The following is a 57,262-nucleotide window of genomic DNA, read 5'->3' as shown; positions in this document are numbered from 1 at the left end:
GCCCTCCGCGCCGCAGATCGCGATTGCGAAATTCATGCAGCGCGACAGCTTCGAACAGCACCTCAAGCAATTGCGGCATACCCTGCGCTCGCAGTATGTGCTGATCCGCAACGTGATAGAGGAAAGCTTCCCCGCCGGCACGCAGCTTTCGGAGCCCAAAGGGGGATATGTGATCTGGGTCAGGCTGCCCGCGCAACTGGATGCGCTCATGCTCTACCGCGCGGCAATCGACAACGGCATCACCGTCGCGCCGGGAACGATCTTCTCGCGCAAGAAAGACCTGACCCACTATATTCGGCTCAATTTCAGCCACTTATGGACATTGGCGATAGAACAGGCGGTCAGGGAGGTGGGCGCATTGGCCTGCGGGATGCTAGCCTAGCAACCGGCAGGCATGATTAAGAGCAACTGACCAAACGCAATGCCGTACCACTTCACTACACCTTATGGCAAGTTTTGCTGCCCCTAGCGCTAGGTTGCCAGCCGTCAGCAACAGCGTTTGACGCCATCCCATTTCTGTTGCTGCCAAGCTTTGAAGAATTCCTCCCTGGTAAGGGGCGGCCCCTGGTGGCCGTGCCGTTCCTGGTTGGCGGCATACAGCGACAAATAGCGTTCATAAGCATCATCTCCCGACACTTGGCGCAGGAAGCGCCAGGCCCGGTCAACCGCTTGCTGGCATGCCTGCCACATCAATCGCGCACCCAGGCAGTATCCAGCTTGGTCTGGATATAAGCCGACTCGACGGAAGGACGTACCGGCTTGCCGCTCAGGCTGCGGTAACTCACGCGCAGCATGTCGACGATCACGATCCATAGCACCGCCACGAAAAACAAGGTCAGCACCGCATCAAGCTGCTGGTTGAATATCAGCTGCGGCGCCACGGCAGCCTTCTCGGGAGGCAGTACTCCCGCTGCGAGCTTTGCCGACATATCGTTGGCCGCCGCGATGAAGCCGACGCGAACGTCCGCGCTGGTGATCTTTTCCCAGGCGGCCGTGGTGGTGACCACCACCAGCCAGCCCAGCGGCAAGCCGGTCACCCAGGCATACTTGAGCTTGCCGGACTTGATGAGGATGCCCGTGCCTACCGACAACGCAATCGCCGCCAGCATCTGGTTGGAAATGCCGAACAACGGCCAGAGGATATTCACACCGCCGTTCGGGTCGATCACGCCGATGTAGAGGAAATAGCCCCAGCCTGCCACGACAATGGCACTGGTGAGCAATACCGATGGGTACCAAGAAGTCTGGCCGATCCTGGGCCAGAAATTACCCAGCATGTCCTGCAGCATGAACCGGCCCACGCGGGTGCCGGCATCCAGCGTGGTGAGGATGAAGATCGCCTCGAACATGATGGCGAAGTGGTACCAGAGCGCGAGCAGGTGCTCGCCGAACGCGCTGCCGAAGATGCTGGCCATGCCTACCGCGAGCGAAGGCGCGCCGCCGGTGCGGGCGAACAAGGTCGATTCCCCCATCTGGCGCGCCAGGGTTTCCATCTGCTCCACCGTGACTGGAAAACCCCAGCTGGATATGACCGCCACGGCATCTGCCGCTTCCTTGCCCACCAGGCCGGCCGGACTGTTGATCGCGAAGAAAACGCCTGGGTCGAGCACCGTTGCCGCGATCATCGCCATGATCGCGACGAACGATTCCAGCAGCATGGCGCCATAGCCTATCATGCGGATATCCGACTCGTTGGCGATCAGCTTGGGCGTGGTGCCCGAGGCGATCAGGGCATGGAAGCCGGATACAGCGCCGCAGGCGATGGTGATGAAGACAAACGGGAACAAGGCCCCGCCGAAAATCGGCCCGCTGCCGTCGATGAACTGGGTCAATGCGGGCATCTTCACCTCGGGCTGCAGTAGGATGATGGCCACCGCCAGCAGGAAAATGGTGCCCAGCTTCATGAAAGTGGAAAGGTAATCGCGCGGCGCCAGCAACAGCCAGACCGGCAGAATGGCTGCGGCAAAGCCATAGGCGATCACCCACCAGGCCAGCGTGAGCCCGTCGTGGTTGAACAGGCTGCCCAGGTAGGGATGGTGGTCGATATAGCCTCCGCCGAACACCGAGAGCAGCAGCAACGCCACGCCGAGCACCGAGGCCTCCAGCACGCGGCCCGGACGCAAGTGGCGCATATAGAGGCCGACGATCATGGCGATGGGTATCGTGGCCGCCACGGTCGAGGTCGCCCAGGGACTATGCTTCATGGCATTGACCACAACAAGCCCGAGCACGGCAATCAGGATCACCATGATGGTGAACGTCCCCACCAGCGCGGCAAAGCCGCCGATCGGCCCCAGCTCCTCACGCGCCATCTGCCCCAGGCTGCGGCCGTTGCGCCGCGTCGACAGGAACAGGGTCACCATGTCCTGCACCGCGCCGCCCAGCACAGCGCCCACCAATATCCATAAAGTACCAGGCAGGTAACCGAACTGCGCCGCCAGCGTCGGCCCGACCAGCGGCCCCGGGCCTGCAATCGCGGCGAAATGATGGCCGAACACCACCCATTTGTTGGTCGGCACATAATCGCGGCCGTTATCCAGGCGTTCCGCCGGCGTCGCCCGGCTGGCATCCACCATCAGGACACGGGCGGCAATCCAGGCCGCATAGAAGCGGTAGGCGATCGCGAACACACAGACCGCCGCCGCCACGAACCACAAGGCGTTGATGCTTTCGCCGCGATGCAGGGCGATCCCTCCCACCGCAGAGGCCCCGACGACGGCGACCAGGAGCCAGATCAAGTATTGCAAGGTTTTATTCATTTAGGTTTATGATGTCTCCCAATAATGCCCGCCAGTATAAAACCAAATCCGCAGGCTGAGCGCATAAACAGATTCTGAAAAACCGGCCGGAACAGATATTGCTAGCATATATTCTGCAGTCTGCATCCAAACCAACAATATTGAGAGGTAAGCATGAAATTCACCTGTATCAGCTTTCTGACCTTGCTGGCCTTGAGCCTGCCTGTAATAGCGGCACCGGACGACGCGGCCCCGATCGAAACCACGACTGCGAACGGCGACAAGATATTGCTGCATCCCAACGGCAAGTGGGAATATGTGGACAAGGTGAAAAAGGCCGAAGCGGACAAGGTAGCCAAGCAATACCCAGAAAACCAGGGCTGTCCTCCCGGCACCCAGGGCGGCTTGTTGGGCCTCGGCCGCTGCATCCCCCCTGGAGACAAGGATTTCAACCGCGGCTCCATGAGTGGCAAAGGCCGCTGAATCCGAACCCGGGTAGCCCATCTGTTGGCTGCCCCGCTCGCCCTAACCTTGCGCAGTATTGTATGCTAGACATTCAATGCCCCAGCCCAAGCGAGGTTCATCCTGCAAGCCCCAAGCCGTCCTTTACGATTGTTCAGCGAGCTTTGGCCGTTATTGCGGCCATACCGCTGGCAAATCCTGCTCGCATTCTGTTTGCTCAGCCTGGCTTCCGCCATCCTGCTGCTGGTGCCTTGGGCGTTCCGCGACCTGATCGACCAAGGGTTCGGCACGGATTCCGCCACCACGCAGAGCGTGCAGGACATCAACCGGCATTTCGTCTTCATCTGCGGGCTGGTGATTCTCTGGGCCTTGATCGTGGCGTGCCGCTATTTCATCGTTTCCTGGATAGGCGAGCGCGTCACCGCCGACCTGCGATCCCTAGTGTATGAGCGAGTGCTCACCCAGTCGCCGCAATTCTTCGAAACCTTGCAAACGGGCGAGGTGCTGTCCCGCCTGACCGCGGACACCACCTTGATCCAGACCGTCGTCGGCAGCTCAATCTCCCTGGGATTGCGCAGCCTGTTCCAGTTCATCGGCGGCATGGTCATGCTCGCGGTGACGAGTTGGTACCTATTCAGCCTCAATCTCGGGCTCATGCTGTTGCTGACGCTGCCGATCATGCTAATTGGCAGATCGGTGAAGAAACTGTCGCGGGAATCCCAGGACCGCATTGCCGACAGCTCAGCCATGGCCGGTGAGATACTCAATGCCATGCCGACAGTGCAATCCTTCACCCAGGAGCCCCGCGAAAACCAGCGTTTCCGGCACAGCGTGGAAACCAGCTTCAAGGCTGCCGTCCGCCGCATCCGCGTGCGTGCCTTCCTGGCCGCGTTCGTCATTGCCGGCATCAGTGCCGCCATCATCTTCGTCTTATGGCTAGGGGCGCACCAGGTCACCCAAGGCGAGCTCTCAGGCGGCGAGCTTGCCTCCTTCATTCTTTATGCGGCGCTGGTTGCGGGCAGCGTCAGCACCATCGCCGAGGTATGGGGAGACATCATGCGCGCAGCTGGGGCGACAGAGCGCCTGCTCGAACTGCTGAACAGCGAGCCCGCGATCCGCAACCCGTCAACGCCAATGGCGCTAGGCACCACCAGCACGGCGAGCGTCAAGTTCGAGAAAGTAAGTTTTTACTATCCGGCGAAACCTGGTCAGGCAGCGCTTGACCAAATCTCGCTCGAGGTCAACGCAGGCGAAACCGTCGCCCTGGTCGGACCGTCGGGCGCGGGCAAGACCACCCTATTCCAGCTCCTGCTGCGCTTTTACGACATCCACGACGGCGCCATCAGCATCAATGGCCAGGACATCCGCAGCCTATCGCTCAGCACATTGAGAAGCATGATTGCCATCGTGCCGCAGGACCCGGTAATCTTTTCCGCCAATGCGCTGGAGAACATCCGCTACGGCAGGCCTGACGCCAGCGATGAAGAGATAAAGCGCGCAGCCCAGGCGGCGCAAGCCCATGAATTCATCGAACGCCTGCCGCAGGGATACGCCACTTTCCTGGGAGAGCGCGGCACCCGGCTTTCCGGCGGCCAGCGCCAACGCGTTGCCATCGCCCGCGCCGTTCTCAAGAACGCGCCTATCCTGTTGCTCGATGAAGCGACCAGCGCCCTGGACGCGGAATCGGAAACCCTGGTGCAGCAAGGCCTGGATTCGGCCATGCACGGCAGGACCACCCTGGTGATCGCGCACCGCCTCGCCACCATCCAGAATGCCGACCGCGTCGTGGTGCTGGAACATGGCCGCATCATCGAAACCGGGACGCCGAATGAATTGCGGCAGCAATCGGGACTTTACAGCCGTCTCGCCAAGCTTCAACTGGATATCCAGCCATAGACATGCACCGCGATAAAGCGGCTTCTTGCGCAAATGCACTACAAACGTGCAATTGGCTGCCGATAATGCAGGTTCCATGGCGGCACCATGCGACTCGCGGGTAAAAAACCATCGTGCTCACAGCCTTGAAGGACAGTGAACGGCCGTCTTCCAACACCTATCCAGCCCCCACCGTATCCGCACTATCACCAGGCGCTAACACCTTGGACTGCGCAACCATCGTCGCGCAATCATTTAACCCCGGCATATTTTTTGCTGCATCACCGTTGGATGCACTACGCCATCGGCGGCGTGGTTCATTCACCGTAGCGCAATATTCCGCAGAGATTGACGATTAGGACAACGGCGTCCACTCCAGGTATTCCTTTTTTAAGAGGGGTATCAGGAGTGGGCGCTTTTTTATTTTTCAAAGAGGTGCAATGCAATGGCTTATCTCCTACCTTCAGAGTTCGTGACCAAAATGGTCGATGCCGGCGAGTCGAAGATATTCATGGCGACCCGCGATACCGTGATCCGGGCCTATATGGCCGGCGCCATCCTGGCGCTGGCCGCCGTGTTTGCCGTCACGGCCTCGGTGCAGACCGGCTATCCGCTGATCGGCGCCATCCTGTTCCCGGTGGGGTTCGTCATGCTCTACCTGCTGGGCTTCGACCTGCTCACCGGCGTGTTCGTGCTCACGCCCCTGGCCCTGATCGACAAGCGCCCGGGCGTCACCATCAAAGGCATTTTGCGCAACTGGGGGCTGGTATTCGTCGGCAATTTCCTCGGCGCGTTCACGGTGGCGGTGTTCATGGCCATCGTCTTTACCTATGGTTTCGCAGCCGAGCCGGACAAGGTGGGCACCATCATCGCCGGCATAGGCGAGAAACGCACACTGGGCTATGCCGAGTTCGGCGCGGCCGGCATGCTGACGGTATTCATCCGCGCCGTCATGTGCAACTGGATGGTATCCACCGGGGTGGTCGGCGCCATGATTTCCACCAGTGTTTCCGGCAAGGTGATTGCGATGTGGATGCCCATCATGGTGTTCTTCGCCATGGGCTTCGAGCACTCCATCGTCAACATGTTCCTCTTCCCCTCGGCCCTCATCATGGGCGGCAACTTCTCCATCATGGATTACCTGATCTGGAACGAGTTTCCCGTCGTACTCGGCAACTTGGTCGGGGGGCTGGCATTCACGGGGCTGACCCTGTATTCCACCCACGTCAGGACAGCGCCGAAACGCAGCATTGGTTGATATAGCGATGGGCTATGGCGCTCTTCATCGAAGCCGTAGTCCCAACACATGCGCATGAACAATACGCTCGCTATTTCCCTCGGCCAGCATTCCGACCGGGGGCGCAAGGACATCAACCAGGATTTCCATGGCGCCTGCATCCCGCAAGGCCACCAGCTCGCCACCAAGGGCATCGTGGTCGCGCTGGCTGACGGCATCAGCAGCAGCGCCGTCAGCCAGGTCGCCAGCGAATCCGTGATCCGCAACCTGCTCAGCGACTATTACTGCACCTCCGATGCGTGGAGCGCCAAGCATGCCGTGCAGTGCGTATTGAGCGCGGTCAACTCCTGGCTGCATGCCCAGACCCGGCGCAGCCAATACCGCTATGACAGTGACAAGGGCTATGTCTGCACCATCAGCGCCCTGGTGGTCAAATCCGGCCAGGCCCACCTCTTTCATGTCGGCGACACGCGCATCTACAGGCTCAGCGGCCAAGCGCTCGAACAACTCACCGAGGATCACAGGGTCGCCGTCAATGCAGAGCAGAGCTACCTGAGCCGGGCATTGGGCATAGGCCCGCAGGTCGAGATCGACTACCTGTGCATGCCGGTGGAGGAAGGGGACATCTTCGTGCTGGCCTCGGACGGCGTGTACGAACATACGGACGCGCAACGCATCGCCGCCGCCATCACCGGAAACGCGCATGATCTCGACATTGCCGCGCGGCAGATCGTGGCAGCAGCCCTTGAACGCGGCAGCCGGGACAACCTGACGATACAGATTGTCAGGATAGACCGCCTTGACCATCGCCAGCCCGGCCCGCTCTTGCCGTACCCAAGCCTGCCTGCGCCGCCATTGCTGGAAGCGCGGGCGGACTTCGACGGCTACCACATCGTCAGGGAACTGCATCACAGCCACCGCAGCCACCTCTACCTGGCGATCGACAGTGACACCGGCCAGCAGGTTGCGCTCAAGATCCCGTCTACCGACCTGAGCGCAAACGCGGCGCAGTTGAACCGCTTCGCGCTCGAGGAATGGGTGGCGCGGCGCATCAACAGCGCGCACGTGCTGAAACCGTGCCAGCGCGGACGCAAACCCCGTTATCTGTATGTCGCCATGGAGTTCATCGAAGGCATTACCCTCGCGCAATGGATGAGGGACAACCCCAAGCCGGACCTGGAAACGGTGCGCGGTATCATTGAGCAGGTTGCCAAGGGTTTGCAGGCCTTCCATCGCGCCGAGATGCTGCACCAGGACCTGCGTCCGGAAAACATCATGATAGACCGCAACGGCGTGGTCAAAATCATCGACTTCGGCGCAGTCTGGGTCGCAGGCCTTGAGGAATGCAATATGCCGGAAACCCTTCCCGTTCCGGGCGCCGTTCAGTACATGGCGCCCGAATACTTCCTCGGCGATGCCGCTTCGGCGCTTTCAGACCAGTTCTCACTCGGCGTCATCGCCTACCAGATGCTCACAGGCAAGCTGCCCTACGGCGCCCAGGCCGCCAAAATCAAGACCCGCGCGCAACTGCAGCGCCTGTCCTATATTTCCGCCATCGACGGGCACAGCAGCACTCCCTCATGGATAGACGACGCGCTGGCGAGAGCAGTGCACCCGGAACCGGAAAAACGCTACCCTGCCTTGTCGGAATTCATCCATGACCTGAGACATCCCAACCGGCAATTCCTCGACAGGCACAGGGGCGGGCTAGTGGAGAAGAATCCTCTCCTGTTCTGGAAGACGACCAGCCTGCTATTATTGCTGCTCGTCGTCGTCCTGCTCTACATCATCAAACTCTCCTGACCCTGCATGCATCCAGAGAAATCAAGGTTCCAGGAAGAAACTTGCTGCTCTGCAGTTGCCTTAGCCGATTGATCAACCATCGTTGAACCAGCAACCGCCATGCTGTCGCGCATGATTTTTGCTACCGGATTTAGATATGAAAGACATTTCTCCCGACCAAACCATCATCCTGGCCAAGATACGGCATGTCGAAGAGCTCGAGCGGCTGTCGATATGCACCGTGTTTGTCGAGACCATCGGCCTGATCATCCACCAGATCCAGGCCGAGCGCGGCGCAAGCTGCCTGTACCTGGCTTCGGCTGGCCAGCGTTTCGGCAAGGAGCGCAGCGAGATCATCGAGCAGAACCAGGGCCTGGAGGTGAAATTCCGCGAGGCGCTGCAGCGCCACCTGGACCATAACAGCATGGCCGACGCCAAGCAGCTCACCCTGATTTCGTGGATATTGCTGGGCTTCGACCAACTGAAATCGCTACGCCACCAGGTGACGCTGCACAAGATTTCATTTCCCGATTGCATACAATCGTTCAACCGCTTTATCGGCAGCCTGATTTCGCTGATCTTCGACATTACCGACAATGCCGTCAACAGCAAGATCTCCACTTATCTGCTCGCGCTCTACAACCTGGTGCAGGGCAAGGAGTTTGCCGGGCAGGAACGCGCCGTAGGCTCCTATATGTTCGGCTCCGGCCATGTGCAGCAGGAACACCAGCACAAGCTGCTGGAGCTGGTTGCCTTGCAGGACAGGCATTTCGAGCTGTTCTGCCAATTCGGCGGCAGCCCGTTGCAAAAGTCATGGGCGGCTTCGATGGATACCAGCATCCACCAGCGGCACCAGCAATACCGCAACAAGCTCACCCATGCGCAGGATGGCCAAGCCGTGAAAACGCACGACGGGGACGAATGGTTCGAGCTCTGCAGCCAACGCCTCACCGATATCTGGCATATCCAATGCCAGCTCATCAAGGGCATGCATGGCATGCTGGAGACATTGATCCACGAGGCGAAGAGCGACTTGGACAAGACCCGCCAGTACCTGCAGAAAGTGCGCAGCCAGCCGGCCCATGCCACCACGCTGGATAGCGCCTTCTTCAACCTCTCCATTCCGGTGGAAAACGCCTATACCTTCCTAGTGCACGACAACCAGCACTCCTATCCCATGGAGTCCATCGTCTCGCTGCTGCAGCAGCAATCGCAGCAGATTGCCGAGATTGAGAACGAACTGTCGGAAACCAAGAAAGCGCTGGCGGAGAGAAAACAGATCGAGCGCGCCAAGGGCCTGCTCATGAGCAAGCGCGGCATCAGCGAGGTAGAGGCCTACAAAATCATGCGCAGCACCGCCATGGAACAGAATCGCAAAATCATCGATGTGGCGGACAACATTCTCGCCAAGCAAAACTCCCTATCGTGATGGCAGTGAACCTCTGGTGCAACCGCACTCAGGTGGTGCAAACCGGCATCGCTGGCCGGATTCAACAAAACTCCCTCCCCAGGTAAATATCCTTACAAAACAATCGCGTTTTGAAATAAAGCTTCCCTGGCACAGCATTTGCTAATCCCTGATTAACAACGGCAGCCAATGGCGGTTGTCATTGTTTAAGCGGCATCCGCAGCAATACCTGGCGCCGCGATGCGCTACCCAGCAGCCCGCAGGGCTTTGAAGGCCAAGGACAAAGGCGTCCTGGTTGCAGACAACATACCGTCTGCAACCAGGACGCCTTTTTTATTTTGGCGCTTACAGGCGATGGCAGCTTGATACCAGGAAAAAGAAGGCCCGTCGGGCAGGACGGGCCGGTACTACCGTTACCCCATCTGAGAAAAGGAGCAACCCATGCAAAGTAATTCGAGATTCATGATCCGTCAAGCCTGTTATGGCGGCTTGCTGGGGCTGGCGCTCACTGCCGCAGCCCAGGCGGAAGAGGCCGCGCCGGAATATACCTTCATGGATGCCGTCAAGGCCGGCAAGAACCTGACCAGCTTCCGCCTGCGTTACGAACATGTGGAACAGGACGGCAACGCCCCCAGCGGCCGGCCGCTCAAGGATGCCAATGGCATATCGCTGCGCAGCCTGGTCGGCTGGCAGACCGCGCCATATCACGATTTCAGTTTTGCCGGACAGATCATCGACGTCAGCAAATTCAAGGACGATTTCAACGACAGCACCAACGGCACATTGATCAACAGCGTCTCCAACCAGCCCGGCAAGCTTGACTACGCCAAGATCGTCGATCCTGACGATACCGACATCAACCAGTTGTATGTCGACTGGACCGGCATCAAGAACAACCGCGTGCGTATCGGCCGCCAGCAGATCAACCTGGACAACGTGCGCTTCATCGGCGATATCGCCTTCCGCCAGGTCATGCAGGTGTTCGACGGCGTCACCGTGCTGAACAAGTCGTTGCCCGATACTGAAATCTATGTCGGCCATATCGAGCGCGTGAAACAGATCACCACCAAGCTGCGCTCCGACGGCGCACTGGAAATCGTCAACCTGAAATACCGGATTTCGCCGACCGCATCCGTGACGGGTTACGGCTATTTCTCCAGCTTCGACGACCTCGGTTTTGGCCGCGCGTGGTTTGGCAACGCCGCAGGGACGGGCGGCATTGCCGCCGGCAAGAACGGCAACATCAACCAGGAAGCCGACCAGGGTAACAAGACCCTGGGCATACGGCTGGACGGCGCGCATGTATTCACGCCCCACTGGAAAGGCCTCTACACGGCGGAATACGCCAAGCAGACCGATTACAGCGGCGGCGACTCCCGTATCGATGCCCACTACTACAAGCTGGGCGGCGGCGCGGCCTATGGCAATTTCTCGCTGCGCGCCGACCAGGAGCTGCTGTCCAGCAACAACGGACGTTACGCCTTCCAGACCCCGTTCGGCACCAACCACCTGTTCCAGGGCTGGGTGGACAAGTTCCTCACCACGCCGTTGGAAGGCATCAAGGATACGTTCGTCACCGCGACCTACAAGATCGGCGACTTCCTGTTCTTTGCCGATTATCACGTCATTAAGTCGGATGACCGCTTCAATACCGTGGGCGGGGGTTTCGGCGACCAATACGGAACGGAATGGAATGCCGCCGTCACCTATAACGTCAACGCGCACCTGATGACCAAGCTCGAATACGGCAAGTATTCCGAAAGGGACCAATACACCGCCTTGCCAGGCAACAATGCCGCGGGCCGGGTGCGCGATACGGAAAAACTCTGGCTCACCATGATGTACACCTTCTGATAGAGGCGAAAAAATGTCAGGAAAAGTTTATTTGATAGGCGCAGGACCCGGCGACCCGGAGCTCGTAACGTTGAAGGCGGTCAAGGCCATGCAGCAGGCCGAAGTTATCCTCGTGGACGACCTGGTCAACCGTGAAATCCTCCAACATGCGCCGCAAGCACGCGTCATCGAGGTCGGCAAGCGCGGCGGCTGCAAATCCACGCCGCAACACTTCATCAACCGCATGATGATAGCGCTGGCGGAACAAGGCCAGACCGTCGCCAGGCTGAAAGGCGGCGACCCCTTCCTGTTCGGCCGCGGCGGCGAGGAAATGCTGGAGCTGCGGGCCGCAGGCATCGAGGTGGAAGTGATTCCCGGCGTCACCAGCGGCATCGCCGTGCCAGCTGCCCTGGGCATCCCGGTCACCCATCGCGCCTACACGCACGGCGTGAGCTTCGTCACCGGCCACCTGCAGGACGGCGGGAGCGGGCAGAACTGGAAAGCCCTGGCCGAAAGCGGCACCACCCTGGTGATCTATATGGGAATGAAACAGCTCGCCAGCATCACCAGCGAGCTGCTGGCAAGCGGCATGTCCCCCGATACGCCGGCGGCGGCGATCCAGAACGGTTCGCTCCCCCAGCAGCAGCATGTCACCAGCACATTGTCATTGCTGACAGCGGCAGTACAGCAGGCAGGCCTCGCGAGCCCGGCCATTATCGTGATTGGCGACGTGGTCAGGCTGGCCCACGGCAAGGAGTCGCTGCAATCCCTTTCAATCGCGGCATGAAGAGAGACGACATCATCGCGCGGCCAGGTGCTGTTCCGGTCAGCGCGCTCCCCAATCCACTACTCAAGGAAATATCATGAAAAAAAGTTTCTGGCAGGCAGGTCACAAACCGACATTGTTCTCTGCTTTTCTCTATTTCGACCTCAGTTTCATGGTCTGGGTGCTGCTTGGCCCCTTGGCCGTGCAGATTGCCGCCGACCTGGCCCTGACCCCGGCGCAAAAAGGCATGATGGTGGCCACGCCGGTATTGACGGGCGCCCTGCTGCGCCTGGTCATGGGCGTGCTGGTCGACCAGATCCAGCCGAAAATGGCAGGCCTGATCGGCCAGCTCATCGTGATCGCCGCATTGGCCTTCGCCTGGCTGAACGGCATTCACAGTTATCAGCAGACCCTGATCCTGGGCGTATTCCTCGGGGTTGCGGGCGCATCCTTTGCCGTGGCACTGCCGCTGGCTTCACGCTGGTACCCGCCCGAGCACCAGGGCACCGCGCTTGGAATCGCGGGCGCTGGCAACTCCGGCACCGCGCTGGCTGCGCTGTTCGCCCCCGGGCTGGCGCTGGTATTCGGCTGGAACAATGTGTTCGGCCTCGCTTTGATTCCACTCGTGATCACACTCGTGCTCTATACGATGCTCGCCAAGGACGCGCCCAACCCGCCTGAATCAAAGTCGCTCACCGAATACCTCAAGGTACTGCAGGACAAGGATGCCTGGTGGTTCATGTTTTTCTATAGCGTGACCTTCGGCGGCTTTGTCGGCATGGCCTCTTCGCTCACCATCTACTTCAACGACCAGTACGGCCTCGACCCGGTGCATGCGGGCTATTTCACCGCGGCCTGCGTCTTCGCCGGCTCCTTGGTGCGCCCGATTGGCGGCAACCTGGCCGACCGGATCGGCGGTATCCGCACCCTGAGCGCCATGTACATCCTCGCTGCCGCCTTCCTGTTCATCCTCAGCTTTGGCTTGAGCCAGCAACTGGCAGGCTTGGCCGTCGTGGTGCTGGCGATGATCGCCCTGGGGATGGGCAATGGCGCGGTATTCCAACTCGTGCCGCAGCGCTTCCGCAAGGAGATCGGCGTGATGACCGGCCTGATCGGCATGGCAGGCGGCATTGGCGGCTTCTACCTGGCTTCCAGCCTGGGATACTCCAAGCAGATCACCGGCAACTACCAGCTCGGCCTGGCCATGTTCGCCAGCCTGGCGGTCGTCGCCCTGTTCGGCCTGACCATGGTCAAGGAGCGCTGGCGCACCACCTGGGGCTCCGCCGCCGTCACCAGCGCCAGGGTATAGTAGAACCGCATGGCGCTGGAATTCACCACGGGCTCGAGCTCGGTCACCGGGCAGCGCGAACGCAACGAGGACTTTGCGGGCATGGTGACGCCTGCCGGCGCCATCCTCAATGTCAAGGGCGCCGTCTTTGCCGTTGCGGACGGCGTCAGCGGCAATGCCGGCGGACGCGAAGCCGCCGAAATGACCGTGCGCAGCCTGCTGACGGACTACTACGCCACCCCCGACACCTGGGAAATCCCGGCAGCATTGGACAAGGTGATCACAGCGGCCAACCGCTGGCTGCTTGCGCAGGCCTCGCAGCACCGTGAAATGGCAGGCATGGCGACGACCCTCTCGCTCCTGGTATTGCGCGGCCAGCGCTATTATTCAGGGCATGTGGGCGACAGCCGCCTGTACCGCCTGCGCGCGGGCAAACTGGAGCTGCTTACCGCCGATCATGTCTGGGACAGGCCGGATATGCGCCACGTGCTCAAGCGCGCCGTCGGCCTGGATCAGCAGCTCAACGTGGACTATGCGGAAGGCGGCATACAGGCCGGCGATGTCTACGCATTGATGACCGATGGCGTCTGGGCCGCCTTGGAGCAGCAAGTCATCCACCATATTCTGGGCCTGTACGACCATCCGCAACGCATCTGCGACGAACTCACGCGCCTGGCCCTGGCAGCTGGAGGCAACGATAACGCCACGGCAGTGGCGGTACGCGTTATCAAGCCAGGCAAGGAAACGCTCACCGACCACCTGGCCGAAGGCCGCCAGCTTGCATTGCCTCCCAAGCTCAAGGCTGGCGATCATCTCGACGACTTCGAGATCGTGGAGCTCTTGCACCAATCCCGCGCCAGCCTGGTATACAAAGTCAGGCACCGCCAGAGCGGCCAGCTATGGGTGCTGAAAACCCTGCAGCCCTTATTGGCTGAGGACCGCCAGAGCTGCCAGGCTCTGCTCAACGAAGAGTGGCTCGCCAAGCGCATCATGTCGCAATATCTGCCCCAGGTGCTGCCGCTCGATGCCGGCCAGCGCAGCAAGCTGTATTACGTGATGAGCTGGCACGAAGGCGCTACCCTGCAATACCGCCTGCAACACGGGCACCACTTCACCACGGCCGGCATCACGCGGATCGGGATAGAAATGCTGCGCGGGATCGGCGCCCTGCACCGGCTGCATATCCTGCACCGCGACATCAAGCCCGCCAACCTGCACATTGGCAAGGACGGCCGCTTGCGCATCCTTGATCTCGGCGTCGCCTCCAGCGGCAACCACCTGCAGGATGACTCCATGTCCAACCCCGGCACCCCCAGCTTCATGGCGCCGGAATTGTTCGAGACCCAGCAAGCAGCCTCCGTGCGCGGCGACCTCTTCGCAGCGGGGGTCACGCTCTACCACCTGCTGACGCGCAAATATCCTTACGGCGAGATCGAGCCGTTCCAGCACCCGCGCTTCGGCGATCCCGTGCCGCCCACCCGCTACCGTCCCGACATCCCCGGCTGGCTGGAAAACATCATCCTCAAGGCCGTGGCACGCAACCCGGCCTCCCGCTTTGAAACCGCGGAGGAAATGCTGCTGGCGTTGGAAGTCGGTGAAATCCGCCCTATCCTGCCGGTACAGCGCACCCCGCTGTTCGCGCGGGCGCGCCTGCAGCAATGGCAGTGGCTGGCGGTATGCTCGCTGCTCGCCAATGTGATCCTGGTCTACCTGTTGTTCATTTCCTAGCAACACACTACCTTTGAGCGAATCCGTCCCGCTATCCAGATGAAAATACTTCCTATTATTGAAAGATCAATTCTGGTGCAATCGTTTTTAATCGGCGTCATTAACGTGCGCCGTCCTGATTCATCCTGCATATGCTGACGCCTCTCCAAAATGAATGGCTGCCCATATCAGATGACAAGAAAATCCATATGGAAAAATGGGTTACACGATTTTCTCGGGTTTGTGGCTACGGCATAAACCATGTTGGCATGCCCATTGCTTATCTGGTAGCAAATCTCGTTCATTGACGATGAGTATTTTTAGCAGGAGGGTTTCCGTAGTCAGGAAATCCTTTTGTGGACAACGGCGTCCATAGCTTGCTTACGCACTGCCCCTGGCAGTCGCTGTGCAAGCCATGGACGCCGTTTTTGTTTTTGGGCTTACGCAACAGCAACGCATGACCATGGAAAGACGAGTGCCATAGGCCGGCGTGCTTGCACCTGATGGGAAACACTACGATGAATGAATACACCCGCATAGTGGTCGTCGGCAACGGCATGGTCGGCCACTACTTTGTACAGGAGCTGGTCAAGCGCCATCCTGACCTCGCCGCAGCAAACCTGCAAGTGACAGTGCTGGGCGAAGAACCGCGCCCTGCTTATGACCGCGTGCATCTTTCCAGCTTCTTCTCGGGCAGCACGGCTGAAGACCTTTCATTGGTCGAGCCCGGTTTCTATGACCGCCCCGGCCTGCAATTGCGCCTGAACGCCCGCGTCAGCCACATCCACCGCCGCCAGCATAGCGTCAGCCTGACCGACGGCACGGTGCTGCCATACGACAAGCTGGTATTGGCTACCGGCTCCGTGCCTTTCGTGCCTCCCGTGCCCGGGCGCGACCGCGAGAACTGCTTCGTCTACCGCACCATCGAAGACCTGGAAGCCATGACCGCGGCAGGCGCCACCGCCAGGAGCGGCGTTGTGGTCGGCGGTGGCCTGCTGGGCCTGGAATGTGCCAAGGCCCTGCGCGACATGGGCCTGGAGACCCACGTGGTGGAATTCGCCCCGCGCCTGATGGCGGTGCAGGTGGACGAGAGCGGCGGCCGAGTGCTGCTCACCAAGATCGAGGAACTCGGCGTGCATGTGCACACCAGCCGCAACACGGTCAACATCACCGACGGCGCCACTGCCCGCCACCGCATGGTGTTCTTCGACGAAACCTGGCTCGAGACCGACATGATTGTCTTTTCTGCCGGCATCCGTCCCCGCGACGAGCTGGCCCGCGAATCCGGCCTCGCGATCGGCGCGCGCGGCGGTATCGCGATTGACGAGTTCTGCCGCTCCAGCGACCACGACATCTATGCGATTGGTGAATGCGCAAGCTGGAACGGGCAGATGTACGGCCTGGTCGCCCCTGGCTACGACATGGCGCGCATCGCCTGCGCCCATCTTGCCGGCGATGCCGCCATGACTTTCCAGGGTGCCGACATGAGCACCAAGCTCAAGCTCATGGGCGTAGATGTCGCCAGCGTCGGCGATGCGCATGGCGAAACCCACGGCGCGCGCAGCTACCAATACCTGGATGAAGTCCGCAAGATCTACAAGAAGATCGTCGTCAGCGAGGACGGCAAGAAACTGCTCGGCGCGGTGCTGATCGGCAATGCCGATGAGTACGGCACCCTGCAGCAAATGGCGGTCAATGCAATGCCCTTGCCGGAAAATCCCGAATTCCTGATCCTGCCTGCCAGCGACGGCAAGGAAAAACCCGGCCTGGGCGTGGATGCCCTGCCCGACAGTGCCGTCATGTGCTCATGCAACAACGTCACCAAGGGCCAGATCGGCGAGGCGGTGGCCAATGGCGCCTGCTCCATCGGCGAGATCAAAGCCTGCACCCAGGCAGGGACTTCCTGCGGCGGCTGCGTGCCGCTGGTCACGCAAGTGATGAAGGCGCAAATGGTCAAGCTCGGCATGACAGTGAACAACCACTTATGCGAACACTTCCCCTACTCGCGCCAGGAGCTTTACCACTTGGTGCGCGTGGGCCAGATCAGGTCTTTCGACGAACTACTGGAAAAACACGGCAAGGGCCTGGGCTGCGATATCTGCAAGCCCACCGCCGCCAGCATCCTTGCTTCCTGCTGGAACGACTTCATCCTCAAGAAAGACCTGGCATCGCTGCAGGACTCCAACGACTATTTCCTCGGCAATATCCAGAAGGACGGCAGCTACTCGGTCGTGCCGCGCATGCCCGGCGGCGAGGTCACGCCCGACGGGCTGATCGCCATCGGCAATATCGCCAAGAAATACGGCCTCTACACCAAGGTGACCGGCGGCGCGCGCGTGGACATGTTCGGCGCGCGCGTCGAGCAATTGCCCAATATCTGGGAAGAACTCATCGCCGCAGGCTTTGAATCCGGCCACGCCTACGGCAAGTCGCTGCGCACTGTGAAAAGCTGCGTCGGCTCCACTTGGTGCCGCTACGGCGTGGACGACAGCGTGGGCCTCGCCGTGCAGCTGGAAAACCGCTACAAGGGCCTGCGCGCGCCGCACAAGATCAAGTTCGGCGTCTCGGGCTGCACGCGCGAATGCGCCGAGGCGCAAGGCAAGGACGTTGGCGTGATCGCCACCGAGAACGGCTGGAATCTCTATGTCTGCGGCAACGGCGGCATGAAGCCGCGCCATGCCGAGCTGCTCGCGAGCGACCTGAGCAAGCAAGAGCTGGTGCGCATGATAGACCGCTTCCTGATGTTCTACATCCGCACCGCCGACCGCCTGCAACGCACCAGCACCTGGCGCGACAACCTCGAGGGCGGCCTGGACTACCTCAAGGACGTCATCATCAACAATTCGCTGGGCCTGGGCGCGGAACTGGAAGCGCAGATGCAGCATGTGGTGGACAATTACCAGGACGAATGGAAGACCGCCGTCACCGACCCCGAAGTGCGCAAGCGCTTCCGCAGCTTCGTCAACAGCATGGCTGGCGACGCCAATATCGTCTTCGTCAAGGAACGCGAGCAAATGCGCCCCGCCACACCACAGGAAAAACAGCAGGCGAAGGTCATTCCTATCCTCGCACTTGCCGAATAACCAACGGAGCAAACCCATGAGCCAATTACAACAAACCGCTTCATCCAGGAACACAATCGAGCAAATGTCCATGTCCGCCGGTATGGAAGGGGCATGGCAGCCGGTCTGCGCGCTGGAGGACATCTGGCCCGACACGGGCGTATGCGCCTTGGTGGAAGGGCATCAAGTCGCGATTTTCCGCATGAAGGGCGACGTGCTGTACGCCATCGACAACCATGATCCGCACAGCGGCGCCAACGTGCTCTCGCGCGGCATCGTCGGCGACCTGGATGGCGAGCCGGTCGTCGCGTCGCCCATCTACAAGCACCATTACCAGTTGCGCACCGGCATCTGCGCGGAAGACGCCGGAACTCGCTTGAACACTTACCCTGTAGAGCTGCGCGACGGCGCAGTCTGGGTGCAGGTCTAGGCTGCACAGGTCGGGACCAGGAAGCAATGGCGACGCAAGTCAAATCGGTCTGCCCTTATTGCGGCGTCGGCTGCGGCATTGTCATGGAAGTCGAGGACGAGCGCATCGTCAAGGTCGCGGGAGACAAGCAGCACCCGGCCAATTACGGCCGCCTATGCACCAAGGGCAGCACCTGCGCGCAGGCGATCACGGCTTCGGGACGGCTGGAGCATGCCTACCTGCGCCGGCAGCGCAATGCCGAGCCCGCACGCATCGGCATGGACCAGGCCATCAAGGAATCCGCGCGCCGCCTGCGCGCCATCATAGACGAACACGGCCCCGATGCCGTGGCGCTCTATGTCTCGGGGCAAATGTCGATCGAGTCGCAATACCTCGCCAACAAACTGGTCAAGGGCTATATCGGCAGCAACAACATCGAGTCCAACTCCAGGCTATGCATGGCTAGTGCTGGAAGTGGGTACAAACTTTCACTGGGAGCCGACGGCCCACCCGGCTCCTATCAGGATTTCGACCAGGCCGACCTGTTCTTCGTCACCGGCGCCAATATGGCGGACTGCCATCCCATCCTGTTCCTGCGCATGATGGACAGGGTCAAGGCCGGCGCCAGGCTGATCGTGGTCGATCCCCGTCGCAACGCCACGGCGGAAAAGGCCCACCTCTTCATGCAAATCAGGCCCGGCACCGATATGGCCTTGCTCAACGGCCTGCTGCACTTGCTGCACAAGCACGGCCATACCGACCCGGACTTCATCGCCAGCTTCACCGAAGGCTGGGAAGCCATGCCGGCACTCCTCGACGACTATCCGCCTGAAAAAGTGTCCGAGATTACCGGCATACCGGAAGCCGACATCCGCCAGGCCGCCGGATGGATAGGCCAGGCAAAAAACTGGATGAGCTGCTGGACCATGGGGCTCAACCAGAGCACGCACGGCACCTGGCACACCAACGCCATCTGCAACCTGCACCTCGCCACCGGAGCGATCTGCCGCCCCGGCAGCGGGCCCTTCTCGCTCACCGGCCAGCCCAATGCCATGGGCGGCCGCGAAATGGGCTACATGGGGCCAGGCCTGCCCGGACAACGCTCGGTGCTGGCGGAACAGGACCGCGCCTTCATCGAGAACCTCTGGGATGTTCCCGCAGGCACCCTGCATACCCGTTCGGCGGGCGGCACCGTCGCCATGTTCGAGCAGATGGCCGCGGGCAAGATCAAGGCTTGCTGGATCATCTGCACCAATCCGGTCGCGAGCGTCGCCAACCGCAAGAACGTCATTGCCGCACTGGAGCGCGCGGAACTCGTCATCACCCAGGACGCCTACCTCGATACGGAAACCAACCGCTATGCCGACATCCTGCTGCCCGGCGCACTCTGGGCCGAAGCAGAAGGCGTGATGATCAACTCGGAACGCAACATGACGCTGATGCAGCAGGCCGTGCCGCCGCCGGGAGAAGCCATGCCCGACTGGCAGATCATCGCCAGCATCGCCTGCGAAATGGGCTATGCCGAAGGCTTCAGCTACTCCTCTGCCGCCGAGGTGTTCGATGAAATCCGCCGTGCCTCCAACCCCAAGACCGGCTACGACATCCGCGGCGTGAGCCACCAGCGCCTGCGCGCAACCCCCGTGCAATGGCCTTGCGCGCCGGATGATGCGCAAGACCGCCACCCTATCCGCTATCTCAATGACGGCATCAGCCAGCAGATTAAAATGCAGGAGGACGGCGAGCGTCCGCGCATCGCCTTCGCCACCGAAAGCGGCAAGGGCATGTTCTTTGCCCGGCCCTGGCTGCCGCCTGCGGAAATGCCAGACCAGGACTTTCCTGTTGTCCTCAACACCGGCCGCCTGCAGCACCAATGGCATACCCTGACCAAGACCGGCAAGATCCCCACCCTGAACAAGCTCAACCCAGGGCCGTTCGTCGAGCTGCATCCCGAAGACGCAGCCAGTCTCGGCATCCGGGACCAGGACCGGGTCGCAATCCGCTCGCGCCGAGGATCAGCGGTATTGCCGGCAGTAGTCACCACGCGCGTCCGTCCCGGCAATTGCTTCGCGCCATTCCACTGGAACGACGTCTTCGGCGACGACCTGGCGATCAATGCCGTCACCAGCGATGCCATAGACCCATTGTCGCAACAACCCGAATTCAAGTTCAGCGCCGTCGCCCTCGCCAGAGTGGAAAGTCCCGCCCAGAACGCGCTGGACGCAGCTGCCGAGACAAGCGGCAACACGCGGACAAGCATAAGCAACACGAAGGAAATCGCCATGAAAGATATTGACGCACTGGCACAACTACTCGGCCTTGACGACATCCCTGCCGTCAAGCTGGAACCGGTGGAACAGCTCTACCTGCAAGGGTACCTGACCGGACTGCGCAGCGACGCTTCGCGCCAGGCTGGCGGCGTGCCTACGCTGCCGCCCACGGCGCCATTGCCGCCGGAGAAAAAGACCCTGGTCGACGGCATGCTGGCCGGATTATTCTCCCGTACCTGGATTGCGCCTGGCAGCCTGCCAGCCGAGCGCGATCAGGATGCCCCTTCCCAGCCTGCGGTTCATATCCTCTGGGCATCGCAAACCGGCAACGCCGAAACCTTCGCCGGCCAGTGTGCCGCCAGGCTGCAGGCGGAAGGTTGGCAAACCGTGCTCAGCAGCATGGACGAGGTCAAGCCTGCCAGCCTGGCAGAGGCCGGTCATGCCATCCTGCTGGCCAGCACCTTCGGCGATGGCGACCCGCCCGACAACGGCAGCCAGTTCTGGACCGCATTGCAGGCAGAAAACACGGCATTATCCAGCCTGCAATACGCCGTGCTGGCCTTGGGCGACTCCAACTACGGCCAGTTCTGCGGCTTCGGCCGCAAGCTCGACGCCAGGCTGGCCGCGCTGGGTGCCACCCCGCTGGCTGCGCGCGCCGATTGCGAGCCGGATTATGAAGCCGCCGCCCAGGCCTGGCTCAACCAGGTAGCAAGCGCGCTCGCGAGCCGGAAATCCACCCGGCAATCCACGGCACGGCAGCTAGCGCTCGCAGGCGGCATGCCCGCCGGAGAGGAGGACGACAGCCCGGCAACAGCGCCAGCCTATACCCGACAGCATCCCCTGCACGCCAGGCTGGCGGTAAACCAACGCCTGAGCAGCGACAGCTCGGAAAAAGAAGTGCGCCAATTCGTCTTTGACCTCAACGGTAGCGGGCTCAGCTATGAAGCGGGCGATGCGCTGGGCGTCTGGCCGAGCAACGACCCGGCGTTGGTGGGCGACATGCTCGCGGCGCTGCAACTCTCCCCGGCCACGGTGGTGCAAGTGCAGGACCGCGGCGAAATGACGCTAGTGGAAGCCTTGTCGCATCACTACGAAATCGCGCGCATCACCCCGGAAATATTGCAGTTCATCAATGCCCGCGCCGGCAATGCCGAGCTCGCCGCCTTGCTCGGGACACAGGGCGAACTCAAGCAATGGCTTTGGGGCAAGCAGCCCATAGACCTGCTGCATGCCTATCCCATCCAGGCGGAAGCCGCGGAGTGGCTGGCGGTATTGAAGCGCCTGCAGCCGCGCCTCTACTCGATCTCATCCAGCCCCCGGGCATTTACCGACCAGGTGCACCTGACGGTGTCGATCGTGCGCTACGGCCAACATGGCACCGCACGCGGCGGCGTCTGCTCCACCTTTCTCGCCGACCGGGCGGCAGGGCAGGCTGTGCCCATCTTCCTAAAGAAATCGGCGCATTTCCGCGTGCCCAGGAACCCGGATACTCCCTTGGTCATGGTCGGCCCCGGCACCGGCATCGCGCCGTTCCGCGCCTTCCTGCAGGAGCGCCAGGCTACGGGCGCCACCGGGAAAAACTGGCTGTTCTTCGGCGAGCAGCACGCCGATACGGATTTCTATTACCGCGACGAACTCGCCGCGATGCAGCAGGCGGGCGTCCTGCATCGCTTGGACACGGCGTTCTCGCGCGATCAGCAGGAGAAAATCTACGTGCAGCACCGCATATTGGAACATGGCGCGGAACTGTGGCAATGGCTGGAGCAAGGCGCGCATTTCTGCGTCTGCGGCGATGCCAGCCGCATGGCGCGCGACGTGGATGCGGCACTCAAGCAGGTCGTGCAGGCCCATGGCAACATGAGCGCAGAAGCCGCCGCGCAATACATCGCCAAGATGGCGCAGGACAAGCGCTATGTGCGGGATGTGTATTAGATTGCAACATTGAATGAGATGTTTGGCTAGCGTCTGTAACCGGATCGCCAGCTCAGGCTTATTGGCCGCCTCATCCTGTCATGCTGAACATGAATCTCGCTGCCCTAAATCTCACCAGCCCCGGAACCAACCCTCTAGGTGCATGTCAGTCCTGACAATGGCACAATTGTGCATTACAAATAATTACAAATCCGGAGATCATGACATGAAACACTTTCTGCTTGCCGCAGCGCTTGGCAGCATATTGGCGGTGCCTGCCTGGGCGGAAGAGCCAACCCCCCCGCAGCATGCGACCACTGCCGAGGGTGAGCGCATCATTCTCAACGAAGACGGCAGCTGGCGTTATGCCGACCAGGAGAAAACCCAGCCGAGGAAATCCGCCAAGGACTGCCCGCCCGGATCGCAAGGCGGCTGGTTCGGCACCCGCTGCATCCCGCCAGGCGACAAGGACTTCAACCGTGGCTCCCTCAGCGGCAAGGGGCGCTAGGATAGGCTAACCAGGACCGTTGCGCCAAGTTTTGCAGGCGCTTTTAATAGCGATACTCACGGCCTCTAAAGCAACCCGCGTTCAGAAAATGACACGATCTGGTTGCCAGCCACGACAAAATGGTCGAGCACGCGGATATCGATCAGGTTGAGTGCGGCCTTCAATGCCTGGGTCAAATCACGGTCGGCCTGACTGGGCTCGGCGACGCCGGAAGGGTGGTTATGCGCGAATATCATGGCCGCGGCGTTGTGGCGCAAGGCGCACTTGACGACTTCGCGCGGGTATACGCTGGTCTGGGCCAGCGTGCCGCTGAACAGCTCCTCGATCGCCAGTACCCTGTGCTGCGAATCAAGAAAAATCCCCATGAACACCTCGCGCGGCAGAGCGCCGATCCTCAAACTCAAATACTGCCGCACCGCCTGGGGCGAAGTCAGCACATCGCGCCCCTGCATCTGCTCCAGCAGCGCCCGGCGGCTCATCTCGAAAATCGCCTGCAACTGCACGAACTTGCTCACGCCCATGCCATGCACCTGGCAAATCTCATCGACACTAGCCGCGAAAATGCCATTGAGGCTGGAAAACCGCGTAAGCAGATCGCGCGCCAAGTCTACCGCGCTCTTGCCGGCCACGCCCGTGCGCAGGAAAATCGCCAGCAGCTCGGCATCTGAAAGCGCCATCGCCCCCGCCGCCAACACCTTCTCCCGGGGCCGCTCCCCCTCGGGCCAATCAGTAATCGCCACGCTTCAGCCTTTCATATAAAATCAAGCAACTCTATATCGCAGTTTTGCTGCACCCGCACATTTCCTGATGAGCCATTATTCCATAAAAAAACTCTTGCTCGGCGTTACGGGCGGCATTGCTGCCTATAAGGCGGCAGAGTTGGTCAGGCTGCTGGTCAAGCAGGACATAGAAGTGCAGGTGGTCATGACGTCGGCAGCGACGCAATTCGTCACCCCGATGACCTTCCAGGCGCTCTCTGGCAAACCGGTCTATACCGATCTATGGCAGCCGGACAATGGCAATGGCATGGCGCATATCGACCTGTCCCGCCAGGTGGATGCCGTCCTGGTGGCGCCCGCCAGCGCGGATTTTCTCGCCAAGCTGGTGCATGGCGCCGCGGACGACCTGCTCTCCACGCTTTGCCTGGCCCGCGACTGCAAACTGCTCGTCGCTCCCGCGATGAACCAGCAAATGTGGAACAATCCGGCCACCCAGCGCAATATCCGCCAATTGCAGCACGACGGCATCAGCATCCTGGGGCCCGCCAGCGGCTCCCAAGCCTGCGGCGAGACCGGCCCCGGCCGTATGCTTGAGCCAGAAGAACTGGTGGAGCGCTTACTCTCCAGCTCCCAGCCCAAACTCTTTGCCGGCAGGCGCATCCTCATCACCGCCGGGCCAACGCAGGAAAGCATAGACCCGGTTCGCGTCATTACCAATCACAGCTCGGGCAAGATGGGCTACAGCATTGCCCGCGCAGCTATCGAGATGGGGGCGGAAGTGACTTTGGTGAGCGGCCCGGTCGCATTACAGGCCCCCTCTGGCGCCAACACCATTCCTGTCACCAGCGCCCAGGAAATGCTCGCTGCCGTCGAGGCCAACATGAAGAACCAGGACATCTTCATCTCGGTCGCGGCCGTCGCGGATTACCGTCCCGTCAAGACAAGCCAGCATAAGATCAAGAAAAGCGCAGCGCCACTCACCATCACGCTGGAAGCCAACCCGGATATCCTCGCCACCGTGGCCTCACGCCCTGATGCGCCATTCTGCGTCGGCTTTGCCGCCGAAAGCGAGAACCTGCTGCAATATGCCGACGAAAAACGCCGCAGGAAGCGTCTACCATTGATCGCAGCCAATATCGCCAGCGAAGCATTGGGACAAGACCAGAGCAGCTTGGTATTGCTTGATGACGAGGGAGCGCATCCCCTGCCGCAGGCGCCCAAGCTCATGCTGGCGCGTAGCCTGTTGCAACATATCGCGGCTATGATGGATAAAAACCGCGTTGGATAAGCCGACCCCAGACAAACCAACCAAGAAAGCACATTCATGAGCCTCAAGATAGACGTCAAGATACTGGATAACCGCTTGCAGCATATGTTACCCAGCTATGCGACGCCAGGTTCCGCAGGCCTGGATCTGCGTGCGTGCATAGAGCATACGCAAACGCTGGCCCCGGGCGAAACCATCATGATCCCCACCGGCATGGCGATCCACCTGGCCGACCCGCACTATGCCGCCCTGATCCTGCCGCGTTCGGGCCTAGGCCACAAGCACGGCATCGTCCTCGGCAACCTGGTCGGCCTGATCGACTCCGACTACCAAGGCCAACTCCTGGTTTCCTGCTGGAACCGCGGCAAGGAAAGTTTCATCCTCAACCCGCTGGAGCGCATCGCCCAATTGGTGATTGTCCCTGTCGTGCAGGCAAGCTTCAATATTGTCGACGACTTTCAGGCCAGCGAACGCGGCGCAGGCGGCTTCGGCAGCACTGGCAGACAATAAGTCCCTGATAAAAATCTTTGAATTCACTTGAAAAGATATCGTTTTTCATGGTATAAATGCGGTCTTTTCGAATTTCGGAGTCCGCCATGGCACGCGTATGTCAGGTAACCGGCAAAAAGCCGATGGTTGGGAATAATGTTTCCCACGCAAATAACAAGACCAAGCGTCGTTTCCTTCCCAACCTGCAAAACCGCAAGTTCTGGGTTGAGAGCGAAAACCGCTGGGTTAGCCTACGTATCACCAATGCTGCTCTGCGCACTATCGACAAGAATGGTATCGATGCTGTTCTGGCTGATCTGCGCGCCTGCGGCGAAAAGATCTAAGGACTGAATCATGCGTGAAAAAATCAAACTGGAATCCAGCGCAGGTACTGGTCATTTCTACACCACGACCAAGAACAAGCGCACCATGCCAGAGAAGATGGAGATCAAGAAGTTTGATCCCGTTGCCCGTAAGCATGTCCTGTACAAGGAAACCAAGCTGAAGTAATTGAACCATTGGTGAAATTGGAAAAGCCCGCAATTGCGGGCTTTTTATTTGTTATTTGACGTAGATAACCGTTTAGCGCCTGGCGCCCCCCCCCCCTCAAAAACCGGTCAGCTTGCCGCGCCATTGGGCGTATTATCCGCATCTGCGGGATTGGCCAAGCCGTGACCAAAAACATGCACCTCGCGTTGCGGGAATGGAATCGAAATGCCGCGCGCCTTGAACTCATCCCATAAGTTCAAATAAACAGTGGACGGAATATCGCCCGCCCCATTCTCAGGGTCAGGCACCCACACTGTCAGGTTGAGATCTATACCGCTTTCGCCGAAACCGACCAGCTTAGCATCCGGCGCGGGGTCCTTCATCACACGCGGGTGCCGGCTTGCCACTTCCTTCATCAGTTCCAATGTCGCCCTTAAGTCGGTGTCGTACCCCACTTGAATAGGCAAGGCGATCTTGACGCGTCTGCGGGTGGCCGTATGGTTGACCACCGCGCTGGTAATCAGGGTTTCATTAGGAATGATCACATCTGTCCCATCCAGCTGCCGCAATACCATATACCGCGAGCGCAACTCCTGCACGCTGCCGTAATAGGAACCAATGGTGACAAAATCTCCCAGACTCATGGATTCGTCTAGCAGAATGATGAACCCGCTGACATAATTGCTCGCAATCTTCTGCAGGCCAAAACCCAGCCCTACCCCCAATGCCCCGCCGAACACCGAGAGCAGGGTGATATCGAGGCCAACCGCAGACAACGCCACCAGTACGGCAATGAACACGAAGGCGATGCGGATTACCTTGTTGATCACCACCCGCATATTGATGTTGATATTGGTGGCGAGCATCAATTTGTTTTCGATCAGGCGGCTCAACCACAAGGCGATGAACACGGTGATCAACACCGTGAACAACCCTTGGATCACCAGCCACAAGCTGACGGCGCTCTTGCCGATATTGAAACGTACGCCATCGAGCGCTTCGATAATGTCGGGCAGCAGGCCCGTCACATGCAGCACCAGGATCAGCCAGACGAGCGTAGAGAATATATTCTCTGTCGTCCTCAGCCAGCCGCTGGGTGAAAAGACGTATCGCAACACATACACGGCCAGGCGGATGACCGCCATGGCAATCAGCAGGCGCGAAGCCAGCTCCAGCAAGCTCGCGCTGTACCAATGGCCGATAACCAATTGTCCAACTAACACCATGACCAGCGAGGAAATCGGGAACAGGACGCGCGTCAGACCTTCGATCGCCGCGGGGTGGGCATTGCTGTTGGCAAGACGCGCACGTTGCAGGCTGTTGATGGACCAAGCCGTCAACAGGCTGGCGACGATGATGCCCACCTGCCATAGCACGGCTGCCGAGGAGAAATCATGGACAAGATCTTGCCAGACCGAGAAGATCGTATTGTTCATAGCAAGAAGATCGTTGCAAGTCCGAGGAAAATAAAGAACCCGCCGCTATCCGTCACTGCAGTGATCAGGACGCTGGAGCCGACTGCAGGATCACGGTTGAACTTTGTCGACATCACCAAGGGGATCATCACGCCCATCACGGCAGCCAGCAGCAGGTTCAAGGTCATCGCGGCTGTCATCACGACACCCAGGGCGATATTATTGTAAAGCAGGTAGGCGATCACCCCGAGCACGCTGCCCCAGATCAGGCCGTTGAGCAGCCCCACGCCGGTTTCCTTGATCAGCAGCGACTTGGTGTTGTGGCTGGAGATCTGGCCCAGCGCCAGGCCGCGCACAATCATGGTCGTCGTCTGGTTGCCTGAGTTGCCGCCTATTCCCGCCACGATCGGCATCAGCGCGGCCAGGGCCACCACCTTCTCGATAGACCCTTCAAACAAGCCGATGACGCGGGAGGCGACAAATGCCGTCACCAAATTGATGGCGAGCCACATCCACCGATTCTGCACCGATTTCCATACCGATGCGAAGATATCCTCCTCTTCGCGCAGACCTGCCATGGACAACATGTCGCTTTCCGCTTCCTCACGGATGTAGTCCATTACCGTATCCACGGTGAGACGGCCTACCAGGCGGTTGTTTTCATCCACCACAGGAGCAGTCACCAGATCGTACCGTTCGAACGCTTTGGCCGCTTCGTCGGCCTTGTCTTCGGGATGGAACACCACGGCGTCATCCGCCATGATCTCGGCGACGCCGGAATCCAGATCGTTCACCACCAGGCGCTTCAAGGGCAGCACGCCGCGCAACACGTCATTGCGGTCGACGACGAATAATTTGTCCGTGTGGTCCGGCAAGCTGCCAATACGACGCAGATAACGCAAGGCCACTTCCAGGGTAATGTCTTCACGGATCGTGATGATATCGAAGTCCATCAGGCCGCCAACAGCATCGTCGGAATAAGCCAATGCGGACTGCAAGCGTTCGCGGTTGCGGCTATCCAGGCTCTCTAGCAGCTCTTGCAGCACGTCCTTGGGCAAGTCGGGCGCCAGGTCGGCCAGCTCATCCGTATCGAGCTGTTCTGCGGCGGCGAGCAGCTCGTCGCTGTCCATGTCCGCGATCAGCGTCTGCCGTACCGCGTCCGAGACTTCCAGCAGGATCTCGCCATCGCGCTCGGCCTTGACTAGGTCCCAGACGTCCAAGCGCTGCTCTAGCGGCAACGCTTCCAGGATATAGGCCACGTCAGCCGGATGCAGGCTATCCAGTTTCTTTTGCAGCTCGGCAAGGTTTTGCCTGTGCACCAAGGTCTGCACGAGCTCCTGCTTGGGCATGTCCTGCTTATGCACCAATTCCTCAACCAGGCGGTGCTTGTTCAGCAGGGTGATAACCTGCTGCAGGCTTTCCTGCAAACTTTCCTTCGATTCCTGAATATCCGCCATATGCTCTTGAAACCTGTGCCAATATGTTGAGGGAAATGCCTGGCAGGCATTGGTCGCAGTAAGAAATTATATATTCAGCATTGATGCCACTTCAGCAAATACTAAACTATTTCTTTAAGTATCTTGGGATAAGCCAAAGATTTTTCTATCAATGCTACGCAATGCAAATGAAGAAAATCATCAGTTATAGACTGCAATGATGACTTCCCTTTGACAGATTGCGCGGTTCAAACCACAGATTTGCCATGACAATGTATTTGGCAAAGGCTTGATAATAAAAAAGCCGGTTCAAGAACCGGCTTTTTCCAGGCTAAGGCTGAGCGCTTATTCAGCTGCTACAACTTCACCATCTGTAGCCAGTTCTGGGCGGTCAACCAATTCGACCAATGCCATAGGCGCATTGTCGCCTACGCGGAAACCGCACTTCAAGATACGCAGGTAGCCGCCATTGCGAGTTTGGTAACGAGGACCCAACTCGTTGAAAAGCTTACCGACAATATCGCGGTCGCGAAGACGGCTGAACGCCAGGCGGCGGTTAGCCAGAGTCGCTTCCTTGCCAAGGGTGATCAAAGGTTCTGCTACACGACGCAGTTCCTTTGCCTTCGGCAAGGTCGTCTTGATGACTTCATGGCGAAGCAGAGAGTTAGCCATGTTACGCAGCATAGCTTGACGATGGCTACTGGTGCGGTTTAGTTTACGATTGCTGTTGCGATGACGCATAGTGATTCCCTCACACCTTTTCCAGGCCCGCAGGTGGCCAGTTTTCTAGTTTCATGCCCAATGTCAGGCCCTTGGAGGCCAGTACATCCTTAATCTCATTCAAAGATTTACGGCCTAGATTTGGTGCTTTCAACAGCTCATTTTCAGTACGCTGAATCAGGTCACCAATGTAATAAATATTTTCCGCCTTCAAGCAGTTGGCAGAACGCACGGTCAATTCCAGATCATCCACCGGACGCAGCAGGATAGGATCTACCTGAGGCGCTTGCTTCACTTCGATCTCAGAAGGAGCGCCTTCAAGATCAGCGAATACGGAAAGCTGACCCATCAGGATGCGTGCAGCGTCACGGATAGCCTGTTCAGGCTCAACCACGCCGTTGGTCTCGACATCCATGATCAGCTTGTCCAGGTCAGTACGCTGCTCAACGCGTGCGCTTTCGACTTGGTAGCTTACCTTGCTGATCGGGCTGAAAGAAGCATCCACCTGGATGAAACCCAATACACGGTCTTCATCTTCGCTCTTCTGGCGCTGCGGAACAGGCTGATAGCCACGGCCCATCTCGACCTTGACTTCAAGGTTGAGCTTGCCGCCCTTGGTCAGGTGAGCAATCACATGATCAGGATTAGCAATTTCAGCATCATGGCCAGTCTCGAAATCACCGGCAGTTACCACACCTTCGACACTCTTGTTCAATGTCAAAGTAGTTTCGCTCTTGCTGTTCAGCTTGAGTGCAACACCCTTGAGGTTCAGCAGGATATCTACCACGTCTTCCTGCACACCATCCAGCGTGGAGTATTCATGCACCACGCCATCAATCTTGACTTCGGTAATAGCGAAGCCAGGAATGGAAGACAGCAATACTCGACGCAGGGCGTTACCCAGCGTATAACCAAAACCACGCTCCATTGGCTCCAGTGTCACACGTGCACGCACGGGCGAAATCACGTCAACGTCAACGACGCGTGGCTTTAAATATTCAGTCGGACTGTTTTGCATAGCTATCCTTACGGTCCTCGATTTCTTTAAATAAATCAACCACGACAACCCAGTTATCGTGGCTGCAACCTGATATCCAGCTTAGATACGACGCTTCTTCGGTGGACGGCAACCGTTGTGTGGCACGGGGGTCACGTCGGAGATGCTGGTGATCTTGAAACCAACGGCATTCAATGCGCGCACAGCGGATTCGCGACCTGGGCCCGGGCCCTTGATGCGCACTTCCAGATTCTTGACACCGCACTCCTGAGCAGCCTTGCCGGCAGCTTCAGCAGCCACCTGGGCAGCAAAAGGCGTACTCTTACGGGAACCCTTGAAGCCTGCGCCGCCGGAAGTTGCCCAAGACAAGGCATTACCTTGGCGGTCAGTGATTGTGATGATGGTATTGTTGAAAGAAGCATGCACGTGAGCGATGCCCTCGGCAATATTCTTTTTGACTTTCTTGCGTACGCGTACGTTAGCTTTAGCCATTATTTGCTATTCCTTACTTGGATGCCTTGATAGGCTTGATTGGACCCTTGCGAGTGCGCGCATTGGTCTTAGTACGTTGACCACGAACCGGCAAACCACGACGGTGACGGATGCCGCGATAGCAGCCAAGATCCATCAGACGCTTGATGTTCATCGTCACTTCGCGGCGCAGGTCGCCTTCCACTTGCAGCTTGGCGACTTCATCACGCAGCTTTTCAACTTCAGCGTCGTTCAAATCCTTGATCTTCGCTGTCGCGTCTACGCCTGCAGCCAGACAAATTTGTTTTGCCGTAGTACGGCCCACACCGTAAATCGAAGTCAATGCGATTTCAGTATGTTTATGATTTGGGATGTTTACCCCTGCTATACGAGCCATGTAGCTACTCCAAAATAATGGCGCATCGTTTAATCAAATCGCCAAAAAAGCCCAAAATTTTAACAGCTTGACCGGGTTTTAACAAATAGATTAAAAACCAGCCCCATTTAAAACCACGTTACCGGATTAACCTTGGCGTTGCTTGTGACGTGGGTCAGTGCAAATAATACGCACAACACCACGGCGGCGAACCACCTTGCAATTACGGCACAATGTCTTCACTGATGCACGAACTCTCATCTCTCACCTCTTCGCAAAAATCTTACTTGGCGCGGAAAATAATCCGCGCACGCGATAAATCATAAGGAGTCATTTCCACGGTGACCTTGTCACCGGGCAGGATACGAATATAGTGCATGCGCATCTTGCCTGAAATATAGCCCAGCACGACATGGCCATTTTCCAGTTTGACCCTAAACGTTGCATTCGGGAGGTTCTCGAGAACCTCGCCTTGCATTTCAATACGATCTTCTTTTGCCATACCGCCAATTAACGCGGGAGACCCGCCCCACCCTTAAAGTTAGCTTTTTTCAGCAAGCCTTCATATTGATGCGACATCAAGTGGGATTGCACTTGTGCCATAAAATCCATGGTGACCACCACGATAATCAACAAAGAAGTACCACCGAAATAGAACGGCACATTGAACTTCAGGATCAAGAACTCAGGCAGCAAACATACCGCAGTGATATAGAGAGCACCAGCCAGGGTCAGACGACCCATGATGCGATCGATATATCGCGCAGTCTGCTCACCAGGACGGATCCCTGGAACAAATGCACCACTCTTCTTCAAGTTGTCCGCTGTTTCTTTTGGGTTGAATACCAACGCGGTATAAAAGAAACAGAAGAATATAATTGCCGTAGCAAAGAAAATAATATACAGCGGCTGGCCTGGGGAAAGGGTTGAACCAATATCCTTCAGCCAAGACATGCTTTCGTGGCTACCGAACCACCCAGCCATCGTGGCCGGGAACAAGATAATGCTTGAAGCAAAAATCGGCGGAATCACACCAGCCATGTTGAGCTTCAATGGCAAGTGGCTAGTTTGGCCACCGAACACCTTGCGACCAACCTGGCGCTTCGCGTAGTTCACTGTAATCTTGCGCTGGCCGCGTTCGACAAACACCACGAACGCGGTCACAAGTACGGCAGCGACAAACAGGAACAGTACCAACGGAATCGAGAACGCACCTGTGCGTGCCAACTCCAGAGTACCGCCAATCGCATGTGGCAAGCCTGCGACGATACCGGCGAAAATGATGATGGAAATACCATTACCAATACCGCGCTCGGTAATCTGCTCACCCAGCCACATCAAGAACATGGTACCGCCGACCAAGGTAATCACCGTGGTGAAGCGGAACATGAAACCTGGATCCAGCACCAGGCCGGCCTGTCCTTCCAATGCGATGGCAATGCCCAATGCCTGGAATGTAGCCAAGAATACCGTGCCATAGCGCGTGTACTTGGTGATAGTGCGGCGACCGCTCTCGCCTTCCTTCTTCAACTGCTCCATGCGCGGGGAAACCACGGTCAGGAGCTGCATGATGATGGAGGCCGAGATATACGGCATGATACCCAAGGCAAAAATCGTAAAACGCTCCAGGGCACCGCCCGAGAACATATTGAACATGCCGAGGATACCGCCGCTCTGCGACTCGAACAGTCGGGCCAGCACATCCGGGTCGATACCGGGAACCGGAATGTGCGCACCAAGACGGAAAACGATCAAGGCACCCAATACGAAAAGCAAGCGGTTTTTCAACTCGCTTACTTTTCCTACCGCACCGAAAATACTATCGTTAGCCACGAATTGATTACTCTACAATCTTGCCGCCAGCTGCTTCAACCGCAGCACGAGCACCCTTGCTCAGCGCCAGGCCTTGAACTGTCACAGCACGGGTCACATCGCCAGAGAGATATACCTTCACAGCGCGAGCGCTGCCAGGGATCACATTGGCTTGCTTCAATGCCAACAGGTCAATCACGTCAGCTTCGATGCGGACCAGATCTGCGGTGCGTACATTGGCAGTATCAGCCTTGGTCAAGGAATTGAAACCACGCTTAGGCAGACGACGTTGCAAAGGCATTTGACCGCCTTCGAAACCCACCTTGTGGAAACCACCGGCACGGGACTTCTGACCCTTGTGGCCGCGGCCACCAGTCTTGCCCAGGCCGGAACCAATACCACGACCAACACGACGCTTGGCGTGCTTAGCGCCTTCAGCAGGCTTGATAGTATTCAGCTTCATTATGCTTCTACCTTTAACAGATAGCTCACCGCATTGATCATGCCGCGATTGGCAGGAGTATCCTGCACTTCAACGGTCTGATTCAGGCGACGCAGGCCCAGGCCGGCGACGCTCGCGCGATGAGACTTGATTCTACCGATGGTGCTCTTGACCAAAGTAACCTTGATCAAATCATTTGCTTTCTTTGCCTTAGCCATGATGATTAACCTCTGATTTCTTCTACGCTCTTGCCGCGCTTTGCAGCAATCTCAGCAGGAGTATTCATGGACTTCAAGCCGTTCAGGGTGGCGCGTACGACGTTGTATGGATTGGTGGAACCAATACATTTCGCCAATACGTTGGTCACGCCCATCACTTCGAAGATGGCGCGCATTGCACCGCCGGCAATAATACCGGTACCTTCGGAAGCAGGCTGAATGAACACCTTGGCAGCACCATGAACACCGGTAACAGCGTGATACAGGGTGCCATTGTTCAGGCTTACCTTGATCATGCTGCGACGAGCTTCGTCCATCGCCTTTTGCACGGCAACCGGCACTTCACGCGCCTTGCCCTTGCCCATACCTACGCCACCATCACCGTCACCTACTACGGACAGTGCGGCGAAACTCATGATCCGGCCACCCTTCACCACTTTGGTGACGCGGTTGACGCCGATCATTTTCTCGCGCAAACCATCGGTTTGCTGCTGTTCAATTTCAACTTTTGCCATCATCAACCTCAGTCTTTAGAAGGACAAGCCGTTTTCACGCGCGGCATCAGCCAACGCCTTGATACGGCCATGGTACTTGTAGCCGGAACGGTCAAATGCAACAGTGGTGATCCCTGCAGCCTTGGCCTTTTCCGCGATACGCTTACCGACCACTGCGGCAGCGGCGATATTGCCACCGTTCTTGATGTCGTTGCGAACTTCGACCTCAAGGGTGGAAGCACTAGCAAGCACCTTGTCACCAGTTTCGGCAATAATCTGAGCATAGATGTGGCTGTTGCTACGATGCACACTCAGGCGGATAGCTTTCAACTCGGCGATCTTGGCACGGGTTTTACGTGCACGACGCTGACGTGAATTCACATTACTCATAGCTACACCTTACTTCTTCTTGGTTTCTTTGATAATCACCACTTCATCGGCATAGCGAACACCCTTGCCCTTATAAGGCTCTGGAGCGCGGTACGCACGAATCTGCGCGGCAACCTGACCAACCACCTGCTTGTCGGCACCGGTCAGCACAATCTCGGTAGGAGACGGTGTTTGCACGGTGACGCCTTCAGGCATCTTGTGGTTCACTGGATGGGAAAAACCCAGGTCCAGGTTCAGGTTAGTGCCCTGCGCCTGCGCCTTGTAACCCACACCAACAAGAGTGAGCTTGCGGGTAAAACCCTGAGAAACACCTGTTACCATATTGAACACCAAGGCACGCAAAGTACCGGACATGGCACGTGCATGTTGCGACTCACGGGCAACAGCAAACGTCAGATTGTCGCCATCACGCTCGATAGCAACATCGCCACTCAATGGGAGGGACAATTTGCCGAGCGGGCCGCTGACTGCAATGTTGCCGGCGCTCAATACCACTTCAACCTTGGCGGGGATAGCGACTGGATTTTTAGCTACACGAGACATTGATTTCTCCTTAAGCCACTACGCACAGCACTTCGCCACCGATACCGGCGTCACGTGCTTTACGATCAGTCATTACACCCTTGGATGTGGAAACAATCGTCACACCCAACCCATTCATTACCACTGGAATCTCCTGATTGCCGCGATAGATGCGCAGGCCTGGACGGCTTACGCGCTCAATCTTCTCAATCACTGGACGGCCAGCATAGTACTTCAAGCTGATGTTCAGCTGCGGCTTGCCATCGGCATCCTGCACAGCGAAATCATCAATATAACCTTCATCCTTCAGCACGGCTGCGATAGCACGCTTGAGCTTGGATGACGGCATGGAAACAGAGACCTTGTTAGTGCTTTGCGCATTACGGATACGCGTCAGCATATCGGCAATCGGATCACTCATACTCATACTAAATTCCTCCGTTACCAGCTAGCCTTGGTGACGCCTGGCACTTCGCCACGCATCATCAACTCGCGCAACTTGCTACGCGCAATGCCGAATTTACTAAACACACCACGTGGACGGCCAGTCAACGCGCAACGGTTACGCTGGCGGACAGGGCTGGAATTACGTGGCAGACTTTGCAACTTGTTGCGTGCGGCACGACGGTCTTCAGGAGATGCATTGGCATCATTGATGACCGCAACCAATTCAGCACGCTTGGCTGCATATTTTTTCACTGTGTCGCGACGCTTTTGCTCGCGCTCGATCATGCAGGTTTTTGCCATGATTAGTTCCTAAATGGGAAGCTGAATGCGGAGAGGAGCGCACGCGCCTCTTCATCAGTCTTTGCAGTGGTAGTGATGGTGATATTCAACCCGCGCAATGCATCGATCTTGTCGTATTCGATTTCCGGGAAAATGATCTGCTCACGCACACCCAGATTGTAATTGCCACGACCATCGAAGGATTTAGGGGAAATACCACGGAAGTCACGGATACGAGGAATAGCCACTGTGATCAGACGATCCAGGAATTCGTACATATGCTCACGACGCAGCGTCACCTTGCAACCTACAGGGTAGCCATCACGGATCTTGAAGCCAGCGATGGACTTCTTGGCCTTGGTCACTACAACCTTTTGACCTGCGATCTTTTCCAAGTCGGCCACGGCGTTTTCCATGACTTTCTTGTCAGCAACAGCCTCGCCGACACCCATGTTCAGGGTGATCTTTTCAATACGAGGCACTTCCATTACAGACTTGTAGTTAAACTGCTCAACCAGCTGCTTAACCACGGTGTCCTTATAAAAATCTTTTAAACGAGCCATGATCTACCCTTATGCGTCCACAACTTCGCCACTGGACTTGAATACGCGAACCTTGCGGCCATCATCCAATGTCTTGAAGCCAACGCGATCACCCTTCTGGGTGGCACGATTGAATAAAGCAACATTAGAGACGTCGACCGGCATCTCCTTGCTAATAATGCCGCCAGCCACACCACGCATGGGGTTGGGCTTGGCATGCTTCTTGACGACATTGATGCCTTCGACCAGAACCTGGCCTGTCGCCAACACGCGCAGCACTGTGCCGCGCTTGCCTTTGTCTTTACCTGTATTCAGGATGACTTCATCACCCTTGCGAATCTTACTCATCCAGCAACTCCTTATAGAACTTCGGGTGCCAGAGAAACGATCTTCATGAAACGCTCGCCACGCAGCTCACGTGTCACCGGCCCGAAAATACGGGTGCCAATCGGTTCCAGCTTGTTGTTCAATAATACTGCAGCGTTGCTATCGAACTTGACCAAGGAGCCGTCTGGACGACGAACACCCTTAGCGGTACGAACAACAACCGCGCTATAAACCTCGCCTTTTTTGACGCGACCACGTGGAGCAGCATCCTTCACGCTGACCTTGATGATGTCACCAATGCCTGCATAACGACGCTTAGAACCACCCAACACCTTGATGCACATAACAGAGCGTGCACCGGTGTTATCGGCAACATCCAGCCGAGACTGCATTTGAATCATGAGAATAATCTCCAACTTAATCCGTTAAACCAACACCAGCCGCTTGTCAAAAACGGCTGACAGCACCACGGTCAGTATTGGGGCGCCAGCTTGTTGGGCGCCAAAAGGTCCGACATTATATGTTGCCCTTCCAAGCAATTGCAAGTGGAAGGGCAAATTTTAATTACACAATACGTGCTTTTTCTACGATCTTGCTTACGCGCCAGGTCTTGGTCTTGGAAAGCGGACGGCTTTCCTCGATCACGACCAGGTCGCCTTCTTTGCACTCATTGTTTTCGTCGTGAGCATGGAACTTGTTGGAACGACGCACCACCTTGCCGATCAAAGGATGTTTCACCTTACGCTCGACCAGGACAGTCACTGTCTTGTCCATCTTGTCGCTTACTACACGGCCACTCAAAGTGCGAACTAGTTTTTCAGTTTGATTTTCGCTCATAATGACTCCGCTTAAGCTTGACTTGCATTAGCCGCTTTGGCTTTTTCAGCAAGCACAGAACGAACGCGAGCGATATCACGGCGCACTTTGCCTACTTGGTCAACTTTGTTCAACTGCTGAGTGGCAAGCTGCATGCGCAAGGAGAATTGCGCACGGCGCAATTCGATCAGCTCATTGTTCAACTCTTCAACAGTCTTGTTTCTCAATTCGGACGCTTTCATGACTAGCTCCCAATATGACGTGTAATGAAGGTAGTCTCGATTGGCAGCTTCGCAGCAGCCAGACGGAACGCTTCACGTGCCAGCTCTTCACTGACACCGTCCATTTCGTACAACATCTTTCCAGGCTGGATCTGGGCAATGTAGTACTCGGTACTACCCTTACCGTTACCCATACGCACTTCAGCAGGTTTCTTGGAAATCGGCTGATCTGGGAAGACGCGGATCCATACACGGCCGCCACGCTTGATATGACGGGTCATCACACGACGAGCCGCTTCAATCTGGCGTGCGGTCAGACGACCACGACCAATTGCCTTCAGACCGAACTCGCCAAAGCTTACCTTGTTACCGGTAGTTGCGATGCCCTTGTTACGGCCCTTCTGCATCTTACGGAATTTCTGTCTAGCTGGTTGCAGCATTTTTTGCCCCCGACTTTCTTACTTTCTTTTCTGGCTCAGCAGGTGCGGCTACCTGTTCAGCCTTATTGCCGAACACTTCGCCCTTGAATACCCATACCTTGATACCAATGATACCGTAGGTAGTCTTCGCTTCTGCCACACCGTAATCGATATCCGCACGCAATGTATGCAAAGGCACACGGCCTTCACGGTACCATTCGGTACGTGCAATTTCGATACCATTCAAACGCCCCGAACTCATAATCTTGATGCCTTGGGCACCCAGGCGCATCGCGTTCTGCATCGCACGCTTCATGGCGCGACGGAACATCACGCGCTTTTCAAGCTGCTGCGCAATGCTTTCAGCAATCAGGGTCGCATCAATTTCAGGCTTGCGGACTTCTTCGATGTTCAAGTGAACAGGAACACCCATCAAGCCTTGCAGGCCGGAACGCAAGGACTCGATGTCCTCGCCCTTCTTGCCGATCACGATGCCAGGACGTGCGCTGTAGATGGTGATCTTGGCGTTCTTGGCAGGACGCTCGATCACGATCTTGCTTACAGCAGCATGAGCGAGCTTCTTCTTCAGAAATTCGCGCACCTTGATGTCACTGTTCAGCATCGCAGGGAAATTATTACTATTGGAATACCAACGAGAAGACCAGTTCTTCTGGACGCTCAGACGGAAACCAAACGGATGAATTTTCTGACCCATAACGATTCCTTTAGTTACCAACGGTCACAGTAATGTGACAAGTTGGTTTGATAATCCGTCCAGCGCGACCCTTGGCACGAGCACGAATACGCTTCAATACCAGACCCTTGTCGACATAAATCGAAGTCACCCTCAACTCATCGATATCTGCGCCTTCATTGTGCTCTGCATTGGCAATGGCAGACTCAACCACCTTCTTGATGATTTCAGCACCTTTCTTAGGCGTGAAATTCAGGATATTGAGTGCATTGTCAACTTTCTTGCCGCGGACCAAGTCAGCAACCAAGCGAGCCTTTTGTGGGGACAGATGAACACCTCTTAATACTGCAGATACTTCCATCGTCTTCTCCTACCTCTTGGCCTTCTTGTCGGCAGCATGACCCTTAAACGTACGGGTCAGCGCAAATTCGCCGAGCTTGTGACCTACCATGTTTTCAGAAATCAACACCGGCACATGCTGCCTGCCGTTGTGAACCGCAATGGTCAAACCAATGAAATCAGGCAGGATGGTAGAACGACGGGACCAAGTCTTGATTGGCTTCCTGTCGCGTGTGGCTGCAGCAGCCTCTACTTTCTTAGCCAGATGGCCATCAACAAATGGCCCTTTCTTAATTGAACGTGCCATATTGATTACCTCTTATTCGCAGGACGACGGCTGACGCGCATGTTATCCGTACGCTTGTTGCTACGTGTACGATAACCCTTGGTTGGCAGACCCCATGGGCTGACAGGATTCATACCAGCAGCAGTCTTACCTTCACCACCACCGTGCGGGTGATCGACAGGGTTCATGACCACACCGCGAACGGTAGGACGAACACCACGCCAGCGCACAGCACCAGCCTTACCGATAGAACGCAGTGAATGCTCTTCATTGCCTACTTCGCCGATGGTCGCCTTGCAGTCAACGTGAACGCGACGAACTTCGCCGGAGCGCAGACGCAATTGAGCGTAGCTGCCCTCACGCGCCAGCAACTGCACGGAAGTGCCGGCAGAACGCGCAACTTGCGCACCCTTGCCAGGCTGCAACTCAATGCAATGGATCGTGCTACCAACAGGAATATTGCGCAAAGGCAATGCATTACCTGCACGAATAGGCGCATCAGAACCACTCACCAATTGCGCACCAGCGGAAACACCGCGAGGAGCAATGATGTAGCGGCGCTCGCCATCCGCATATACCAGCAGCGCCAAGTGAGCACTACGGTTTGGATCATATTCCAGACGCTCGACCTTGGCGGGAATACCATCCTTGTTACGACGGAAGTCAACAATACGGTAATGCTGCTTGTGACCGCCACCTTGATGGCGCGTCGTGATATGACCGTTGTTGTTGCGACCAGCTTTCTTGCTCTGCTTCTCCAGCAGCGGCGCATAGGGCTTACCCTTGTGCAGCTCAGGTGTCACCACCTTGACTACGGCGCGCCGGCCTGGGGAAGTAGGCTTGACTTTAATCAGTGCCATGATTTCTCCTATTCGCCCGCTGCGAAGTTAATTTCCTGACCTGGCTTCAGGCTAACATAAGCCTTTTTCCAGTCCTTGCGGCGGCCGAATGTACGACCAGCACGCTTTACCTTGCCACCCACGTTGACAACCGTCACGGCATCAACCTCCACCTTGAACACCAATTCAACCGCAGCCTTGATTTCTGGCTTGGTTGCATCAGTACGCACGCGGAAAGCGATTTGCTGATGCTTGTCAGCAACACGGGTAGCCTTTTCTGTGATTTGCGGTGCAAGAATGACTTGCAGCAAACGTTCTTGAGTACTCAATGCGCTCATGCCAGGATCTCCTCAAGCTTCTTAACAGCACCTGTAGTAGCCAGGACTTGTGGGAAGCGTACCAAGCTCACAGGATCAACATATTGCGCCTCGAGCACCAGAACGTGCGGCAGGTTGCGAGCGGACAAATACAAGTTCTCATCAAACTTGTCCACCAACACCAGCAAGCCTTCGTTGTAGCCAAGACCCTTGATCTTCTCAACCAATTGCTTGGTCTTTGGCGTATCGACCGCAAACTCCTCAACCGCACTCAGGCGATCTTGACGCACCAGCTCGGACAAGATGGAACGCACACCGGCACGATAGGCCTTGCGGTTGATCTTGTGGCTGAAATTTTCGTCAGGAGTGTTGGGGAATGCACGACCACCTCCACGCCAGATAGTGCTGGAGCTCATACCGGAACGAGCACGGCCGGTTCCCTTCTGATTCCACGGCTTCTTGGTAGTATGGCTAACTTCCGCACGAGTCAATTGGGCGCGAGTCGCAGTACGTGCATTTGCCTGATAGGCAACGACAACCTGGTGCACCAACGCCTCATTGAATTCACGACCAAAGGTCGTTTCAGAAACGGCCAAACCAGCCTTAGCCGGCTTGCCATTCTTATCGATTAACTTGATTTCCATTATGCCTTCACCTTCACACTAGGGCGCACGACAACATCGCCGCCTTTAGAGCCAGGAACCGCACCCTTGATCAACAACAGGTTACGCTCAGCATCCACACGCACAATCTCAAGATTCTGTACGGTGGTCTTTACAGCGCCCAGGTGACCAGGCATGCGCTTACCAGGGAAAACACGGCCAGGATCCTGCGCCATACCGATAGAGCCGGGCACATTATGGGACCTGGAGTTACCATGGGAAGCACGATTGGAACTAAAATTGTGACGCTTGATAGCACCCGCAAAACCCTTACCAAGGGAAGTGCCGGTAACATCAACCAACTGGCCAGCCTGGAACAGCTCGACAGTGATCTGACCGCCTACATTGTAGTTAGCCAATACGTCATCAGAAACAGGGAATTCCTTGATACCAGCACCAGCAGAAACGCCGGCCTTGGCATAATGACCGGTCAATGCCTTACCGATGCGGCTGGCACGACGCTCACCGTAAGCAACTTGGAGGCTGGTATAGCCGTCGCTCGCAGCAGTCTTGATCTGTGTCACACGGTTAGGTACGACTTCCAGCACTGTTACCGGAACGCTTTCGCCTTCATCGGTAAAAATGCGGGTCATGCCCACCTTGCGACCAATAAGCCCTAAGCTCATGATCGATTCCTTATAATAATTAAAAAGGCCGATTACAATTGACCGACCCGGGTACGCGAAAGGGTCGGATTATATCCGACCCACTTCAAAAACACAAGTTACAGCTTAATTTCCACATCAACACCCGCTGGAAGATCCAGCTTCATCAATGCATCCACTGTCTTGTCAGTAGGATCAACAATGTCCATCAAGCGCTGATGAGTACGGATTTCGAACTGATCGCGAGATGTCTTATTGACGTGAGGAGAACGCAGAATATCAAAACGCTCAATACGAGTCGGCAAAGGCACAGGACCCTTGACTACTGCGCCAGTACGCTTGGCCGTTTCAACGATCTCAAGTGCGGACTGATCAATCAGACGATAATCAAACGCCTTGAGGCGGATACGGATTTTTTGAGCTGCCATGTTATTTCCTTAAAGAGCGATATTTCTAAAGAGCGAAAAGGCCGCAGGCATCAAATGCTTGCGGCCCAACCAGAATGACTTACTCTACGATCTTAGCCACAACACCCGCACCGACGGTACGGCCGCCTTCACGAATCGCGAAGCGCAGACCTTCTTCCATCGCGATCGGCGCGATCAGGGAGACGGTGATGGAGACGTTGTCGCCCGGCATGACCATTTCGGTACCCGCTGGCAGTTCTACTGCGCCGGTCACGTCGGTGGTGCGGAAGTAGAATTGTGGACGGTAGCCGTTGAAGAATGGGGTATGGCGGCCGCCTTCGTCCTTGCCCAGTACGTAGATTTCGGCAGTGAATTTGGTGTGCGGTTTGATGGAGCCTACCTTGGAGAGCACTTGGCCGCGCTCGACTTCTTCACGCTTGGTACCACGCAGCAGTACGCCGACGTTGTCGCCCGCTTGACCTTGGTCGAGCAGTTTGCGGAACATTTCGACACCGGTACAGGTGGTCTTGAGGGTTGGCTTGAGGCCGACGATTTCGATTTCGTCGCCGACCTTGACGATGCCACGTTCTACACGGCCGGTCACGACGGTACCACGACCGGAGATGGAGAATACGTCTTCTACTGGCATGAGGAAGGTGCCGTCAACTGCACGTTCCGGTGTCGGGATGTAGCTGTCCAGGGCTTCTGCCAGACGGAAGATGGCAGGTTCGCCGATGTCGGATTGGTCGCCTTCGAGGGCGAGCTTGGCGGAGCCCTTGACGATAGGGGTGTCGTCTCCAGGGAATTCGTACTTGGAGAGGAGTTCGCGCACTTCCATTTCAACGAGTTCGAGCAGTTCTGCGTCGTCGACCATGTCGGCCTTGTTCAGGAAGACGATGATGTAGGGTACGCCAACTTGACGGGCGAGCAGGATGTGTTCGCGGGTTTGTGGCATTGGGCCGTCAGCAGCGGAGACGACGAGGATGGCGCCGTCCATTTGGGCTGCGCCGGTAATCATGTTCTTGACGTAGTCGGCGTGGCCTGGGCAGTCAACGTGAGCGTAGTGACGAGTCTCTGTTTCGTATTCTACGTGGGAGGTGTTGATGGTGATGCCGCGAGCCTTTTCTTCCGGCGCGTTGTCGATCTGGGAGTAGTCTTTGGCTTCGCCACCAAATTTCTTGGTCAATACGGTGGTGATCGCAGCTGTCAGTGTGGTCTTGCCGTGGTCAACGTGTCCAATCGTTCCTACGTTTACGTGCGGCTTCGTCCGCTCAAATTTACCTTTTGCCATTTCCGTTTCCTTTAATAATAGTGCTTATTTCTTGTTAATGATGGCTTCTGCCACATTTCTTGGCGCCTCAGCATAGTGCTTGAATTCCATGCTGTAGCTTGCACGGCCTTGCGACAGCGAGCGCACCACAGTGGAGTAGCCGAACATTTCAGCCAAAGGCACCTCGGCACGAATCACCTTGCCGCCAGCGTTATCTTCCATCCCCTGGATCATGCCGCGACGTGAGGACAAGTCACCCATCACATCCCCCATGTACTCCTCAGGCGTTTCAACTTCAACTGCCATCATCGGCTCAAGCAGAATTGGATCCGCCTTGCGCATACCATCCTTGAACGCGATGGAAGCGGCCATCTTGAAGGCGTTTTCATTGGAGTCGACATCATGGTACGAACCGTCAAACAGGGTCACCTTGACATCGACAACCGGGAAACCGGCCAGGATACCCGCAGGAATAGTTTCCTTCAGACCCTTGTCGACCGCGGGAATGAATTCGCGAGGTACGGTACCGCCCTTGATGGCATCCACGAACTCATAACCCTTGCCGGCTTCGTTGGGCTCCATCTTGATCCATACGTGCCCGTATTGACCCTTGCCGCCGGACTGCTTGACGAACTTGCCTTCCACCTCGACAGCCTTCTTGATCGCCTCACGATAAGCCACCTGAGGAGCACCGACATTGGCTTCGACGTTGAATTCACGACGCATACGGTCAACCAGGATTTCCAGGTGCAACTCACCCATACCGGAAATGATGGTCTGGTTGGTTTCTTCATCAGTACGCACGCGGAAGGAAGGATCTTCCTGCGCCAGGCGGTTCAGGGCAATCCCCATCTTCTCCTGGTCAGCCTTGGTCTTGGGCTCAACAGCCACGTGAATCACGGGCTCAGGGAACACCATGCGCTCCAGGATGATCACATTATCGGGATCGCACAGGGTGTCGCCAGTCGTCGCTTCTTTCAGGCCTACGGCAGCGGCGATATCACCTGCGCGCACTTCTTTGATTTCCTCGCGCTGGTTGGCATGCATCTGCAAGATACGGCCCAGGCGTTCTTTCTTGCCCTTGACCGAGTTGTAAACGGTATCGCCGGAATTCACCACGCCGGAGTAGACACGGAAGAAGATCAGCTGACCAACAAACGGATCGGTCATGATCTTAAACGCAAGCGCAGAGAACTTCTCGGCGTCATCCGCCTTGCGCTCAGCCTGGGTACCATTCTCCAGCTCACCCACCACAGGCGGGATGTCTACAGGTGACGGCAGGAAGTCGATCACCGCATCCAGCATGCGCTGAACACCCTTGTTCTTGAACGCAGTACCGCACAGCATAGGCTGGATTTCATTCGCAATCGTACGATCACGTAAACCCTGGATGATTTCCTCTTCGCTCAGCTCGCCGCTTTCGAGATACTTGTTCATCAGGTCTTCGCTGGCTTCGGCAGCCGCTTCGATCATGTTCTCGCGCCACTTGTTGCAAGTCTCGACCAGGTCGGCAGGAATATCCTGATACTCGAACTTGGTACCTTGGCTGGCCTCATCCCAAATAATGGCCTTCATCTTCAAGAGGTCAACCACACCCTTGAAGGTATCTTCCGCGCCGATTGGCACAACGACAGGCACAGGATTGGCCTTCAGGCGAGTTTTCAACTGATCGTAAACTTTGAAGAAGTTCGCGCCGGTACGGTCCATCTTGTTGATGAACGCCAGACGAGGCACCTTGTACTTATTGGCTTGACGCCAAACAGTTTCGGACTGGGGCTGAACACCACCCACCGCACAGTACACCATGCAAGCGCCATCCAGAACACGCATGGAACGCTCGACTTCGATCGTGAAGTCGACGTGCCCAGGGGTGTCAATAATATTGATGCGGTGCTCAGGATAGTTGCCAGCCATACCTTTCCAGAAGGCAGTGGTAGCTGCGGAAGTAATGGTAATGCCGCGCTCTTGCTCCTGCTCCATCCAGTCCATGGTGGCTGCGCCGTCATGCACCTCACCGATCTTGTGGTTCACACCGGTATAAAAAAGAATACGCTCGGTTGTCGTTGTCTTACCAGCGTCGATATGCGCGCTGATACCAATGTTACGGTAGCGATTAATAGGGGTTTTACGAGCCACAGCGATTACCTTTTACTTGCTTAATTTAGTTAAATGGCTTAGAAACGGAAATGCGAGAATGCCTTGTTGGCTTCCGCCATCCGATGCACTTCTTCACGCTTCTTGATAGCGGCACCACGACCTTCAGAGGCTTCGATCAACTCAGCAGCCAAACGCAGACCCATGGATTTCTCGCCACGCTTGCGGGCAGCATCACGCAACCAGCGCATTGCCAGCGCATTGCGACGTGCAGGACGAACTTCGACAGGCACCTGGTAGTTTGCACCGCCAACGCGGCGGCTCTTCACTTCCACTACAGGACGCAAATTACCGATCGCCAAGGTAAACACTTCCAGCGCTTCCTTGCCACTTTTTTGTGTGATCTGGTCAAATGCACCGTACAAAATACGTTCTGCAACCGACTTCTTGCCGCCGGTCATCAGCACATTAACGAATTTTGAAACTTCCTGGCTACCGAACTTAGGATCAGGCAGGATGTTACGCTTGGGAACTTCTCTACGTCTTGGCATGGCTTTCTCGATTCCTTAAACTTTTGACCGCTGTAATTAAGCAGCCTTAGGGCGCTTAGCACCGTACTTGGAGCGGGCCTGCTTACGGTCTTTAACACCAGCAGTATCCAGGCTGCCACGCACCATGTGGTAACGCACACCTGGCAAGTCCTTTACACGACCGCCGCGCAACAGAACAACAGAGTGCTCTTGCAGGTTGTGGCCTTCACCGCCGATATAGCTAATTACTTCATAGCCATTGGTCAGGCGCACCTTGGCAACCTTACGCAAAGCGGAGTTAGGTTTCTTAGGGGTTGTGGTGTAAACACGAGTACATACACCACGCTTCTGTGGGCAGCTCTCAAGCGCTGGCACCTTGCTCTTGGCAACTACTTTTTGGCGCGGCTTGCGCACTAATTGATTGATGGTTGGCATAACCTTTAGCCTTTATATTTTAACCGCTAAAAATTACGGGATGGCGAAACGCCATCCCGGAAAACTTAGCATTTTATTTAGCGTTCAATGCGTTGTCAAGCAACCTCAGGATTTCCAGAGGTTTCTTCGACCTGCACATCTCCCGCATCTTCAATGATGGCAGGTGCTGAATCTACACCTGCAACATTACGTTTACGTGTTTCATGATAGGCAAGACCGGTTCCGGCAGGAATCAATCGGCCCACGATGACGTTCTCCTTCAGGCCACGCAACTCGTCGCGCTTGCCCAGGATCGCGGCTTCAGTCAGGACGCGAGTGGTTTCCTGGAACGACGCTGCGGAGATGAAGGAATCCGTAGACAGCGACGCCTTGGTAATGCCCAGCAATACATACTCGAAGCTGGCTGGACGTCCATCTTCCGCCAATACACGCTCGTTCTCTGTCAGCACATCGGCACGCTCGACCTGCTCGCCCAAGATGAAGCTGGTATCGCCTGCATCGGTGATGCGTACGCGACGCAGCATCTGGCGCACGATCACTTCAATGTGTTTGTCGTTGATCTTCACGCCTTGCAGACGGTAAACGTCCTGCACTTCGTCAATGATGTAGCGCGCCAGGGCTTCTCGGCCTTGCAGCCTCAAGATATCCTGAGGATCAGCCGGGCCGTCGACGATGCTTTCGCCCTTGGTCACTACTTGGCCGTCGTGCGCTGTCACGTGCTTGTCCTTAGGAATCAGGAACTCGTTGGAAACGCCGTCGAGGTCGGTAATCACCAGACGCTGCTTGCCCTTGGTATCCTTACCGAAGGAAATCGTACCAGTCACCTCGGCCAGCAAACCGGCATCCTTTGGCGAACGCGCTTCGAACAACTCAGCCACGCGCGGTAGACCACCGGTAATGTCACGGGTCTTGGAAGACTCCTGCGGAATACGCGCCAGCACTTCGCCGACACCGACTTCCTGACCATCCTTCACGGTAATGATGCAACCGAGCTGGAAGGTCACGCTCACTGGCGCCTCACCACCGGCGACCTTGACTTCGGCGCCATTGGCATCAAGCAGCTTCACTTGCGGGCGCAGGCCCTTGGATTGACCGGCACGCTGCTTAGGATCAATCACCACCAAGGAAGACAAGCCAGTGACTTCATCCACTTGCTTGGCGACTGTCACGCCCTCTTCGACGTTCTCGAACTTCACGCGGCCTGCGTATTCGGTAATGATCGGGCGGGTATGCGGATCCCAGGTCGCCAATGCTTGGCCGGCCTTGACCTGCTTGCCATCAGTGATCTGCAGGGTCGCGCCGTAAGGCACCTTGTGACGCTCGCGCTCACGGCCGTTCTCATCCTGGATGATCGCTTCACCGTTACGGGAAATCACCACCTGCTCGTTACGTGCATTGGTTACATAACGCATGGTGGATGTGAAATGCACGATACCATTGGACTTGCTCTCGACCTGGCTGACGGAAGCTGCACGCGATACCGCACCACCAATGTGGAAAGTACGCATGGTCAATTGGGTGCCAGGCTCACCGATGGATTGCGCCGCGATCACGCCGACAGCCTCACCCATGTTGATGAGCTTGCCACGACCCAAGTCGCGGCCATAGCATTTAGCGCAAATACCGTAGCGAGTATCGCAAGTCAGCGCAGTACGCACCTTGACTTCATCAATACCCAAGGCATCGATATGCTCGACCTCATCTTCGGTGAGCAATGTGCCTGCCGGATAAACCACTTCCTGTGTTTCAGGATTCAGCACATCCAGCGCAGCAACACGGCCAAGGATACGATCATGCAACGGCTCGACCACTTCACCACCCTTGACTAACGCCTTGGTGTACAGGCCTTCTGTCGTACCGCAATCATGCTCGGTCACTACCAGGTCTTGGGTCACGTCGACCAGACGGCGGGTCAGGTAGCCCGAATTCGCAGTCTTCAACGCCGTATCGGCCAGACCCTTACGTGCACCGTGTGTTGAGATGAAGTATTGCAACACGTTCAGACCATCGCGGAAGTTCGCGGTAATCGGGGTTTCAATAATAGAACCGTCCGGCTTCGCCATCAGTCCGCGCATACCGGCCAACTGACGCACCTGGGCTGCAGAGCCGCGGGCGCCGGAGTCGGCCATCATGTAAATCGCGTTGAAGGACTCCTGCTTGATCGCCTTGCCGTCTGCATCCTTGGCCACTTCGCCGTCGGCGTCGTAAACAGTTTCTTCGCGCAACTGCTTCATCATGGCGTCGGCAACCTTGTCACCGGCGCGGCCCCAGATATCGACCACTTTGTTGTAACGCTCGCCCTGGGTCACCAAACCAGAAACATACTGGTCTTCGATTTCCTTGACTTCGGCTTCGGCAGAAGCAATCAGTTGCTCCTTCTCAGGCGGTACCAGCATATCGTTGATGCTGATGGAGATACCAGCGCGGGTTGCGTAGGTATAACCTGTGTACATGAGCTTATCGGCGAAGATCACGGTCTCGCGGATGCCAACACGGCGGAAGCTCGCATTGATCAGCCTGGAAATTTCCTTTTTCTTCAATGCCTTGTCAATCACGCTGAATGGCAGGCCTGCTGGCAGAATTTCTGACAGCAATGCACGGCCAACAGTGGTTTCATAGCGAGTAATCTTCTCGCGCTTCTGACCATCAAGCTCCACATCGTATTCACGCAACCGAACTGTGATACGGGCATGCAAATCGACGAGGCCGCTGTCATATGCGCGCTGCACTTCTGCAATATTGGCAAAACGCATGCCTTCACCGCGCGCGGCCTTCTTCTCGCGCGTCATGTAGTACAGACCCAAGACGATATCCTGGGAAGGCACGATGATCGGCTCGCCGTTGGCGGGAGACAATACGTTATTGGATGCCAGCATCAGGGTGCGGGCTTCCATCTGGGCTTCCAGACTCAATGGCACGTGCACCGCCATCTGGTCGCCGTCGAAGTCGGCGTTGAACGCAGCACACACCAATGGATGCAACTGGATCGCCTTGCCTTCGACCAAGGTCGGCTCGAACGCCTGGATACCGAGACGGTGCAATGTAGGCGCACGGTTCAGCAATACCGGATGCTCGCGGATCACGTCTTCGAGGATATCCCAGACTTCTGGTCCTTCCTCTTCCACCTTCTTCTTGGCAGCCTTGATGGTCGTGGCTAGGCCCAACACTTCCAGCTTGTGGAAAATGAACGGCTTGAACAGTTCCAGCGCCATCTTCTTCGGCAGGCCGCACTGGTGCAGCTTGAGCTGAGGACCGACCACGATCACGGAACGGCCGGAGTAGTCGACGCGCTTACCCAACAGGTTCTGACGGAAACGGCCGCCCTTGCCCTTGATCATGTCTGCCAAGGACTTCAACGGACGCTTGTTGGCGCCGGTCATGACCTTGCCGCGACGACCATTATCCAACAGCGAGTCTACCGCTTCCTGCAGCATGCGCTTTTCGTTGCGCACGATGATTTCAGGCGCCTTCAGTTCCAGCAGTCGCTTCAGGCGGTTGTTGCGGTTGATGACGCGGCGATAGAGGTCGTTCAGGTCGGAAGTCGCGAAGCGGCCACCGTCCAACGGCACCAATGGGCGCAGTTCAGGGGGCAGCACAGGCAGCACTTCCAGGATCATCCATTCCGGCTTGATGCCGGACTTCTGGAATGCTTCCAGCACCTTCAGGCGCTTGGCGATCTTCTTGATCTTGGCTTCGGAACCGGTTTCGCCGAGTTCGCGGCGCAGCTTCTCGATTTCGGTATGGATATCCATGGTGCGCAACAGCTCACGGACGGCCTCCGCGCCCATCACGGCGTTGAATTCGTCGCCGTGCTCCTCCACCTTGGCCAAGTAGTCGTCTTCAGTCAGCAACTGGCCACGGGTGAGCGGCGTCATGCCTGGATCGATGACGATGTATGCCTCGAAATAGAGCACGCGCTCGATATCGCGCAAGGCGATGTCCAGCACCATGCCCAGACGGCTGGGCAGGGACTTCAGGAACCAGATGTGGGCGACCGGACTGGCCAGCTCGATGTGCGCCATGCGTTCGCGACGCACCTTGGAAAGCGTCACTTCAACGCCGCACTTCTCGCAGATGACGCCGCGGTGCTTGAGGCGCTTGTACTTGCCGCACAAGCACTCGTAGTCCTTGATCGGGCCAAAGATCTTGGCGCAGAACAGGCCATCCCGCTCCGGTTTGAAGGTGCGGTAGTTGATGGTCTCGGGCTTCTTGACCTCGCCGTAGGACCAGGAGCGAATCTTTTCAGGAGAAGCCAGCGCGATCTTGATCGCGTCAAACTCTTCTTCCTGAGTGACCTGCTTGAATAAATCTAATAGAGCTTTCACGCGCGTTTCTCCTTAGTTGCGGTCAAGATCAATATCGATTGCGAGCGAGCGGATTTCCTTCACCAACACATTGAAGGACTCTGGCATGCCAGCGTCAATCTTGTGCTCACCCTTGACAATGTTTTCGTATACCTTGGTACGGCCGGACACATCGTCAGACTTCACAGTCAGCATTTCCTGCAAGGTATAGGATGCACCGTAGGCTTCCAACGCCCAGACTTCCATCTCACCGAAACGCTGGCCGCCGAACTGCGCCTTACCGCCCAATGGCTGCTGGGTAACCAGCGAGTAAGGACCGGTAGAACGAGCGTGCATCTTGTCATCGACCAAGTGGTGCAGCTTGAGCACGTGCATGTAGCCCACAGTGACCGGACGCTCGAAAGCATCGCCAGTACGGCCGTCGAACAAGGTCACCTGGGTCTTGCCGGAAGCGAACTGCAATTGCTGCGTACGCGGATCTTCATCGGGGAACGCCAGATCCAGCATAGCCTTGATGTCAGCCTCGGTCGCGCCATCGAACACAGGGGTTGCAAACGGCACACCGTTCTTGAGGTTTCTTGCCAGATCGATGATTTCGTCATCGCTCAGGGCAGCGATATCCTCAGGCTTACCGTTGCTCTTGTTGTATATCTGCTCGAAGAAGCTGCGTAGCTCGGCAGTCTTGGCTTGCGCCTGCAACATGTTGCCGATACGGATACCAAGCCCCTTGGCGGCCCAGCCCAAATGCACTTCGAGAATCTGGCCGATGTTCATCCGCGATGGAACGCCCAACGGATTCAGCACGATGTCCATCGGCGTACCGTCGGCCATGTGCGGCATATCCTCGATCGGCACGATCTTGGAAACCACACCCTTGTTACCGTGGCGGCCCGCCATCTTGTCTCCGGGCTGGATACGGCGCTTGACGGCCAGGTAGACCTTGACCATCTTCTGCACGCCTGGAGGCAGTTCATCGCCCTGGGTCAGCTTGCGCTTCTTCTCTTCGAACTTGCTGTCGAACTCGATACGCGCCTGGGACAGGCTGTCACGCAGCTGTTCAAGCTGTCGTGCGGCATCTTCATCGCTCAGGCGGATGTCGAACCAGTCATAGCGCGCCAACCCTTCCAGGTATTCTGCAGTGACGGCTTCGCCCTTCTTGAGCTTTTGCGGACCGCCGGTCGCGACCTTGCCTTCGATCAGGCGGCGGATTCGGCCGAACGCATCGTCTTCCACGATACGCATCTGGTCGGCCAGGTCCTGCTTGTAGTCGGCCAACTGGTCGTCAATGATCTGCTGTGCCCGCGCATCGCGCTCGATGCCTTCGCGCGTGAAGACTTGCACGTCGATCACGGTGCCGGACATGCCGGACGGCACGCGCAGCGAAGTATCCTTCACATCGGACGCCTTCTCGCCGAAAATTGCACGCAGCAGTTTTTCTTCCGGCGTCAGCTGGGTTTCGCCCTTGGGCGTTACCTTGCCGACCAGCACGTCACCCGCTTCGACTTCAGCGCCGATATAAATGATACCGGACTCATCCAGGCGGCCCAGCATGCGCTCGGACAGGTTGGAGATGTCGCGCGTGATTTCTTCCGCGCCCAGCTTGGTGTCGCGAGCGACAACGGACAGCTCTTCGATATGGATGGAGGTATAGCGGTCATCAGCCACTACACGCTCGGAAATCAAGATCGAGTCCTCGAAGTTGTAACCGTTCCATGGCATGAAGGCGACCAGCATGTTCTGGCCCAGCGCCAACTCGCCCATATCGGTGGAAGCGCCGTCGGCAATCACGTCGCCGCGTGCCAGCACGTCGCCGACATTGACCAAGGGACGCTGGTTAATGTTGGTGTTCTGGTTGGAACGTGTGTACTTGATCAGGTTGTAGATATCCACACCGACTTCGCCAGCGGCTGCTTCTTCGTCGTGCACGCGCACCACGATACGGCTGGAATCGACATAATCGACCACGCCACCGCGGCGGGCTGTAACGACAGTACCGGAGTCAACGGCAACAGTACGTTCGATGCCAGTACCGACCACGGCCTTCTCGGCGCGCAGACACGGCACGGCCTGACGCTGCATGTTGGCGCCCATCAAGGCGCGGTTCGCATCGTCATGCTCCAGGAACGGGATCAGCGATGCCGCAACGGATACGATCTGGCCCGGGGCTACATCCATGTATTGCACGCGGTCCGGCTGCGCCATGGTGAATTCGTTATGGTAACGCGCAGAGACCAGGTCTTCCTTGAACTTGCCGGCCTTGTCCAGTTCGGAGTTGGCCTGTGCGATCATGTACTGGCTTTCCTCGATCGCGGACAAATAATCAATCTGGTCTGACACCTTGTTGTCCGCTACGCGGCGGTATGGCGTTTCCAGGAAACCGTACTGGTTGGTGCGGGAATACAGCGCCAAGGAGTTGATCAGACCGATGTTCGGACCTTCAGGCGTTTCAATCGGACAGACGCGGCCATAGTGCGTGGAATGCACGTCACGCACTTCGAAGCCCGCGCGTTCGCGAGTCAAGCCGCCTGGGCCCAAGGCGGAGACACGACGCTTGTGCGTGATCTCGGACAACGGGTTGGTTTGGTCCATGAACTGCGACAGTTGCGAAGAACCGAAGAATTCACGAATTGCGCTCGACACTGGCTTCGCATTGATCAGGTCGTGCGGCATCAGGTTGTCGGACTCAGCTTGCGACAAACGCTCCTTCACGGCGCGCTCGACACGTACCAGGCCTGCACGGAACTGGTTCTCGGCCAGCTCGCCCACGGAACGGATACGACGGTTGCCCAAATGGTCAATATCGTCGATTTCGCCACGGCCATTACGCAATTCAATCAATACCGCAATCACAGCCAGGATATCGTCGTTAGACAGTGTGCCAGCGCCTTCGGCGCCTTGCGGGCCAACCTTCTCGTAGAAGCGACGCAACCATGCTGCGGTACGCTCTTCAATCTTCTCAGGGAAAGCACGGCGATTGAACTTCATGCGGCCTACGGAAGACAAGTCATAACGGTCTGCGTTGAAGAACAAGCCTTCAAACAACGCCTGTACTGCTTCCTCGGTCGGCGGCTCGCCAGGACGCATCATGCGGTAGATGGCAACACGCGCGCTGTACTCATCCGGGATTTCATCAATACGCAATGTTTGCGAGATATAGTCGCCATGATCGAGATCATTTGCGTACAAAGTGCTGATCTTGCTAACTTCCGCTTCGCGCAGCTTGTCCAGCAAGGATTCCGTCACTTCGTCATTGGCATTGGCAACCACTTCGCCAGTGGACTTGTCCACGATGCCGGCAGCCAGCGAGCGGCCCAGCAGGAACTCTTCAGGTACAGTGATCTTGCTGATGCCAGCCTTTTCCATGTCGCGGATGTGCTTGACGGTGATGCGCTTGTCCTTGGCAACGATGACCTTGCCATCCTTGTCCAGGATGTCGAACTTGGCTACTTCGCCGCGCAGGCGCTCCGGCACCAGCTCGAACTGCACGCCCTTCTTGGCGATATGGAAGGTGTCAAAATCGTAGAATGTTTCCAGAATTTGCTCTGGCGTGAAGCCGAGCGCTTTCAGGAGAATGGTCACCGGCATCTTGCGACGGCGGTCGACACGGAAATACAAATAATCCTTGGGGTCGAACTCGAAGTCGAGCCATGAGCCACGGTAAGGGATGATACGTGCGGAGAACAACAGCTTGCCCGAGCTGTGGGTCTTGCCGCGGTCATGTTCGAAGAACACGCCGGGGCTGCGGTGCAATTGCGAAACGATGACACGCTCGGTGCCATTGATCACAAAAGACCCGTTTTCTGTCATGAGTGGCAATTCACCCATGTAGACTTCCTGCTCCTTCACCTCCTTGACGGTAGGTTTGGAAGCCTCTTTATCCATAATGGTCAAGCGGACCTTGACGCGCAAAGGAGCAGCATAAGTCAAACCACGCTGCTGACATTCCTTGACATCGAACGGCTCCTGGCCGAGGTTATAACTGACAAAGTCCAGTCGCGCATTGCCGGAATGGCTGACAATAGGAAAAACCGAACTGAATGCTGCTTGAAGGCCTGTGTCTGTACGCTTGTCGGCATGGACTTCAGCTTGCAAAAATGCAGCGTAAGACTCCAATTGCATGGCGAGCAGGTAAGGAACCTCCTGCACGCTTTCACGCTTGGCGAAACTTTTACGCAGACGTTTCTTTTCGGTAAAGGAATAGCTCATAGCATCTCCTGAGGATAGAGGGCAGAAGACAGCAGCCCGACGGGACTGCTGTCTTCTAACTTCTTAAAATGGTGAAGGCTGACAGTCTCCTGTCAGCCCATACACCATGATTTACAGCGGTATTACTTGATTTCAGCCTTAGCGCCAGCTTCTTCCAGTTTCTTAGCAGCAGCTTCAGCATCAGCCTTGGAAACGCCTTCCTTGATTGCCTTAGGAGCAGCGTCAACCAGGTCCTTGGCTTCCTTCAGACCCAGGGAAGTCAGTTCGCGAACAGCCTTGATCACGTTCACCTTGTTGTCGCCAGCAGAAGCCAGGATAACATCGAACTCAGTCTTTTCTGCAGCGGCCGCGCCAGCATCGCCACCAGCTGCAGGAGCAGCTACTGCAACAGCAGCTGCAGCTGCGGATACGCCAAACTTTTCTTCCAGATCCTTGATCAGCTCGGACAGTTCGAGAACTGTCAGGGAAGCGATAGCGTCAAGAATTTCTGCTTTAGATAATGCCATTTTGTTAATACTCCTGATAAATATTGATATTGATTAGGCTGCTTGCTTTTGGTCGCGCACTGCAGCAAGACCGCGTGCAAATTTCGTAGGCACTTCATTGAGCGTGCGTACGAACTGTGCAACAGGCGCCTGCATCGTGCCAAGCAACTTGGCCAGCAACTCTTCGCGGCTTGGCAGGGTAGCCAGGGCTTGCACACCCTTGGCATCCAGGACCTTGCCTGGCAAAGCGCCAGCCTTGATGACGAACTTGTCGTTGGCTTTGGCAAAATTGTTCAGAACCTTTGCCGCGGCAACTGGATCGGTGGAAATACCGAATACCAGCGGGCCTACCATGTCGTTCGCCAACCCAGAAAACTGTGTGCCGTCAACAGCGCGACGTACCAGGGTGTTCTTGAGAACACGCAGGTATACACCGGATTTTCTGGCTTCAGCACGCAACTTGGTCATGTCGCCCACTTCAATGCCACGATACTCAGCAAGAACAATTGCCTGGGCCTGCGCGACTTGCTCGCTAACCTCAGCAACTACTGCCTTTTTCTGCTCAAGATTAAGACTCAAGGTCTTCTCCTTCCGTTAATTAAGCATTTGCAGTCTCCTGCAAACACCTTCCCACGGCGACCTTTCATCAGGAATAAAAATCCTGTTCCGGGTAACGCCATCTGCGTAGGACTTGGCTAGAGTTCTGCCACCATTAAGCCCGCCTGGGCTCCTACGGTCTTTGACAACCCCATGGCTTGCGCCACGGGCCCAAAGTTCTTTGCGGCGCCGACTTACTTCAAGACGGCGCCTGATTCATTAAGCCAGGTTGGACTGGTCTACGCGCACACCGGCACCCATGGTGCTGGAAACGGAAACCTTCTTCAGGTAAACACCCTTAGACGAAGCCGGCTTGGCTTTGTTCAACGCATCCACAAGCGCAGCCAGGTTTTCCTTCAGCGCATCAACGCCAAAAGAAGCACGGCCGATGGTGCAATGTACGATGCCGCCCTTGTCGGTACGGTATTGCACTTGGCCAGCCTTGGCATTCTTCACTGCAGTGGTCACGTCAGGAGTCACGGTGCCGACCTTGGGGTTAGGCATCAGGCCGCGAGGACCAAGCACTTGACCCAGGGTACCGACGATACGCATTGCATCCGGCGTTGCAATCGCAACGTCAAAGTCCAGCATGCCGCCCTTGACTTGCTCAGCCAGGTCTTCGAAACCAACG

60 protein-coding genes (2 of these 60 cut by a window edge) are annotated in these 57,262 nt (G+C 57.0%); 18 read left to right on the top strand and 42 right to left on the bottom strand.

What is annotated here, in order from left to right:
• A protein-coding gene (locus ACJSDX_RS10310) for an aminotransferase-like domain-containing protein (RefSeq protein WP_407994602.1) crosses the window boundary here: on the top strand, positions 1-382 show its end. It extends 1,034 nt beyond the left edge of the window; only the last 382 of its 1,416 coding nucleotides appear in the window; its start codon lies off the left edge, out of view; the stop codon is at positions 380-382.
• Positions 383-486: 104 nt separating this feature from the next.
• Here the strand turns inward: ACJSDX_RS10310 and ACJSDX_RS10305 are convergent, their stop codons facing one another.
• Both ACJSDX_RS10305 and ACJSDX_RS10300 read right to left on the bottom strand, forming a co-directional pair.
• The gene (locus ACJSDX_RS10305) at positions 487-690 is read right to left on the bottom strand and encodes a CstA-like transporter-associated (seleno)protein (protein ID WP_407994601.1); all 204 of its coding nucleotides are present in this window, start codon (positions 688-690) and stop codon (positions 487-489) included.
• Positions 690-2,759: a carbon starvation CstA family protein gene (locus ACJSDX_RS10300; protein WP_407994600.1), complete on the bottom strand. Its 2,070-nt coding sequence runs from the start codon at positions 2,757-2,759 to the stop codon at positions 690-692. The genes ACJSDX_RS10305 and ACJSDX_RS10300 overlap by 1 nt, the downstream gene beginning before the upstream one ends.
• Positions 2,760-2,912: 153 nt before the next feature.
• Here ACJSDX_RS10300 and ACJSDX_RS10295 point away from each other — a divergent pair, with 153 nt between their 5' ends.
• The 13 genes from ACJSDX_RS10295 to ACJSDX_RS10235 all read left to right on the top strand — a co-directional run bounded on the left by ACJSDX_RS10295 (position 2,913) and on the right by ACJSDX_RS10235 (position 23,253).
• Positions 2,913-3,221, top strand: a complete 309-nt coding sequence (locus tag ACJSDX_RS10295) for a hypothetical protein (protein WP_407994599.1) — start codon at positions 2,913-2,915, stop codon at positions 3,219-3,221.
• 129 nt (positions 3,222-3,350) lie between these two features.
• Positions 3,351-5,096 (top strand): ABC transporter transmembrane domain-containing protein, encoded by a 1,746-nt coding sequence (locus tag ACJSDX_RS10290; protein ID WP_407994598.1) that lies wholly within the window; start codon positions 3,351-3,353, stop codon positions 5,094-5,096.
• Between the two features lie 424 nt (positions 5,097-5,520).
• Positions 5,521-6,333: a formate/nitrite transporter family protein gene (locus ACJSDX_RS10285; RefSeq protein WP_407994597.1), complete on the top strand. Its 813-nt coding sequence runs from the start codon at positions 5,521-5,523 to the stop codon at positions 6,331-6,333.
• Between the two features lie 54 nt (positions 6,334-6,387).
• On the top strand, positions 6,388-8,115 hold the full coding sequence (locus ACJSDX_RS10280; protein ID WP_407994596.1) for a bifunctional protein-serine/threonine kinase/phosphatase: 1,728 nt from the start codon (positions 6,388-6,390) through the stop codon (positions 8,113-8,115).
• Between the two features lie 136 nt (positions 8,116-8,251).
• Complete coding sequence (locus ACJSDX_RS10275; protein ID WP_407994595.1) at positions 8,252-9,523, top strand: nitrate- and nitrite sensing domain-containing protein; 1,272 nt, start codon at positions 8,252-8,254, stop codon at positions 9,521-9,523.
• Between the two features lie 420 nt (positions 9,524-9,943).
• The gene (locus ACJSDX_RS10270) at positions 9,944-11,356 is read left to right on the top strand and encodes an alginate export family protein (RefSeq protein ID WP_407994594.1); all 1,413 of its coding nucleotides are present in this window, start codon (positions 9,944-9,946) and stop codon (positions 11,354-11,356) included.
• A gap of 13 nt (positions 11,357-11,369) precedes the next feature.
• Positions 11,370-12,122 carry a uroporphyrinogen-III C-methyltransferase gene (gene cobA, locus ACJSDX_RS10265; RefSeq protein ID WP_407994593.1) on the top strand — a complete coding sequence of 251 codons (753 nt, stop codon included), beginning with the start codon at positions 11,370-11,372 and terminating at the stop codon, positions 12,120-12,122.
• A gap of 76 nt (positions 12,123-12,198) precedes the next feature.
• On the top strand, positions 12,199-13,410 hold the full coding sequence (locus ACJSDX_RS10260) for a nitrate/nitrite transporter (protein ID WP_407994592.1): 1,212 nt from the start codon (positions 12,199-12,201) through the stop codon (positions 13,408-13,410).
• A 9-nt stretch (positions 13,411-13,419) separates the two neighbouring features.
• On the top strand, positions 13,420-15,117 hold the full coding sequence (locus ACJSDX_RS10255) for a bifunctional protein-serine/threonine kinase/phosphatase (protein ID WP_407994591.1): 1,698 nt from the start codon (positions 13,420-13,422) through the stop codon (positions 15,115-15,117).
• 497 nt (positions 15,118-15,614) lie between these two features.
• Positions 15,615-18,179: a nitrite reductase large subunit NirB gene (nirB, locus tag ACJSDX_RS10250; protein ID WP_407994590.1), complete on the top strand. Its 2,565-nt coding sequence runs from the start codon at positions 15,615-15,617 to the stop codon at positions 18,177-18,179.
• 16 nt (positions 18,180-18,195) lie between these two features.
• Positions 18,196-18,588: a nitrite reductase small subunit NirD gene (nirD, locus tag ACJSDX_RS10245; protein WP_407994589.1), complete on the top strand. Its 393-nt coding sequence runs from the start codon at positions 18,196-18,198 to the stop codon at positions 18,586-18,588.
• Positions 18,589-18,614: 26 nt separating this feature from the next.
• Complete coding sequence (locus tag ACJSDX_RS10240; protein ID WP_407994588.1) at positions 18,615-22,766, top strand: sulfite reductase subunit alpha; 4,152 nt, start codon at positions 18,615-18,617, stop codon at positions 22,764-22,766.
• A 205-nt stretch (positions 22,767-22,971) separates the two neighbouring features.
• On the top strand, positions 22,972-23,253 hold the full coding sequence (locus ACJSDX_RS10235; RefSeq protein ID WP_407994587.1) for a hypothetical protein: 282 nt from the start codon (positions 22,972-22,974) through the stop codon (positions 23,251-23,253).
• A gap of 65 nt (positions 23,254-23,318) precedes the next feature.
• On the opposite strand, the gene radC is transcribed toward ACJSDX_RS10235, so the two are convergent.
• On the bottom strand, positions 23,319-23,993 hold the full coding sequence (gene radC, locus ACJSDX_RS10230) for a RadC family protein (RefSeq protein ID WP_407994586.1): 675 nt from the start codon (positions 23,991-23,993) through the stop codon (positions 23,319-23,321).
• A 67-nt stretch (positions 23,994-24,060) separates the two neighbouring features.
• On the opposite strand from radC, the gene coaBC reads away from it, so the two are divergent.
• From coaBC to rpmG, 4 genes are all read left to right on the top strand, one after another.
• Positions 24,061-25,260, top strand: coding sequence for a bifunctional phosphopantothenoylcysteine decarboxylase/phosphopantothenate--cysteine ligase CoaBC (gene coaBC / locus ACJSDX_RS10225; RefSeq protein WP_407994585.1), 1,200 nt, complete (start codon positions 24,061-24,063; stop codon positions 25,258-25,260).
• Between the two features lie 36 nt (positions 25,261-25,296).
• Complete coding sequence (gene dut / locus ACJSDX_RS10220) at positions 25,297-25,749, top strand: dUTP diphosphatase (protein ID WP_309564210.1); 453 nt, start codon at positions 25,297-25,299, stop codon at positions 25,747-25,749.
• Positions 25,750-25,835: 86 nt separating this feature from the next.
• Complete coding sequence (gene rpmB / locus ACJSDX_RS10215; RefSeq protein ID WP_407994584.1) at positions 25,836-26,072, top strand: 50S ribosomal protein L28; 237 nt, start codon at positions 25,836-25,838, stop codon at positions 26,070-26,072.
• A 10-nt stretch (positions 26,073-26,082) separates the two neighbouring features.
• On the top strand, positions 26,083-26,238 hold the full coding sequence (gene rpmG, locus ACJSDX_RS10210; RefSeq protein ID WP_011478679.1) for a 50S ribosomal protein L33: 156 nt from the start codon (positions 26,083-26,085) through the stop codon (positions 26,236-26,238).
• A 107-nt stretch (positions 26,239-26,345) separates the two neighbouring features.
• Here the strand turns inward: rpmG and ACJSDX_RS10205 are convergent, their stop codons facing one another.
• The 39 genes from ACJSDX_RS10205 to rplA form a co-directional block, all read right to left on the bottom strand.
• Positions 26,346-27,653, bottom strand: coding sequence for a mechanosensitive ion channel family protein (locus tag ACJSDX_RS10205; RefSeq protein WP_407994583.1), 1,308 nt, complete (start codon positions 27,651-27,653; stop codon positions 26,346-26,348).
• The gene (mgtE, locus tag ACJSDX_RS10200; RefSeq protein WP_407994582.1) at positions 27,650-29,089 is read right to left on the bottom strand and encodes a magnesium transporter; all 1,440 of its coding nucleotides are present in this window, start codon (positions 29,087-29,089) and stop codon (positions 27,650-27,652) included. The genes ACJSDX_RS10205 and mgtE overlap by 4 nt, the downstream gene beginning before the upstream one ends.
• Positions 29,090-29,413: 324 nt before the next feature.
• Entirely contained in the window at positions 29,414-29,809 is a 396-nt protein-coding gene (gene rplQ, locus ACJSDX_RS10195; RefSeq protein ID WP_407994581.1) for a 50S ribosomal protein L17, read from the bottom strand.
• A gap of 10 nt (positions 29,810-29,819) precedes the next feature.
• Entirely contained in the window at positions 29,820-30,806 is a 987-nt protein-coding gene (locus ACJSDX_RS10190; RefSeq protein WP_309564207.1) for a DNA-directed RNA polymerase subunit alpha, read from the bottom strand.
• An 81-nt stretch (positions 30,807-30,887) separates the two neighbouring features.
• Positions 30,888-31,277, bottom strand: coding sequence for a 30S ribosomal protein S11 (gene rpsK / locus ACJSDX_RS10185; protein ID WP_011478671.1), 390 nt, complete (start codon positions 31,275-31,277; stop codon positions 30,888-30,890).
• Between the two features lie 13 nt (positions 31,278-31,290).
• On the bottom strand, positions 31,291-31,653 hold the full coding sequence (rpsM, locus tag ACJSDX_RS10180; protein WP_407994580.1) for a 30S ribosomal protein S13: 363 nt from the start codon (positions 31,651-31,653) through the stop codon (positions 31,291-31,293).
• A 126-nt stretch (positions 31,654-31,779) separates the two neighbouring features.
• On the bottom strand, positions 31,780-31,893 hold the full coding sequence (gene rpmJ, locus ACJSDX_RS10175; protein WP_081620790.1) for a 50S ribosomal protein L36: 114 nt from the start codon (positions 31,891-31,893) through the stop codon (positions 31,780-31,782).
• 22 nt (positions 31,894-31,915) lie between these two features.
• A complete protein-coding gene (gene infA, locus ACJSDX_RS10170; protein WP_011478668.1) occupies positions 31,916-32,134 on the bottom strand; it encodes a translation initiation factor IF-1 in 219 nt (72 codons plus the stop codon).
• 8 nt (positions 32,135-32,142) lie between these two features.
• Complete coding sequence (gene secY, locus ACJSDX_RS10165) at positions 32,143-33,465, bottom strand: preprotein translocase subunit SecY (protein WP_407994579.1); 1,323 nt, start codon at positions 33,463-33,465, stop codon at positions 32,143-32,145.
• 7 nt (positions 33,466-33,472) lie between these two features.
• Positions 33,473-33,907, bottom strand: coding sequence for a 50S ribosomal protein L15 (gene rplO, locus ACJSDX_RS10160; RefSeq protein ID WP_309564205.1), 435 nt, complete (start codon positions 33,905-33,907; stop codon positions 33,473-33,475).
• Complete coding sequence (gene rpmD, locus ACJSDX_RS10155; RefSeq protein ID WP_309564204.1) at positions 33,907-34,104, bottom strand: 50S ribosomal protein L30; 198 nt, start codon at positions 34,102-34,104, stop codon at positions 33,907-33,909. The genes rplO and rpmD overlap by 1 nt, the downstream gene beginning before the upstream one ends.
• A gap of 5 nt (positions 34,105-34,109) precedes the next feature.
• Positions 34,110-34,619: a 30S ribosomal protein S5 gene (gene rpsE / locus ACJSDX_RS10150; protein ID WP_011478664.1), complete on the bottom strand. Its 510-nt coding sequence runs from the start codon at positions 34,617-34,619 to the stop codon at positions 34,110-34,112.
• A 15-nt stretch (positions 34,620-34,634) separates the two neighbouring features.
• Entirely contained in the window at positions 34,635-34,988 is a 354-nt protein-coding gene (rplR, locus tag ACJSDX_RS10145; protein WP_309564203.1) for a 50S ribosomal protein L18, read from the bottom strand.
• A 9-nt stretch (positions 34,989-34,997) separates the two neighbouring features.
• Positions 34,998-35,531, bottom strand: coding sequence for a 50S ribosomal protein L6 (rplF, locus tag ACJSDX_RS10140; protein WP_407994578.1), 534 nt, complete (start codon positions 35,529-35,531; stop codon positions 34,998-35,000).
• 10 nt (positions 35,532-35,541) lie between these two features.
• Positions 35,542-35,937 (bottom strand): 30S ribosomal protein S8, encoded by a 396-nt coding sequence (rpsH, locus tag ACJSDX_RS10135; RefSeq protein WP_309564201.1) that lies wholly within the window; start codon positions 35,935-35,937, stop codon positions 35,542-35,544.
• A 14-nt stretch (positions 35,938-35,951) separates the two neighbouring features.
• On the bottom strand, positions 35,952-36,257 hold the full coding sequence (gene rpsN, locus ACJSDX_RS10130; protein WP_309564200.1) for a 30S ribosomal protein S14: 306 nt from the start codon (positions 36,255-36,257) through the stop codon (positions 35,952-35,954).
• 2 nt (positions 36,258-36,259) lie between these two features.
• On the bottom strand, positions 36,260-36,799 hold the full coding sequence (gene rplE, locus ACJSDX_RS10125; RefSeq protein WP_309564199.1) for a 50S ribosomal protein L5: 540 nt from the start codon (positions 36,797-36,799) through the stop codon (positions 36,260-36,262).
• A gap of 9 nt (positions 36,800-36,808) precedes the next feature.
• The gene (gene rplX / locus ACJSDX_RS10120) at positions 36,809-37,126 is read right to left on the bottom strand and encodes a 50S ribosomal protein L24 (RefSeq protein WP_309564198.1); all 318 of its coding nucleotides are present in this window, start codon (positions 37,124-37,126) and stop codon (positions 36,809-36,811) included.
• Between the two features lie 11 nt (positions 37,127-37,137).
• The gene (rplN, locus tag ACJSDX_RS10115) at positions 37,138-37,506 is read right to left on the bottom strand and encodes a 50S ribosomal protein L14 (protein WP_011478657.1); all 369 of its coding nucleotides are present in this window, start codon (positions 37,504-37,506) and stop codon (positions 37,138-37,140) included.
• 163 nt (positions 37,507-37,669) lie between these two features.
• The gene (gene rpsQ / locus ACJSDX_RS10110) at positions 37,670-37,942 is read right to left on the bottom strand and encodes a 30S ribosomal protein S17 (protein ID WP_025872351.1); all 273 of its coding nucleotides are present in this window, start codon (positions 37,940-37,942) and stop codon (positions 37,670-37,672) included.
• Between the two features lie 11 nt (positions 37,943-37,953).
• Positions 37,954-38,163 (bottom strand): 50S ribosomal protein L29, encoded by a 210-nt coding sequence (gene rpmC / locus ACJSDX_RS10105; RefSeq protein WP_011478655.1) that lies wholly within the window; start codon positions 38,161-38,163, stop codon positions 37,954-37,956.
• Between the two features lie 2 nt (positions 38,164-38,165).
• The gene (rplP, locus tag ACJSDX_RS10100; protein ID WP_011478654.1) at positions 38,166-38,582 is read right to left on the bottom strand and encodes a 50S ribosomal protein L16; all 417 of its coding nucleotides are present in this window, start codon (positions 38,580-38,582) and stop codon (positions 38,166-38,168) included.
• Entirely contained in the window at positions 38,566-39,276 is a 711-nt protein-coding gene (rpsC, locus tag ACJSDX_RS10095; protein WP_407994577.1) for a 30S ribosomal protein S3, read from the bottom strand. Before rpsC ends, rplP begins: the two co-directional genes overlap by 17 nt.
• Positions 39,277-39,286: 10 nt before the next feature.
• Positions 39,287-39,616: a 50S ribosomal protein L22 gene (rplV, locus tag ACJSDX_RS10090; RefSeq protein ID WP_230343045.1), complete on the bottom strand. Its 330-nt coding sequence runs from the start codon at positions 39,614-39,616 to the stop codon at positions 39,287-39,289.
• A gap of 9 nt (positions 39,617-39,625) precedes the next feature.
• Complete coding sequence (rpsS, locus tag ACJSDX_RS10085) at positions 39,626-39,901, bottom strand: 30S ribosomal protein S19 (protein WP_407994576.1); 276 nt, start codon at positions 39,899-39,901, stop codon at positions 39,626-39,628.
• Between the two features lie 5 nt (positions 39,902-39,906).
• On the bottom strand, positions 39,907-40,740 hold the full coding sequence (gene rplB, locus ACJSDX_RS10080; protein ID WP_407994575.1) for a 50S ribosomal protein L2: 834 nt from the start codon (positions 40,738-40,740) through the stop codon (positions 39,907-39,909).
• Between the two features lie 8 nt (positions 40,741-40,748).
• Positions 40,749-41,057, bottom strand: a complete 309-nt coding sequence (gene rplW / locus ACJSDX_RS10075) for a 50S ribosomal protein L23 (RefSeq protein ID WP_309564193.1) — start codon at positions 41,055-41,057, stop codon at positions 40,749-40,751.
• The gene (rplD, locus tag ACJSDX_RS10070) at positions 41,054-41,680 is read right to left on the bottom strand and encodes a 50S ribosomal protein L4 (protein WP_309564192.1); all 627 of its coding nucleotides are present in this window, start codon (positions 41,678-41,680) and stop codon (positions 41,054-41,056) included. The genes rplW and rplD overlap by 4 nt, the downstream gene beginning before the upstream one ends.
• Entirely contained in the window at positions 41,680-42,324 is a 645-nt protein-coding gene (rplC, locus tag ACJSDX_RS10065) for a 50S ribosomal protein L3 (protein ID WP_407994574.1), read from the bottom strand. The genes rplD and rplC overlap by 1 nt, the downstream gene beginning before the upstream one ends.
• 98 nt (positions 42,325-42,422) lie before the next feature.
• Positions 42,423-42,731, bottom strand: a complete 309-nt coding sequence (gene rpsJ / locus ACJSDX_RS10060) for a 30S ribosomal protein S10 (protein ID WP_011478646.1) — start codon at positions 42,729-42,731, stop codon at positions 42,423-42,425.
• Between the two features lie 79 nt (positions 42,732-42,810).
• Positions 42,811-44,001, bottom strand: coding sequence for an elongation factor Tu (tuf, locus tag ACJSDX_RS10055; protein WP_407994567.1), 1,191 nt, complete (start codon positions 43,999-44,001; stop codon positions 42,811-42,813).
• Positions 44,002-44,025: 24 nt separating this feature from the next.
• Entirely contained in the window at positions 44,026-46,116 is a 2,091-nt protein-coding gene (gene fusA / locus ACJSDX_RS10050; RefSeq protein ID WP_407994573.1) for an elongation factor G, read from the bottom strand.
• Positions 46,117-46,154: 38 nt separating this feature from the next.
• Positions 46,155-46,625, bottom strand: coding sequence for a 30S ribosomal protein S7 (gene rpsG / locus ACJSDX_RS10045; protein WP_309564189.1), 471 nt, complete (start codon positions 46,623-46,625; stop codon positions 46,155-46,157).
• 36 nt (positions 46,626-46,661) lie between these two features.
• A complete protein-coding gene (rpsL, locus tag ACJSDX_RS10040; protein WP_011478642.1) occupies positions 46,662-47,039 on the bottom strand; it encodes a 30S ribosomal protein S12 in 378 nt (125 codons plus the stop codon).
• A 95-nt stretch (positions 47,040-47,134) separates the two neighbouring features.
• On the bottom strand, positions 47,135-51,364 hold the full coding sequence (gene rpoC, locus ACJSDX_RS10035; RefSeq protein WP_407994572.1) for a DNA-directed RNA polymerase subunit beta': 4,230 nt from the start codon (positions 51,362-51,364) through the stop codon (positions 47,135-47,137).
• A 12-nt stretch (positions 51,365-51,376) separates the two neighbouring features.
• On the bottom strand, positions 51,377-55,549 hold the full coding sequence (rpoB, locus tag ACJSDX_RS10030) for a DNA-directed RNA polymerase subunit beta (protein WP_407994571.1): 4,173 nt from the start codon (positions 55,547-55,549) through the stop codon (positions 51,377-51,379).
• A gap of 122 nt (positions 55,550-55,671) precedes the next feature.
• Positions 55,672-56,055, bottom strand: a complete 384-nt coding sequence (gene rplL, locus ACJSDX_RS10025; protein WP_309564186.1) for a 50S ribosomal protein L7/L12 — start codon at positions 56,053-56,055, stop codon at positions 55,672-55,674.
• A gap of 33 nt (positions 56,056-56,088) precedes the next feature.
• Positions 56,089-56,613 (bottom strand): 50S ribosomal protein L10, encoded by a 525-nt coding sequence (gene rplJ / locus ACJSDX_RS10020; protein WP_025873090.1) that lies wholly within the window; start codon positions 56,611-56,613, stop codon positions 56,089-56,091.
• 237 nt (positions 56,614-56,850) lie between these two features.
• Positions 56,851-57,262, bottom strand: partial view of a 50S ribosomal protein L1 gene (gene rplA, locus ACJSDX_RS10015; protein WP_407994570.1) — the 3' portion only. Its footprint extends 281 nt past the window's final position; only the last 412 of its 693 coding nucleotides appear in the window; the start codon falls outside the window, past its right edge — the gene reads right to left on this strand; its stop codon occupies positions 56,851-56,853.

Source organism: Methylobacillus draconifructus (genome assembly GCF_045984355.1).
Classification (GTDB): Bacteria; Pseudomonadota; Gammaproteobacteria; order Burkholderiales; family Methylophilaceae; genus Methylobacillus; species Methylobacillus flagellatus_A.
Note: the sequence above shows the minus strand (reverse complement) of the source record. Positions and strands in the feature narration are given on the sequence as shown.

Bases quoted from the DNA above. Each gene is read 5' to 3' on its own strand.
- ACJSDX_RS10280 (WP_407994596.1), top strand. From the start codon at position 6,388: ATGAACAATACGCTCGCTATTTCCCTCGGCCAGCATTCCGACCGGGGG.
- rplC (WP_407994574.1), bottom strand. From the start codon at position 42,324: ATGAGCTTAGGGCTTATTGGTCGCAAGGTGGGCATGACCCGCATTTTT.
- rpsL (WP_011478642.1), bottom strand. From the start codon at position 47,039: ATGCCAACCATCAATCAATTAGTGCGCAAGCCGCGCCAAAAAGTAGTT.
- rpsK (WP_011478671.1), bottom strand. From the start codon at position 31,277: ATGGCTAAAGCTAACGTACGCGTACGCAAGAAAGTCAAAAAGAATATT.
- rpoB (WP_407994571.1), bottom strand. From the start codon at position 55,549: ATGAGCTATTCCTTTACCGAAAAGAAACGTCTGCGTAAAAGTTTCGCC.
- dut (WP_309564210.1), top strand. From the start codon at position 25,297: ATGAGCCTCAAGATAGACGTCAAGATACTGGATAACCGCTTGCAGCAT.
- rplW (WP_309564193.1), bottom strand. From the start codon at position 41,057: ATGAGCGCATTGAGTACTCAAGAACGTTTGCTGCAAGTCATTCTTGCA.
- mgtE (WP_407994582.1), bottom strand. From the start codon at position 29,089: ATGGCGGATATTCAGGAATCGAAGGAAAGTTTGCAGGAAAGCCTGCAG.
- ACJSDX_RS10270 (WP_407994594.1), top strand. From the start codon at position 9,944: ATGCAAAGTAATTCGAGATTCATGATCCGTCAAGCCTGTTATGGCGGC.
- infA (WP_011478668.1), bottom strand. From the start codon at position 32,134: ATGGCAAAAGAAGATCGTATTGAAATGCAAGGCGAGGTTCTCGAGAAC.
- rplO (WP_309564205.1), bottom strand. From the start codon at position 33,907: ATGAAGCTGAATACTATCAAGCCTGCTGAAGGCGCTAAGCACGCCAAG.
- rpsC (WP_407994577.1), bottom strand. From the start codon at position 39,276: ATGGGTCAGAAAATTCATCCGTTTGGTTTCCGTCTGAGCGTCCAGAAG.
- rpsG (WP_309564189.1), bottom strand. From the start codon at position 46,625: ATGCCAAGACGTAGAGAAGTTCCCAAGCGTAACATCCTGCCTGATCCT.
- nirB (WP_407994590.1), top strand. From the start codon at position 15,615: ATGAATGAATACACCCGCATAGTGGTCGTCGGCAACGGCATGGTCGGC.
- ACJSDX_RS10305 (WP_407994601.1), bottom strand. From the start codon at position 690: ATGTGGCAGGCATGCCAGCAAGCGGTTGACCGGGCCTGGCGCTTCCTG.
- ACJSDX_RS10240 (WP_407994588.1), top strand. From the start codon at position 18,615: ATGGCGACGCAAGTCAAATCGGTCTGCCCTTATTGCGGCGTCGGCTGC.
- ACJSDX_RS10275 (WP_407994595.1), top strand. From the start codon at position 8,252: ATGAAAGACATTTCTCCCGACCAAACCATCATCCTGGCCAAGATACGG.
- rpsQ (WP_025872351.1), bottom strand. From the start codon at position 37,942: ATGAGCGAAAATCAAACTGAAAAACTAGTTCGCACTTTGAGTGGCCGT.
- rpsS (WP_407994576.1), bottom strand. From the start codon at position 39,901: ATGGCACGTTCAATTAAGAAAGGGCCATTTGTTGATGGCCATCTGGCT.
- rpmD (WP_309564204.1), bottom strand. From the start codon at position 34,104: ATGGCTAAGGCAAAGAAAGCAAATGATTTGATCAAGGTTACTTTGGTC.
- rpmB (WP_407994584.1), top strand. From the start codon at position 25,836: ATGGCACGCGTATGTCAGGTAACCGGCAAAAAGCCGATGGTTGGGAAT.
- rpmG (WP_011478679.1), top strand. From the start codon at position 26,083: ATGCGTGAAAAAATCAAACTGGAATCCAGCGCAGGTACTGGTCATTTC.
- rplD (WP_309564192.1), bottom strand. From the start codon at position 41,680: ATGGAAATCAAGTTAATCGATAAGAATGGCAAGCCGGCTAAGGCTGGT.
- ACJSDX_RS10295 (WP_407994599.1), top strand. From the start codon at position 2,913: ATGAAATTCACCTGTATCAGCTTTCTGACCTTGCTGGCCTTGAGCCTG.
- rplV (WP_230343045.1), bottom strand. From the start codon at position 39,616: ATGGAAGTATCTGCAGTATTAAGAGGTGTTCATCTGTCCCCACAAAAG.
- rplQ (WP_407994581.1), bottom strand. From the start codon at position 29,809: ATGCGTCATCGCAACAGCAATCGTAAACTAAACCGCACCAGTAGCCAT.
- coaBC (WP_407994585.1), top strand. From the start codon at position 24,061: ATGAGCCATTATTCCATAAAAAAACTCTTGCTCGGCGTTACGGGCGGC.
- ACJSDX_RS10300 (WP_407994600.1), bottom strand. From the start codon at position 2,759: ATGAATAAAACCTTGCAATACTTGATCTGGCTCCTGGTCGCCGTCGTC.
- rpsM (WP_407994580.1), bottom strand. From the start codon at position 31,653: ATGGCTCGTATAGCAGGGGTAAACATCCCAAATCATAAACATACTGAA.
- ACJSDX_RS10260 (WP_407994592.1), top strand. From the start codon at position 12,199: ATGAAAAAAAGTTTCTGGCAGGCAGGTCACAAACCGACATTGTTCTCT.
- rpsH (WP_309564201.1), bottom strand. From the start codon at position 35,937: ATGAGTATGAGTGATCCGATTGCCGATATGCTGACGCGTATCCGTAAT.
- cobA (WP_407994593.1), top strand. From the start codon at position 11,370: ATGTCAGGAAAAGTTTATTTGATAGGCGCAGGACCCGGCGACCCGGAG.
- rpmJ (WP_081620790.1), bottom strand. From the start codon at position 31,893: ATGAGAGTTCGTGCATCAGTGAAGACATTGTGCCGTAATTGCAAGGTG.
- rplR (WP_309564203.1), bottom strand. From the start codon at position 34,988: ATGAGTAATGTGAATTCACGTCAGCGTCGTGCACGTAAAACCCGTGCC.
- ACJSDX_RS10235 (WP_407994587.1), top strand. From the start codon at position 22,972: ATGAAACACTTTCTGCTTGCCGCAGCGCTTGGCAGCATATTGGCGGTG.
- rplP (WP_011478654.1), bottom strand. From the start codon at position 38,582: ATGCTGCAACCAGCTAGACAGAAATTCCGTAAGATGCAGAAGGGCCGT.
- nirD (WP_407994589.1), top strand. From the start codon at position 18,196: ATGAGCCAATTACAACAAACCGCTTCATCCAGGAACACAATCGAGCAA.
- rpsN (WP_309564200.1), bottom strand. From the start codon at position 36,257: ATGGCAAAAACCTGCATGATCGAGCGCGAGCAAAAGCGTCGCGACACA.
- rplB (WP_407994575.1), bottom strand. From the start codon at position 40,740: ATGGCACTGATTAAAGTCAAGCCTACTTCCCCAGGCCGGCGCGCCGTA.
- rpsJ (WP_011478646.1), bottom strand. From the start codon at position 42,731: ATGGCAGCTCAAAAAATCCGTATCCGCCTCAAGGCGTTTGATTATCGT.
- rplE (WP_309564199.1), bottom strand. From the start codon at position 36,799: ATGGCTCGTTTAAAAGATTTTTATAAGGACACCGTGGTTAAGCAGCTG.
- rplX (WP_309564198.1), bottom strand. From the start codon at position 37,126: ATGAGTAAGATTCGCAAGGGTGATGAAGTCATCCTGAATACAGGTAAA.
- ACJSDX_RS10190 (WP_309564207.1), bottom strand. From the start codon at position 30,806: ATGCAAAACAGTCCGACTGAATATTTAAAGCCACGCGTCGTTGACGTT.
- tuf (WP_407994567.1), bottom strand. From the start codon at position 44,001: ATGGCAAAAGGTAAATTTGAGCGGACGAAGCCGCACGTAAACGTAGGA.
- ACJSDX_RS10255 (WP_407994591.1), top strand. From the start codon at position 13,420: ATGGCGCTGGAATTCACCACGGGCTCGAGCTCGGTCACCGGGCAGCGC.
- rplL (WP_309564186.1), bottom strand. From the start codon at position 56,055: ATGGCATTATCTAAAGCAGAAATTCTTGACGCTATCGCTTCCCTGACA.
- ACJSDX_RS10205 (WP_407994583.1), bottom strand. From the start codon at position 27,653: ATGAACAATACGATCTTCTCGGTCTGGCAAGATCTTGTCCATGATTTC.
- rplF (WP_407994578.1), bottom strand. From the start codon at position 35,531: ATGTCTCGTGTAGCTAAAAATCCAGTCGCTATCCCCGCCAAGGTTGAA.
- rpsE (WP_011478664.1), bottom strand. From the start codon at position 34,619: ATGGCAAAAGTTGAAATTGAACAGCAGCAAACCGATGGTTTGCGCGAG.
- rplN (WP_011478657.1), bottom strand. From the start codon at position 37,506: ATGATTCAAATGCAGTCTCGGCTGGATGTTGCCGATAACACCGGTGCA.
- ACJSDX_RS10285 (WP_407994597.1), top strand. From the start codon at position 5,521: ATGGCTTATCTCCTACCTTCAGAGTTCGTGACCAAAATGGTCGATGCC.
- rpmC (WP_011478655.1), bottom strand. From the start codon at position 38,163: ATGAAAGCGTCCGAATTGAGAAACAAGACTGTTGAAGAGTTGAACAAT.